General features: G+C 39.8%; 68 protein-coding genes, 2 rRNA genes, 1 pseudogene and 2 other annotated features (1 of these 73 cut by a window edge). All 71 genes and pseudogenes read right to left on the bottom strand.

Annotation, left to right across the window (positions count from 1 at the left end; genetic code table 11):
• Window positions 1-79 precede the first annotated feature (79 nt).
• Entirely contained in the window at window positions 80-793 is a 714-nt protein-coding gene (cwlD, locus tag MHH59_RS00850; RefSeq protein WP_002009721.1) for an N-acetylmuramoyl-L-alanine amidase CwlD, read from the bottom strand.
• Window positions 794-859: 66 nt separating this feature from the next.
• Window positions 860-1,288, bottom strand: coding sequence for a DUF2521 family protein (locus tag MHH59_RS00845; RefSeq protein WP_340850752.1), 429 nt, complete (start codon window positions 1,286-1,288; stop codon window positions 860-862).
• A 162-nt stretch (window positions 1,289-1,450) separates the two neighbouring features.
• Complete coding sequence (gene rpsI, locus MHH59_RS00840) at window positions 1,451-1,843, bottom strand: 30S ribosomal protein S9 (protein WP_002009728.1); 393 nt, start codon at window positions 1,841-1,843, stop codon at window positions 1,451-1,453.
• 21 nt (window positions 1,844-1,864) lie between these two features.
• On the bottom strand, window positions 1,865-2,302 hold the full coding sequence (gene rplM, locus MHH59_RS00835; protein ID WP_002029337.1) for a 50S ribosomal protein L13: 438 nt from the start codon (window positions 2,300-2,302) through the stop codon (window positions 1,865-1,867).
• Window positions 2,303-2,454: 152 nt separating this feature from the next.
• A complete protein-coding gene (gene truA / locus MHH59_RS00830) occupies window positions 2,455-3,198 on the bottom strand; it encodes a tRNA pseudouridine(38-40) synthase TruA (protein WP_002124694.1) in 744 nt (247 codons plus the stop codon).
• Window positions 3,199-3,212: 14 nt separating this feature from the next.
• Entirely contained in the window at window positions 3,213-4,007 is a 795-nt protein-coding gene (locus MHH59_RS00825) for an energy-coupling factor transporter transmembrane component T family protein (RefSeq protein ID WP_002124692.1), read from the bottom strand.
• Window positions 3,995-4,876 (bottom strand): energy-coupling factor ABC transporter ATP-binding protein, encoded by an 882-nt coding sequence (locus tag MHH59_RS00820; RefSeq protein WP_002124690.1) that lies wholly within the window; start codon window positions 4,874-4,876, stop codon window positions 3,995-3,997. The genes MHH59_RS00825 and MHH59_RS00820 overlap by 13 nt, the downstream gene beginning before the upstream one ends.
• Window positions 4,852-5,694 (bottom strand): energy-coupling factor ABC transporter ATP-binding protein, encoded by an 843-nt coding sequence (locus MHH59_RS00815; protein ID WP_002009740.1) that lies wholly within the window; start codon window positions 5,692-5,694, stop codon window positions 4,852-4,854. The genes MHH59_RS00820 and MHH59_RS00815 overlap by 25 nt, the downstream gene beginning before the upstream one ends.
• Window positions 5,695-5,798: 104 nt before the next feature.
• A complete protein-coding gene (gene rplQ / locus MHH59_RS00810) occupies window positions 5,799-6,161 on the bottom strand; it encodes a 50S ribosomal protein L17 (RefSeq protein WP_000331490.1) in 363 nt (120 codons plus the stop codon).
• A 35-nt stretch (window positions 6,162-6,196) separates the two neighbouring features.
• Window positions 6,197-7,141, bottom strand: a complete 945-nt coding sequence (locus MHH59_RS00805; protein WP_002009743.1) for a DNA-directed RNA polymerase subunit alpha — start codon at window positions 7,139-7,141, stop codon at window positions 6,197-6,199.
• 180 nt (window positions 7,142-7,321) lie between these two features.
• On the bottom strand, window positions 7,322-7,711 hold the full coding sequence (gene rpsK / locus MHH59_RS00800) for a 30S ribosomal protein S11 (protein WP_002009745.1): 390 nt from the start codon (window positions 7,709-7,711) through the stop codon (window positions 7,322-7,324).
• Between the two features lie 24 nt (window positions 7,712-7,735).
• A complete protein-coding gene (gene rpsM / locus MHH59_RS00795; RefSeq protein WP_002009746.1) occupies window positions 7,736-8,101 on the bottom strand; it encodes a 30S ribosomal protein S13 in 366 nt (121 codons plus the stop codon).
• Window positions 8,102-8,122: 21 nt separating this feature from the next.
• Window positions 8,123-8,236, bottom strand: coding sequence for a 50S ribosomal protein L36 (gene rpmJ, locus MHH59_RS00790; protein WP_000868344.1), 114 nt, complete (start codon window positions 8,234-8,236; stop codon window positions 8,123-8,125).
• A gap of 35 nt (window positions 8,237-8,271) precedes the next feature.
• Window positions 8,272-8,490, bottom strand: a complete 219-nt coding sequence (gene infA / locus MHH59_RS00785) for a translation initiation factor IF-1 (protein WP_001029884.1) — start codon at window positions 8,488-8,490, stop codon at window positions 8,272-8,274.
• 68 nt (window positions 8,491-8,558) lie between these two features.
• On the bottom strand, window positions 8,559-9,305 hold the full coding sequence (gene map / locus MHH59_RS00780) for a type I methionyl aminopeptidase (RefSeq protein ID WP_000582542.1): 747 nt from the start codon (window positions 9,303-9,305) through the stop codon (window positions 8,559-8,561).
• The gene (locus MHH59_RS00775) at window positions 9,305-9,955 is read right to left on the bottom strand and encodes an adenylate kinase (RefSeq protein WP_002124689.1); all 651 of its coding nucleotides are present in this window, start codon (window positions 9,953-9,955) and stop codon (window positions 9,305-9,307) included. Before MHH59_RS00775 ends, map begins: the two co-directional genes overlap by 1 nt.
• A 54-nt stretch (window positions 9,956-10,009) precedes the next feature.
• Window positions 10,010-11,311, bottom strand: a complete 1,302-nt coding sequence (gene secY, locus MHH59_RS00770) for a preprotein translocase subunit SecY (protein ID WP_002124688.1) — start codon at window positions 11,309-11,311, stop codon at window positions 10,010-10,012.
• On the bottom strand, window positions 11,311-11,751 hold the full coding sequence (rplO, locus tag MHH59_RS00765) for a 50S ribosomal protein L15 (RefSeq protein ID WP_002009754.1): 441 nt from the start codon (window positions 11,749-11,751) through the stop codon (window positions 11,311-11,313). Before rplO ends, secY begins: the two co-directional genes overlap by 1 nt.
• A 33-nt stretch (window positions 11,752-11,784) precedes the next feature.
• Entirely contained in the window at window positions 11,785-11,967 is a 183-nt protein-coding gene (gene rpmD / locus MHH59_RS00760) for a 50S ribosomal protein L30 (protein ID WP_002009757.1), read from the bottom strand.
• A 13-nt stretch (window positions 11,968-11,980) separates the two neighbouring features.
• Window positions 11,981-12,481 carry a 30S ribosomal protein S5 gene (gene rpsE / locus MHH59_RS00755; RefSeq protein WP_002009759.1) on the bottom strand — a complete coding sequence of 167 codons (501 nt, stop codon included), beginning with the start codon at window positions 12,479-12,481 and terminating at the stop codon, window positions 11,981-11,983.
• Between the two features lie 21 nt (window positions 12,482-12,502).
• Complete coding sequence (rplR, locus tag MHH59_RS00750; protein ID WP_002009761.1) at window positions 12,503-12,865, bottom strand: 50S ribosomal protein L18; 363 nt, start codon at window positions 12,863-12,865, stop codon at window positions 12,503-12,505.
• 31 nt (window positions 12,866-12,896) lie between these two features.
• Entirely contained in the window at window positions 12,897-13,436 is a 540-nt protein-coding gene (rplF, locus tag MHH59_RS00745) for a 50S ribosomal protein L6 (protein WP_002009762.1), read from the bottom strand.
• A 32-nt stretch (window positions 13,437-13,468) separates the two neighbouring features.
• On the bottom strand, window positions 13,469-13,867 hold the full coding sequence (rpsH, locus tag MHH59_RS00740; protein WP_002009764.1) for a 30S ribosomal protein S8: 399 nt from the start codon (window positions 13,865-13,867) through the stop codon (window positions 13,469-13,471).
• A 29-nt stretch (window positions 13,868-13,896) separates the two neighbouring features.
• On the bottom strand, window positions 13,897-14,082 hold the full coding sequence (gene rpsN, locus MHH59_RS00735) for a 30S ribosomal protein S14 (protein WP_001085700.1): 186 nt from the start codon (window positions 14,080-14,082) through the stop codon (window positions 13,897-13,899).
• 33 nt (window positions 14,083-14,115) lie between these two features.
• A complete protein-coding gene (rplE, locus tag MHH59_RS00730; RefSeq protein WP_002091528.1) occupies window positions 14,116-14,655 on the bottom strand; it encodes a 50S ribosomal protein L5 in 540 nt (179 codons plus the stop codon).
• Between the two features lie 26 nt (window positions 14,656-14,681).
• Window positions 14,682-14,993 (bottom strand): 50S ribosomal protein L24, encoded by a 312-nt coding sequence (gene rplX, locus MHH59_RS00725; protein WP_000558201.1) that lies wholly within the window; start codon window positions 14,991-14,993, stop codon window positions 14,682-14,684.
• Between the two features lie 38 nt (window positions 14,994-15,031).
• Window positions 15,032-15,400, bottom strand: a complete 369-nt coding sequence (rplN, locus tag MHH59_RS00720) for a 50S ribosomal protein L14 (protein WP_000615912.1) — start codon at window positions 15,398-15,400, stop codon at window positions 15,032-15,034.
• Window positions 15,401-15,443: 43 nt separating this feature from the next.
• Window positions 15,444-15,707: a 30S ribosomal protein S17 gene (gene rpsQ / locus MHH59_RS00715; protein ID WP_002091526.1), complete on the bottom strand. Its 264-nt coding sequence runs from the start codon at window positions 15,705-15,707 to the stop codon at window positions 15,444-15,446.
• A 20-nt stretch (window positions 15,708-15,727) separates the two neighbouring features.
• The gene (rpmC, locus tag MHH59_RS00710; RefSeq protein ID WP_002091523.1) at window positions 15,728-15,928 is read right to left on the bottom strand and encodes a 50S ribosomal protein L29; all 201 of its coding nucleotides are present in this window, start codon (window positions 15,926-15,928) and stop codon (window positions 15,728-15,730) included.
• On the bottom strand, window positions 15,918-16,352 hold the full coding sequence (gene rplP / locus MHH59_RS00705) for a 50S ribosomal protein L16 (RefSeq protein WP_000928969.1): 435 nt from the start codon (window positions 16,350-16,352) through the stop codon (window positions 15,918-15,920). The genes rpmC and rplP overlap by 11 nt, the downstream gene beginning before the upstream one ends.
• A 1-nt stretch (window position 16,353) precedes the next feature.
• Window positions 16,354-17,013: a 30S ribosomal protein S3 gene (gene rpsC / locus MHH59_RS00700; RefSeq protein ID WP_002009771.1), complete on the bottom strand. Its 660-nt coding sequence runs from the start codon at window positions 17,011-17,013 to the stop codon at window positions 16,354-16,356.
• A 3-nt stretch (window positions 17,014-17,016) separates the two neighbouring features.
• On the bottom strand, window positions 17,017-17,358 hold the full coding sequence (gene rplV / locus MHH59_RS00695) for a 50S ribosomal protein L22 (protein ID WP_002009773.1): 342 nt from the start codon (window positions 17,356-17,358) through the stop codon (window positions 17,017-17,019).
• Between the two features lie 17 nt (window positions 17,359-17,375).
• Entirely contained in the window at window positions 17,376-17,654 is a 279-nt protein-coding gene (gene rpsS, locus MHH59_RS00690) for a 30S ribosomal protein S19 (protein WP_000124452.1), read from the bottom strand.
• A gap of 60 nt (window positions 17,655-17,714) precedes the next feature.
• A complete protein-coding gene (gene rplB / locus MHH59_RS00685; RefSeq protein WP_000511584.1) occupies window positions 17,715-18,545 on the bottom strand; it encodes a 50S ribosomal protein L2 in 831 nt (276 codons plus the stop codon).
• A 28-nt stretch (window positions 18,546-18,573) separates the two neighbouring features.
• Window positions 18,574-18,864 carry a 50S ribosomal protein L23 gene (rplW, locus tag MHH59_RS00680; RefSeq protein ID WP_001205557.1) on the bottom strand — a complete coding sequence of 97 codons (291 nt, stop codon included), beginning with the start codon at window positions 18,862-18,864 and terminating at the stop codon, window positions 18,574-18,576.
• Window positions 18,864-19,487 (bottom strand): 50S ribosomal protein L4, encoded by a 624-nt coding sequence (gene rplD / locus MHH59_RS00675; protein ID WP_001127261.1) that lies wholly within the window; start codon window positions 19,485-19,487, stop codon window positions 18,864-18,866. Before rplD ends, rplW begins: the two co-directional genes overlap by 1 nt.
• A gap of 25 nt (window positions 19,488-19,512) precedes the next feature.
• On the bottom strand, window positions 19,513-20,145 hold the full coding sequence (rplC, locus tag MHH59_RS00670; RefSeq protein WP_000160209.1) for a 50S ribosomal protein L3: 633 nt from the start codon (window positions 20,143-20,145) through the stop codon (window positions 19,513-19,515).
• Window positions 20,146-20,179: 34 nt separating this feature from the next.
• Window positions 20,180-20,488 (bottom strand): 30S ribosomal protein S10, encoded by a 309-nt coding sequence (gene rpsJ, locus MHH59_RS00665; RefSeq protein ID WP_001040595.1) that lies wholly within the window; start codon window positions 20,486-20,488, stop codon window positions 20,180-20,182.
• A gap of 400 nt (window positions 20,489-20,888) precedes the next feature.
• The gene (gene tuf, locus MHH59_RS00660) at window positions 20,889-22,079 is read right to left on the bottom strand and encodes an elongation factor Tu (RefSeq protein ID WP_002009778.1); all 1,191 of its coding nucleotides are present in this window, start codon (window positions 22,077-22,079) and stop codon (window positions 20,889-20,891) included.
• 117 nt (window positions 22,080-22,196) lie between these two features.
• Window positions 22,197-24,275, bottom strand: a complete 2,079-nt coding sequence (fusA, locus tag MHH59_RS00655; protein WP_002169326.1) for an elongation factor G — start codon at window positions 24,273-24,275, stop codon at window positions 22,197-22,199.
• A 207-nt stretch (window positions 24,276-24,482) separates the two neighbouring features.
• Window positions 24,483-24,953, bottom strand: a complete 471-nt coding sequence (gene rpsG / locus MHH59_RS00650; protein ID WP_001137492.1) for a 30S ribosomal protein S7 — start codon at window positions 24,951-24,953, stop codon at window positions 24,483-24,485.
• Window positions 24,954-24,982: 29 nt separating this feature from the next.
• Complete coding sequence (rpsL, locus tag MHH59_RS00645) at window positions 24,983-25,405, bottom strand: 30S ribosomal protein S12 (protein WP_340850751.1); 423 nt, start codon at window positions 25,403-25,405, stop codon at window positions 24,983-24,985.
• 114 nt (window positions 25,406-25,519) lie between these two features.
• A complete protein-coding gene (locus tag MHH59_RS00640; RefSeq protein ID WP_000121833.1) occupies window positions 25,520-25,768 on the bottom strand; it encodes a 50S ribosomal protein L7ae-like protein in 249 nt (82 codons plus the stop codon).
• Between the two features lie 113 nt (window positions 25,769-25,881).
• Window positions 25,882-29,493: a DNA-directed RNA polymerase subunit beta' gene (gene rpoC, locus MHH59_RS00635; protein WP_002009783.1), complete on the bottom strand. Its 3,612-nt coding sequence runs from the start codon at window positions 29,491-29,493 to the stop codon at window positions 25,882-25,884.
• A gap of 37 nt (window positions 29,494-29,530) precedes the next feature.
• Entirely contained in the window at window positions 29,531-33,064 is a 3,534-nt protein-coding gene (gene rpoB / locus MHH59_RS00630) for a DNA-directed RNA polymerase subunit beta (protein WP_002113316.1), read from the bottom strand.
• A 291-nt stretch (window positions 33,065-33,355) separates the two neighbouring features.
• Complete coding sequence (locus MHH59_RS00625) at window positions 33,356-33,955, bottom strand: class I SAM-dependent methyltransferase (RefSeq protein WP_002124684.1); 600 nt, start codon at window positions 33,953-33,955, stop codon at window positions 33,356-33,358.
• Window positions 33,956-34,031: 76 nt separating this feature from the next.
• Window positions 34,032-34,391 carry a 50S ribosomal protein L7/L12 gene (rplL, locus tag MHH59_RS00620; RefSeq protein ID WP_002009788.1) on the bottom strand — a complete coding sequence of 120 codons (360 nt, stop codon included), beginning with the start codon at window positions 34,389-34,391 and terminating at the stop codon, window positions 34,032-34,034.
• Window positions 34,392-34,458: 67 nt separating this feature from the next.
• The gene (gene rplJ, locus MHH59_RS00615; RefSeq protein ID WP_002009790.1) at window positions 34,459-34,959 is read right to left on the bottom strand and encodes a 50S ribosomal protein L10; all 501 of its coding nucleotides are present in this window, start codon (window positions 34,957-34,959) and stop codon (window positions 34,459-34,461) included.
• Between the two features lie 39 nt (window positions 34,960-34,998).
• Window positions 34,999-35,144 (bottom strand) — a sequence feature (ribosomal protein L10 leader region).
• A gap of 49 nt (window positions 35,145-35,193) precedes the next feature.
• A complete protein-coding gene (rplA, locus tag MHH59_RS00610) occupies window positions 35,194-35,886 on the bottom strand; it encodes a 50S ribosomal protein L1 (RefSeq protein ID WP_002009792.1) in 693 nt (230 codons plus the stop codon).
• Window positions 35,887-36,066: 180 nt separating this feature from the next.
• Window positions 36,067-36,492 carry a 50S ribosomal protein L11 gene (rplK, locus tag MHH59_RS00605; RefSeq protein ID WP_001085872.1) on the bottom strand — a complete coding sequence of 142 codons (426 nt, stop codon included), beginning with the start codon at window positions 36,490-36,492 and terminating at the stop codon, window positions 36,067-36,069.
• A 168-nt stretch (window positions 36,493-36,660) separates the two neighbouring features.
• On the bottom strand, window positions 36,661-37,194 hold the full coding sequence (nusG, locus tag MHH59_RS00600; RefSeq protein WP_002009795.1) for a transcription termination/antitermination protein NusG: 534 nt from the start codon (window positions 37,192-37,194) through the stop codon (window positions 36,661-36,663).
• Window positions 37,195-37,325: 131 nt separating this feature from the next.
• Entirely contained in the window at window positions 37,326-37,505 is a 180-nt protein-coding gene (gene secE, locus MHH59_RS00595) for a preprotein translocase subunit SecE (protein WP_002009797.1), read from the bottom strand.
• Between the two features lie 32 nt (window positions 37,506-37,537).
• Window positions 37,538-37,684 carry a 50S ribosomal protein L33 gene (rpmG, locus tag MHH59_RS00590; protein WP_012260172.1) on the bottom strand — a complete coding sequence of 49 codons (147 nt, stop codon included), beginning with the start codon at window positions 37,682-37,684 and terminating at the stop codon, window positions 37,538-37,540.
• A gap of 128 nt (window positions 37,685-37,812) precedes the next feature.
• Entirely contained in the window at window positions 37,813-38,472 is a 660-nt protein-coding gene (locus MHH59_RS00585) for an RNA polymerase sporulation sigma factor SigH (protein ID WP_002009799.1), read from the bottom strand.
• Between the two features lie 67 nt (window positions 38,473-38,539).
• Window positions 38,540-39,052, bottom strand: a complete 513-nt coding sequence (locus MHH59_RS00580; RefSeq protein WP_002009801.1) for an NYN domain-containing protein — start codon at window positions 39,050-39,052, stop codon at window positions 38,540-38,542.
• Between the two features lie 3 nt (window positions 39,053-39,055).
• Window positions 39,056-39,799 carry a 23S rRNA (guanosine(2251)-2'-O)-methyltransferase RlmB gene (gene rlmB / locus MHH59_RS00575; protein WP_002091503.1) on the bottom strand — a complete coding sequence of 248 codons (744 nt, stop codon included), beginning with the start codon at window positions 39,797-39,799 and terminating at the stop codon, window positions 39,056-39,058.
• On the bottom strand, window positions 39,796-40,203 hold the full coding sequence (locus MHH59_RS00570) for a Mini-ribonuclease 3 (RefSeq protein ID WP_340850750.1): 408 nt from the start codon (window positions 40,201-40,203) through the stop codon (window positions 39,796-39,798). The genes rlmB and MHH59_RS00570 overlap by 4 nt, the downstream gene beginning before the upstream one ends.
• A 2-nt stretch (window positions 40,204-40,205) precedes the next feature.
• A complete protein-coding gene (gene cysS, locus MHH59_RS00565) occupies window positions 40,206-41,603 on the bottom strand; it encodes a cysteine--tRNA ligase (protein WP_002091500.1) in 1,398 nt (465 codons plus the stop codon).
• On the bottom strand, window positions 41,584-42,249 hold the full coding sequence (gene cysE / locus MHH59_RS00560; RefSeq protein ID WP_002169329.1) for a serine O-acetyltransferase: 666 nt from the start codon (window positions 42,247-42,249) through the stop codon (window positions 41,584-41,586). Before cysE ends, cysS begins: the two co-directional genes overlap by 20 nt.
• A 137-nt stretch (window positions 42,250-42,386) precedes the next feature.
• Window positions 42,387-42,632 (bottom strand) — a binding site (T-box leader).
• Between the two features lie 47 nt (window positions 42,633-42,679).
• Window positions 42,680-44,137, bottom strand: a complete 1,458-nt coding sequence (gene gltX / locus MHH59_RS00555; protein ID WP_002091496.1) for a glutamate--tRNA ligase — start codon at window positions 44,135-44,137, stop codon at window positions 42,680-42,682.
• Window positions 44,138-44,226: 89 nt separating this feature from the next.
• Entirely contained in the window at window positions 44,227-44,703 is a 477-nt protein-coding gene (ispF, locus tag MHH59_RS00550; RefSeq protein ID WP_000488386.1) for a 2-C-methyl-D-erythritol 2,4-cyclodiphosphate synthase, read from the bottom strand.
• A 113-nt stretch (window positions 44,704-44,816) separates the two neighbouring features.
• Window positions 44,817-45,497 carry a 2-C-methyl-D-erythritol 4-phosphate cytidylyltransferase gene (gene ispD, locus MHH59_RS00545; protein WP_002009811.1) on the bottom strand — a complete coding sequence of 227 codons (681 nt, stop codon included), beginning with the start codon at window positions 45,495-45,497 and terminating at the stop codon, window positions 44,817-44,819.
• 16 nt (window positions 45,498-45,513) lie between these two features.
• The gene (locus MHH59_RS00540) at window positions 45,514-46,617 is read right to left on the bottom strand and encodes a PIN/TRAM domain-containing protein (protein ID WP_002063406.1); all 1,104 of its coding nucleotides are present in this window, start codon (window positions 46,615-46,617) and stop codon (window positions 45,514-45,516) included.
• A gap of 160 nt (window positions 46,618-46,777) precedes the next feature.
• Window positions 46,778-47,851, bottom strand: a complete 1,074-nt coding sequence (disA, locus tag MHH59_RS00535; protein ID WP_097883271.1) for a DNA integrity scanning diadenylate cyclase DisA — start codon at window positions 47,849-47,851, stop codon at window positions 46,778-46,780.
• Between the two features lie 3 nt (window positions 47,852-47,854).
• Window positions 47,855-49,231, bottom strand: a complete 1,377-nt coding sequence (radA, locus tag MHH59_RS00530) for a DNA repair protein RadA (protein ID WP_002169331.1) — start codon at window positions 49,229-49,231, stop codon at window positions 47,855-47,857.
• Window positions 49,232-49,325: 94 nt separating this feature from the next.
• Window positions 49,326-51,760, bottom strand: a pseudogene (gene clpC, locus MHH59_RS00525) (ATP-dependent protease ATP-binding subunit ClpC).
• A gap of 22 nt (window positions 51,761-51,782) precedes the next feature.
• The gene (locus tag MHH59_RS00520) at window positions 51,783-52,847 is read right to left on the bottom strand and encodes a protein arginine kinase (RefSeq protein ID WP_002169332.1); all 1,065 of its coding nucleotides are present in this window, start codon (window positions 52,845-52,847) and stop codon (window positions 51,783-51,785) included.
• Between the two features lie 4 nt (window positions 52,848-52,851).
• Window positions 52,852-53,400: a UvrB/UvrC motif-containing protein gene (locus MHH59_RS00515; RefSeq protein WP_002009823.1), complete on the bottom strand. Its 549-nt coding sequence runs from the start codon at window positions 53,398-53,400 to the stop codon at window positions 52,852-52,854.
• A gap of 169 nt (window positions 53,401-53,569) precedes the next feature.
• Window positions 53,570-54,031, bottom strand: a complete 462-nt coding sequence (gene ctsR / locus MHH59_RS00510; RefSeq protein WP_078178337.1) for a transcriptional regulator CtsR — start codon at window positions 54,029-54,031, stop codon at window positions 53,570-53,572.
• A 213-nt stretch (window positions 54,032-54,244) separates the two neighbouring features.
• A 5S ribosomal RNA gene (gene rrf, locus MHH59_RS00505) occupies window positions 54,245-54,360 on the bottom strand.
• A gap of 49 nt (window positions 54,361-54,409) precedes the next feature.
• Window positions 54,410-56,953: ribosomal RNA gene (locus tag MHH59_RS00500) — 23S ribosomal RNA — on the bottom strand; it runs 378 nt beyond the window's last position.

The following is a 56,953-nucleotide window of genomic DNA, read 5'->3' as shown; positions in this document are numbered from 1 at the left end:
AAAATAAATGCGTTTACATTTCCAGTATAACATATTTTCGGAAAACTTCGTTAACGAGAGAAACTCGAAAAAATCCTCCTTATTCTGGAGGATTTCCTTTTTCCGTAAAATAACGTAATATACCACGATATATTGCAGCAGCTACTTTTTGTTGGTATTTCTCCGAATTTAACATATATCTTTCATTCACATTCGATAAAAAGCCCGCCTCAATTAAAGCACCTGGTGTTTTGGCATACTTCAATAAATACACGTGAGGAATTGTTTTAGCAGAACGATTCGTATTTTCTAAGCTTGTTCTCAATTCAGCTTGTATAAATTTCGCAGCTCGTTCATTTTCAATCGAAGAACGATAGTAGAACGTTTGTGCGCCTTTAGATCCACTACTAGTTAGGGCATTTAAATGAATACTCGCAAAAAAGTCTACATCAGGCTTATTAATGATCTCAACACGCTTTTTTAAATCCTCTGCTTTACGTCTACTATATGACTTTGTATCTTTATTAGCTAAATCATAATCTCCTTCACGCGTTAAAATAACTAAAGCACCTTGTTCTTGTAAATAATCTTGTACCTTTTTTGTAATCTCAAGTGTAATGTCTTTTTCTACAATATCCTTTCCACCAACAGCCCCTCCGTCTGGCCCACCATGCCCAGCATCTAGTACAATCACTTTCCCTGATAAGGGTAAATTCCAAGCTCGCCACGATTTTGTAATTTGAAATTCTTGTTTAACTAAAAAAAACAAAACAACCGCAGCGAGCGCAAAAGAGATAATTCGAATTCTCTTCATACCTTTCCTCCTCCAGCTAGTCCCTCTAATTACTTATATGGGACAAGAGGAAAGTTTATGCTTGTCTTAGTGTAGCTTTAATCGATATCTTCTTTCGCCTTTTTCATAGCCTTCCTGCCACCACAAGCCGATAAACTGCTGGCAAGATTCAAAAAGCAATTCCTCGTCTTGCAACTTAATTTCACGTATAGTCATACTCGTTAAAAATTGAAATAACGTTTCAGTTAATTGTTGTTCTTCTTCTAAAGCCCTATATTTCACATCAAAGAATGATTCGCCATGATAACCAAATTTACTGTATCTCGCTCCTAATAAATAAGATTCTATCCCTAGTTCAATGCAATAATCTTCATACTGACGATGAAGTTCTTGCATCTGAAAGGCAACACGAATATTTAAACGCAATGTTTTTAATGATAATTCTCGCAGCATCTTCCGCTCGTATTTTAACTGCTTTTCTTTTTGTTTTTCTTGTAAGCTGACAATGACATTCATAGTACTTATAAACCTCCCTAATACGTATTAGTCTAAACTTCTAAAGAAGAAGCATACGTAGGACGGTAGCACTAAAATATTCCAAGCTAAAAAAATTACAAAAGAAGAATTAAACATAAAAAAACCCCAACCAAAATGGTTGGGGTTTGTAGTTCGCAAAAATTAACGTTTTGAGAACTGAGGTGCACGACGTGCGCCTTTAAGACCGTATTTTTTACGCTCTTTCATACGTGCGTCACGAGTTAATAGACCCGCACGTTTTAATGTTAGACGGTATTCTGGATCAGCTTTTAATAAAGCGCGAGAAATACCGTGACGAATAGCACCAGCTTGACCAGTGTATCCACCACCATTTACGTTTACAAGTACATTGTAGTTACCTAAAGTTTCTGTTGCAACTAGAGGTTGTTTCACTACTTCACGTAATGCAGCAAATGGGATATAGTTTTCAAAATCACGACCGTTAATAATAACGCGTCCTTCGCCTGGAACTAGGCGTACGCGCGCTACTGAACTCTTACGACGTCCAGTGCCATAGTATTGAACCTGTGCCAAAGTAAGCCCTCCTTTAATTAATTATCCGCGAAGTTCGTAAACTTCTGGTTGTTGTGCTTGGTGTGGATGCTCTGCTCCAGCATACACGTTTAATTTCTTAGAAACTTGACGTCCTAAACGTCCTTTTGGAAGCATGCCTTTAATTGCAAGCTCTAACATTTGTACAGGGTAGTTTGTACGCATTTCTAGAGCTGTTCTTTGCTTAAGTCCACCTGGGTGGTTAGTGTGACGGTAGTAAATTTTATCGTTTAATTTATTACCTGTTAAATGAATTTTCTCAGCGTTAATAATAATTACATGATCACCCGTGTCAACGTGTGGTGTAAATGTTGGTTTGTGTTTACCACGTAAAATGGATGCTACTTCAGTAGATAGGCGACCTAAAGTTTGACCTTCAGCATCAACCACATACCATTTACGCTCAACTTCGTTAGCTTTTGCCATAAAAGTCGTACGCATGTGTTTCCCTCCTCGTTATCTTTTCCATAGAAAAAATCTATTGTTTATCTTAAACACGATTTCCTTCCGGGGCTAATCGTGGTTTTAGAAACAATACCATATGTTATGATATACTTTTGAGTTTCTAATGTCAAGCAAATGTTACACCAGGATTAGTTGTTATAGTTTACCTGCCATAAGTAAAGTCCATGACCTGGAGCCATCTTTCCAGCAAACTGGCGATTTTGTTTCGCTAAAATCTCTGGAATACTATCTGGATCAAGCTTTCCTTGACCTACGCTAAGTAACGTACCAACAATAATTCTGACCATATTATATAAAAATCCATTACCTACAAAGCGAAAAATTAATTCATCGTCTTGCTCAATTAATTCGATTTCATAAATTGTTCGTACTTTATCTTTTTTGTCAGTTTTTGCCGAACAAAAAGAAGTAAAGTCATGCGTTCCAATAAAATAAGGAATCGCTTTTCTTATAGAGTTTATTTCGAGTGGATATGGATATTGATATACATAATTTCTACGGAATACATCCGCAGTCTTTGATAATAATACACGATAGCGATATTCTTTTTTCTCGACACCGTAACGTGCATGAAATTCTTCTGTTTTCTTCTCTACCTGCCTGATAATAATATCATCCGGCAACATTGTATTTAAAGCATTACTCCATTGCCACTCTTCAAGAGACAAAGGTGTATCAAAGTGTATCACTTGTCCTTTGGCGTGAACGGTAGAATCCGTTCTGCCTGATGCCTGCACACGAACAAGTTCTCCTTTATGCAACTTCTGCAATGCTTTCTCTATTTCTTGTTGAACAGTCCGATGCTGTGGTTGAATTTGGTAACCACAAAAATGAATGCCATCATATGCAACTGTACATTTTATTCTTTCCATTTCTCTATTCTCCATTACGACCGCACCCATGCCAAAATACAAGCTAAACAAAGTAAGCTTACAATTGTTACTGTATCACTTATTTTCCAGCGTAGTTGCCTAAATTTAGTACGTCCTTCGCCACTTTTATATCCACGAGATTCCATCGCAATCGCTAAGTCCTCTGCACGCTTAAAAGCACTGATAAATAATGGAACGAGTAGTGAGATAATAGCTTTCATCCTATCTTTTATCGGTCCCCCGGCGAAATCAATGCCACGTGACGCTTGTGCTTTCATAATTTTACTCGTTTCATCCATTAATGTCGGGATAAAACGTAGTGAAATTGACATCATTAATGCGATTTCATGAACAGGAACTTTTATACGCTTGAACGGCTTTAATAACGTCTCCAACCCATCTGTAATTTCAATAGGTGTCGTCGTTAACGTTAATAATGTCGTCATTAAAATAATAACGAAGAATCGTATAGAAATGTATATTCCTTGCTCTAATCCTTTTTCATGTATCGAAAACCAACCAAGCTGGAATAGTACTTCCCCTTCTTTATTTGTAAAAATATGCAGGAAAAATGTAAAAAGAAAAATCCACAGAATTGGTTTTAAGCCCGAAAGTACATAACGAATCGGCACTTTTGCAAAAAATAAAGCAATGAGTGCATATAAAAATAAAAATCCATATGAAATCGCATTATTTGCTAAGAAAACAACAAATACATATAAAAAGACAATCAACAGCTTCGTACGAGGATCCAGTTGATGAATGAGTGACTGACCTGGAATATATCTCCCAATAATCAACTGCTGCATGATTCATGACCACCTTTTCGTAACACCTGTACAACTTCATGAGTAAGATCCTCTAAAGATAAGGTAGCCTTCGAAATTGAAATACCAAACTTCTCTTCAATTGCACGTTTATACTTTAAAGACATTGGAAGATCCACACCGATTTGTTCTAATTCATCAGCATATGAAAATACTTCCTCTGCTCTTCCTTGCAAAAAGACCGTTCCTTTATGCATGACCACTATTTGATCTGCATACTTAGCGGCATCCTCCATATTATGGGTAACAAGAATGACTGTAAGCCCCTGTTCCTTATGCAAATTGTAAAACATCTCCATGAGCTCGTGCTGTCCTTTTGGATCAAGCCCTGCTGTAGGTTCATCTAATACAAGCACTTCGGGTTCCATCGCAAGTACGCCTGCTATTGCAACACGCCTCATTTGCCCACCGCTTAATTCAAACGGAGAACGTGCTAATAACTCTATGTCCAATCCAACAAGCTGGATTGCATCTTTCGCCTTTTGTTTTGCCTCTTCTTCAGATACACCAAAATTAGTCGGTCCAAAACAAATGTCCTTTTCAACTGTTTCTTCAAATAGTTGATGTTCTGGAAACTGAAAGACAACCCCTACTTTTTTTCGTAGCGGCTTAAGCTTTTTCTCTTTCTTCCCTGCTGAAATTAAATGTTCACCAATTTGAACCGTACCATTTGTCGGCTGCAATAAACCATTTAAATGTTGAATCATCGTCGACTTACCTGAACCAGTATGACCGATAATGGCATAATAGCCCCCACTTGGAAACGACACGTCTACATCATAAAGTGCGCGTCTTTCAAATGGAGTTTTATATTGATAACGATGTTCTACTTTTTGGAATGTAATCTCCAAAGTTCGTTCACCAAGCTTTCCATTGTAAGATGCGTATTTTGCAAGTGAATTTCATTTCTTTTTAATAATTCTGCTATTTTCACCGAAAAAGGTACATCTAATCCAATCTCTTGGAGCATATGAGAGGATTTGAAAATTTGCTCTGGAGTACCTTCCTCTAATATTTCTCCCTTGTTCAAAATAATAATACGGTCTGACTGTGCCGCTTCTTCTAAATCGTGCGTAATCGATAATACCGTAATACCCTTTTGATCAACAAGTTGTCTGACCGTTTCTACTACTTCACGTCTCCCCTGAGGGTCTAACATTGAAGTTGCTTCATCTAGTATTAAAATAGATGGTTGAAGTGCTAGAACACCTGCTATTGCGACTCGCTGCTTTTGTCCACCAGATAACGAATGGGGTTCTTCATTTAAAAAATCTTCCATACGGACAAGTTGCAGAGCTTGTTCTAGTCTTTCTATCATCTGCTCCCTTGGCATTCCGATGTTCTCTAGGCCGAATACAACGTCATCTTGTACTGTCGTTCCAACAAATTGATTATCTGGATTTTGAAATACCATGCCAATTTGCTTTCGAACATCCCATACTGTTTCCTCTGATAAAATCATTGTATCATTTAAAGTAATTTTCCCTGATTCCGGTAAAAATAAGCCATTCAATAATTTTGCAAGTGTAGACTTCCCTGAACCATTTTGTCCAATAACAGATACCCATTCTCCTTCATATAAGGAAAACGAAACATCTTTTAATGCATAAGAGGCTGCCCCAGGATATTGAAATGATATATTTTCTGTCCGAAGTTTCTCTTTTTTCAATACAAGGCACCCTTTCTTTCGTCAAGTTAGCCTATTTTTATACTTAAAAAAAAAGGGCCATGACCAGTTACTTGAAAAGAACTGTCCTGCCCTTTTAATCATCATTATACTAACTCGATAATTACCATTGGTGCTGCGTCTCCGCGACGTGGACCAATTTTTGCAATACGAGTGTATCCGCCTTGGCGCTCAGCATAGCGTGGAGCTACATCAGCGAATAATTTTTGAAGTGCATCTTGACCAGTCTCAGCGTTAGCAACCTCATTACGGATGAAAGCTGCTGCTTGACGACGAGCATGAAGATCTCCGCGTTTACCTAAAGTGATCATTTTTTCCACTACAGAACGAAGTTCTTTTGCACGAGTTTCTGTCGTTTGGATGCGCTCGTTGATAATTAAATCAGTAGCTAAATCACGTAACATAGCTTTACGTTGCGCACTTGTACGGCCTAATTTTCTGTATGCCATTCGTAGTTCCCTCCTTTGTTGATGGGTTTAAATCCTCAGTCGTCTTTACGTAAACCTAAACCTAATTCCTCAAGTTTATGTTTAACTTCTTCTAAGGATTTACGTCCTAAGTTACGAACTTTCATCATATCTTCTTCTGTTTTGTTCGCAAGCTCTTGTACAGTATTAATTCCTGCACGTTTTAGGCAATTATAAGAACGAACAGAAAGATCTAGTTCTTCGATAGTCATCTCAAGAACTTTTTCTTTTTGATCTTCTTCCTTCTCGACCATAATCTCAGCATTTTGTGCTTCGTCAGTTAAACCAACAAAGATATTTAAATGCTCAGTTAAGATTTTGGCACCTAAAGAGATAGCTTCTTTTGGCCCGATGCTTCCATCCGTCCATACATCAAGCGTAAGCTTATCATAATTAGCCACTTGTCCGACACGTGTCTTTTCCACTTGGTAAGTCACACGTGATACTGGAGTATAAATAGAATCAATAGGAATTACTCCTATTGGTTGATCTTCGCTTTTATTTGCATCAGCTGGCGTATACCCACGGCCACGCTTTGCAGTTAAACGCATGCGGAAATGCGCATTTTTTGCTAACGTCGCAATGTGTAAATCTGGATTTAAGATTTCAACATCACTATCGTGAGTAATATCAGCAGCTGTGACAATACCTTCGCCCTGTACATCGATTTCCAACGTCTTCTCTTCTTCAGAGTAGATTTTAAGAGCTAACTTTTTCAAGTTTAAGATCATCGTCGTAACGTCTTCTACTACGCCCTCAACTGTTGAAAATTCGTGTAAAACGCCATCGATTTGGATAGCAGTTACAGCGGCACCAGGGAGTGAGGATAAAAGAATACGACGTAAGGAGTTACCCAAAGTAGTACCATATCCACGCTCAAGCGGTTCAATCACGAATTTGCCATACTTAGCATCTTCGTTAAGTTCAACCGTTTCGATTTTCGGTTTTTCGATTTCAATCATTAACTAAACCCTCCTTCAAAACGTCGAAACCCCGGTTAAACAAAGGAAGAACCTCTGTTTAACCGAAAGTCCCCCTTAGGCAGTTCCCGATTGTGCACAACAAGCGATGTTTCTGTACGAAATTTCTCGATAATGCATCATATCCATTATAGACAAAAGGGAAAATTCTATACAGAAAAATTACACACGACGACGTTTTGGTGGACGACATCCATTATGAGGAACTGGAGTAACATCTCTAATTGCTGTTACTTCTAGACCTGCCGCTTGAAGAGCACGAATTGCAGCTTCACGACCAGCACCAGGACCTTTAACAGTAACCTCTAAAGTTTTTAAACCATGCTCCATTGCAACTTTAGAAGCAGCTTCAGCAGCCATTTGCGCAGCGAATGGAGTAGATTTACGAGATCCACGGAAACCAAGTGCACCAGCACTAGACCAAGAAAGTGCGTTACCATGAGTATCTGTAAGTGTTACGATTGTGTTGTTGAAAGTAGAACGAATATGAGCTATACCAGCTTCAATATTCTTTTTCACACGTTTTTTACGAGTGTTTGTTTTACGTGCCATTGTTAGTTCAACCTCCTTTACTTATTATTTCTTTTTATTTGCTACTGTACGACGTGGACCTTTACGTGTACGAGCATTGTTTTTAGAGTTTTGACCACGAACTGGTAAACCACGACGGTGACGAAGACCACGGTAAGAACCGATCTCCATTAGACGTTTAATGTTAAGAGATACTTCACGACGAAGGTCTCCCTCAACTTTAATACGATCGATGATATCACGGATACGTCCTAATTCATCTTCCGATAAATCACGAACTCGTGTTTCCGAAGAAATACCAGCTTCTGTAAGAATTTTTTCAGCAGTTGTGCGACCAATGCCGAATACGTAAGTTAAAGAAATAACAACGCGCTTGTCACGAGGAATATCTACACCTGCGATACGTGCCATTTTGAATGCACCTCCTTCTGATTAACCTTGTTTTTGTTTATGTTTAGGGTTTTCACAAATAACCATTACTTTTCCACGTCTACGAATAACTTTACATTTTTCGCAGATTGGTTTAACTGACGGTCTTACTTTCATGTCTCGAACCTCCTTAAAGATTACGGAGTGCTATATTATTTAAAACGGTACGTAATACGACCACGATTTAAATCGTACGGAGATAATTCTACCGTAACTTTGTCTCCTGGTAAAATACGAATGAAATTCATACGGATTTTACCAGAAACGTGAGCCAATACGACATGCCCATTCTCTAATTCTACTTTGAACATAGCATTTGGCAACGTTTCAAGAACGGTACCTTCGACTTCAATTACATCATCTTTAGCCATTCAATAGTTCTCCCTTCTTCAAATCAGTAACATTTTACACTGCTCTGAAATCCCGGAGAGCCAGCTACTTATAAAGTGGTAAGGATTTCGTATCCTGCTTCTGTAAGAGCAATCGTGTGCTCAAAATGGGCACACCATTTACCATCTACCGTTACCACTGTCCAGTCATCAGATAGTGTTTTTACATATCGTCTTCCTTGATTCACCATCGGCTCAACACAGATGACCATTCCCGGCTTTAATCTAGGGCCTCTATTTGGTGGACCATAGTGCGGGATTTGAGGGTCCTCATGTAAGTCTTGCCCGATTCCGTGACCAACATACTCCCTAACGATCGAGAACCCATTCTCTTCAGCATGTGTTTGAACCGCATGCGAGATATTTGATAATCTTTCGCCTGGTTTTACTTGTTCTAGACCAAGATACAACGATTTTTCTGTGACATCAAGTAGCTTTTGAACAGATTCAGAAATGTTTCCAACTGGATACGTCCATGCAGAATCACCATGGTACCCATTGTATTTCGCACCAATATCGATACTGATGATATCGCCCTCTTCGAGCTTACGCTTCCCTGGAATCCCGTGTACAAGCTCTTCATTTACAGAAGCACAAATGCTCCCCGGAAATCCGTTGTATCCTTTAAAAGATGGCGTAGCACCATATTTTCGAATCGTCTTTTCCGCTATTTGATCGAGCTCTTTCGTTGTAATTCCTGGAGTAATATGTTGTTTCAACTCTTGATGAGTTAAAGCAACGATCCTGCCAGCTTCTCGCATGATTTCTATCTCGCGAGGAGTTTTGCAGATGATCATTACGCTAAGTCTCCGATGAGAACATCGATATCAGCAAATACTTTATTGATATCTTGCTCACCATTAATGCTTTGTAAGTAGCCAAGCTCCTCGTAGAAATCAAGCAAAGGTTTTGTTTGCTTAATATTTACATCTAAACGATTTGCTACAGTTTCTTCATTGTCATCAGAGCGTTGATATAATTCGCCACCACATTTATCGCACACATCAGCTTTTGCTGGCGGATTGAATTCTAAGTGGTAAGTCGCACCGCATTCTTTACAAATGCGACGGCCTGTAAGGCGTGTTAATAACAACCCTGAATCCACATTAATGTTTAAAACATAGTCGATTTTTTTGCCAAGATCTTTCATAATCTCTTCAAGAGCTGATGCTTGTGCAACAGTTCGTGGGAAACCATCTAATAAGAAGCCTTTAATACAGTCTTCTTGGCTTAAACGTTCACGAACAATTCCAATTGTAACTTCATCTGGAACAAGCGCACCTTTATCAATAAAAGATTTTGCTTGTAAACCAAGTTCAGTTTCAGCCTTCATAGCTGCACGGAACATATCTCCTGTTGAGATGTGAGGGATGTTATACTTGGCAATAATCTGTTCGGCTTGTGTACCTTTACCAGCACCAGGAAGCCCCATTAAAATCAAGTTCATCCTTGTTCCCCCTCAGTACATGAGCATGTAGGGAAGACAGTTCTTCCCACTTACTCACTGCTTGATAAACCCTTTGTAATGGCGTTTTACCAATTGGCTTTCTAGCTGCTTCATTGTTTCTAAAGCAACGCCGACAACGATTAACATACTCGTTCCACCAATCTGTGCAGATGGAGGAAGATTTCCCAATTTCGTAAAGATAACTGGTAAGATTGCAATCGCTGCTAGGAAAATTGATCCCACAAAGGTCAAACGATACAAGATTTTTGTTAGATATTGTTCTGTATTCTTACCCGGACGAATACCTGGAACATATCCACCTTGCTTGTTTAGATTCTCTGACATTTGCTCTGGATTAACCTGAACAAATGCATAGAAATATGTGAAGGCTACAATGAGCGCAACATATATGATCATTCCCACTGGGTGAGAATAGTTAAAGTTTGCAATAATCCACTGCGACACATCATGTTTCGGGAAGAACTGTGCAATAGTTGGAGGCGTAATTAAGAATGAAACAGCAAAAATGACTGGAATAACACCCGCACTATTTACCTTAAGTGGTAAATGAGTGTTTTGTGCTCCAGCATGATTCCCATTCCCTCCTGTTACACGCTTCGCGTATTGAATTGGGATCTTTCTAACAGCCTGTTGAATGAAAATAACACCAACAATAACCGCTAGCACAGCTAGTAAAATCAATGCAACTTTAACGATACTCATGAACAATTGATCTCCGATATTTTGAAACTGTTGTTGATACACTTGAGATATAACACTTGGGATCGCTGCGGCAATACCGCCAAAGATAAGAATGGAAATACCATTACCTACACCTTTAGCTGTAATCTGTTCACCTAACCACATTAAAAATGCAGTACCAGCAGTCAGTACCGTAGCAATGTATAAATAAGTGCTCCAACCTGGATTCAAAATTAATTGCCCACCTACCATACCGTTAAAACCGATTGACATACCAAACCCCTGAATAAACGCAAGAACAATTGTAAAGTAACGCGTGAATTGCGTTAGTTTACGACGGCCCATTTCGCCTTGCTTCGACCATTCCGAAAATTTAGGAACAACATCCATCTGCAATAATTGCACGATGATGGATGCTGTAATATACGGCATGATTCCCATCGCGAAGATGGAGAAGTTTTTCAAGGCGCCACCGCCAAATGTATTTAGGATACCTAAGGCATTTAATTGATCTTGTGCTTTCAGTACGTCTCCATTTGTAAATGGCACTGGGATAAACGTGCCAATCCTGAATACGACTAACATCGCTAAAGTGAATAATATTTTACGTCTTATCTCAGCAACGCGCATAAAGTTGGAGATTGTACGAAACATTAGATCACCTCAACTGATCCGCCAGCTGCTTCAATTGCTTCTTTAGCACTTGAAGAGAACTTGTGCGCTTTAACAGTTAATTTTTTCTCTACTGCTCCGCTTGCAAGAATTTTAACACCGTCGTTTAATTTGCTGATAACGCCAGTTTCCAGCAATAATTCAGGTGTTACTTCTGTACCATCTTCAAAACGATTTAACGTTGATAAGTTTACAATAGTAAACTCTTTACGGTTAATGTTTGTGAAGCCGCGTTTTGGTAAACGACGGAATAGTGGAGTTTGACCACCTTCGAAGCCAAGACGAACACCGCCGCCAGAACGTGCGTTTTGTCCTTTATGACCTCTACCAGCAGTTTTACCGTTACCAGAACCGATACCACGACCGACACGGTTACGTACTTTACGAGAACCTTCTGCAGGTTTTAATTCATGAAGTTTCATTCCCAGGCACCTCCTTATATTAATGAGTTATCCTTAAGCTTCTTTTACAGAGATAAGGTGAGAAACTTTGTTGATCATACCAAGAATAGCAGGAGTTTCTTCCTTAACTACAGTTGAATTCAACTTTTTAAGACCTAAAGCTTCTACCGTCGCACGTTGATCTTGTGGACGACCAATTACACTACGAGTGAGGGTAATTTCTAACTTTTTCGCCATTTGTTTTCCCTCCTTAACCTAGTAGCTCTTCTACAGATTTACCGCGTAATTTTGCAACATCTTCAGCGCGCTTAAGTTCGCTTAATCCGTTCACAGTAGCGCGAATCATGTTGATTGGTGTGTTAGAACCAAGAGATTTCGAAAGAATATCTTGTACACCAGCTAATTCTAGTACCGCACGAACAGGTCCACCAGCAATAACACCAGTACCCTCAGCAGCAGGTTTTAAGAATACTTCACCAGCTCCAAAATGACCGTTGATTGTGTGAGGAATTGTTGTACCAACTAATGGTACAGCGATTAGGTTTTTCTTAGCGTCTTCGATAGCTTTACGGATTGCGTCTGGTACCTCTTGTGCTTTACCAGTACCGAATCCAACATGACCGTTTTTATCGCCAACTACAACTAGTGCAGCAAAGCGGAAACGACGACCACCCTTAACAACTTTCGCGACACGATTTATCGTAACTACACGTTCTTCAAGTTCTAATTTACTTGGGTCAATGCGTTGCATCAATTTTCCCTCCTTTGACCATTAAAATTGTAATCCAGCCTCACGAGCAGCTTCAGCTAGAGCTTTAACACGGCCATGGTATAAGTAACCACCGCGATCAAATACTACTTCTTTAACGCCTTTCTCTACAGCACGCTTAGCAACTGATTCTCCAACTTTCGTAGCAGCTTCAGTATTGCTAGTACCGTTAAGAGCAAGGTCTTTATCAAGAGTAGATGCACTTACTAATGTTACACCATTTACATCATCAATAACTTGAGCGTAAATATGTTGGTTAGAACGGTACACGTTTAAACGTGGACGTTCTGCAGTACCAGTAAGTTTAGCACGTACACGTGCATGTCTTTTCTTACGAGTCGCATTTTTAGCAGCTTTAGTGATCATTCTTGTCACTCCTTTCTTTCACCTAACGGGTTTACTTAGCAGTTTTACCTTCTTTACGACGAACAACTTCGCCTTCGTAACGAATACCTTTACCTTTATATGGTTCAGGAGCACGTACAGCGCGGATGTTAGCAGCAAATTCGCCAACACGTTGCTTGTCGATACCTTTAATTACGATTTTAGTTGGTACAGGTACTTCAACTTCAAGTCCTGCTTCTGGAGTCATTTCTACTGGATGAGAATAACCTACGCTTAAAACAAGTTTATCTCCTTGTTTTTGAGCACGGTAACCAACACCGACTAATTCAAGTCCGCGTACGAAACCTGTAGTTACACCTTCAACCATGTTTCCGATTAAAGCACGAGTTGTACCGTGTAATGCACGGTGTTCCTTCTGTTCAGATGGACGCTCAACTGTTAGTGTATTTTCTTCAATTTTGATAGACATATCAGTTTTGAAAGTACGAGTTAATTCACCTTTAGGGCCTTTTACTGTTACAGTATTGTCTTCTGCAACTGTAATAGTAACACCTGCAGGGATTTCAAGAATCTTTTTACCAATACGAGACATGTGGTCACACCTCCGTTCGTTTTAAATATATATTACCAAACGTATGCTACTACTTCTCCACCAGTTTGTAATTGACGAGCGTCTTTGTCTGTCATTACTCCCTTAGATGTAGAAACAAGAGCGATACCTAATCCGTTAAGTACACGTGGTACTTCATCAGCTTTTGCGTAAACGCGTAAGCCAGGTTTACTGATACGTTTTAATCCAGTGATTACACGTTCATTGTTTGCACCATATTTCAGGAAAATACGAAGGATACCTTGTTTGTTATCCCCAATGTATTCTACATCACGAATGAAACCTTCACGTTTTAAAAGTTCAGCGATCTCTTTTTTGATTTTAGAAGCAGGAACCTCTAATTTCTCATGACGTACCATGTTCGCATTACGGATGCGAGTAAGCATGTCTGCAATTGGATCTGTCATCACCATGTGTTTTACCTCCTTCCCATTTGTGGGTTTTACCAACTAGCTTTTTTAACACCAGGAATTTGACCTTTATATGCAAGTTCACGGAAACAAATACGGCAAAGCTTAAATTTGCGGTATACAGAATGCGGACGACCGCAGCGTTCGCAACGTGTATACTCTTGTACTTTAAACTTAGGAGTACGCTTTTGTTTCGCGATCATAGATTTTTTAGCCACGTTTTCGCCTCCTCTACTTAGCGTTGGCTTCCATTATTTTTGGAATGGCATACCGAATTGTGTTAAAAGTTCACGAGCTTCTTCATCAGTTTTCGCTGTAGTAACGATTACGATGTCCATACCGCGGACTTTACTTACTTTATCATAATCAATCTCAGGGAAAATTAGTTGCTCTTTAACACCTAATGTGTAGTTCCCACGACCATCGAATGATTTCTTAGAAACACCACGGAAATCACGTACACGTGGTAAAGAAACTGATACTAATTTGTCGAAGAACTCATACATTTGTTGTCCGCGTAAAGTTACTTTCGCACCGATTGGCATACCTTCACGAAGACGGAAACCAGCGATTGATTTTTTAGCGCGAGTTACAACAGGTTTTTGACCTGCGATTTGCGTTAATTCTTCTACTGCATTGTCTAAAGCTTTTGAGTTAGATACCGCGTCACCAACACCAGTGTTGATTACGATCTTTTCGATTTTCGGTACTTCCATCACAGATTTATAGTTAAACTTGCTCATTAGAGCAGGAGTAATTTCCTTTTGGAACTTCTCTTTAAGGCGATTCAATGAAGTGACCTCCTTTCTTAAGAAAATTATTTATCTAATAATTCACCAGATTTTTTTGCAATACGAACTTTTTTACCATCTTCTACTTTGAAGCCTACGCGAGTAGGTTCGCCTGTTTTCGGATCTAATACCATAACATTAGAAACGTGAATAGGTGCTTCTTTCGTAATAATTCCACCTTGTGGATTTAATTGAGATGGCTTAGAGTGTTTTTTAACGATGTTAACACCCTCAACGATAACACGGTTTTGCTTTGGGAAAGCCACAAGGATAACGCCTTGTTTTCCTTTGTCTTTACCAGTGATTACCTGAACTTTATCACCTTTTTTTACATGCATCTTAATTCTGCACCTCCTTAGCAAGGCAATACCTTAAATTATAGAACTTCTGGAGCTAAAGAAACGATCTTCATGAAGTTGCTATCACGTAATTCACGAGCTACTGGTCCGAAGATACGAGTACCACGTGGGCTCTTATCGTCTTTGATGATAACCGCTGCGTTTTCATCAAATTTAATATAAGAACCGTCCGGACGACGAGCTCCGCTCTTCGTACGTACCACTACTGCCTTAACAACGTCACCTTTTTTAACAACGCCACCTGGTGTTGCTTGTTTTACCGTAGCAACGATAATATCACCAATATTAGCATATTTACGACCAGAGCCGCCTAATACTTTAATTGTTAAAAGTTCACGTGCACCAGAGTTGTCAGCAACTTTCAAACGAGATTCTTGTTGGATCATGTTATGAAACCTCCCTTCGGACTAAAAATTCCGATTCGTCTATTTAGATAACAACCGCTTCTTCAACGATTTCAACTAAACGGAAACGCTTAGTAGCAGAAAGCGGGCGAGTTTCCATGATTTTAACGATATCGCCAAGTTTTGCTTGGTTTTGCTCATCATGGGCTTTGTACTTTTTAGAATACTTAACACGTTTTCCGTACAAGGAATGAGTTTTGTAAGTTTCAACTAAAACTGTAATCGTTTTGTCCATTTTATCAGACACAACACGACCAGTATAAACTTTGCGTTGGTTACGTTCGCTCACTATGCAAACCTCCCCTCAATTTATCGATTAATTCCGATCTCTCTTTCACAAACTACAGTTTTCATACGAGCAATCGCTTTACGCACTTCACGGATGCGAGTTGGATTCTCTAATTGTCCTGTAGCAAGTTGGAAGCGAAGATTGAACAATTCTTCCTTTAAAGCTTTAACTTTTGTTTCGATTTCGGCAGTGGTTAATTCACGAATATCATTAGTTTTCATTAGATTCACCACCATTTTCTTCACGTTTTACGAACTTACATTTCACAGGTAGTTTGTGAGCTGCAAGACGTAATGCTTCGCGTGCTACCTCTTCAGATACACCCGCGATTTCAAACATAATTTTCCCAGGTTTTACTACTGCTACCCAGCCTTCTGGTGCCCCTTTACCGGAACCCATACGTACTTCTAGAGGTTTTGCAGTGTAAGGTTTAGAAGGGAAAATTTTAATCCATACTTTACCGCCACGTTTCATGTAACGAGTCATTGCACGACGAGCAGCTTCGATTTGACGGTTTGTAATCCATGAAGCAGCTTGTGCTTGTAAACCGAATTCACCGAAAGCAATTTCAGTTCCACCTTTTGCACGACCACGCATTTTACCACGATGCTCTCTACGATATTTTACGCGTTTTGGCATTAACATATTATTTTCCTCCTTCCTCAGAAGCTTTCTTTTTTGTAGGAAGGACTTCTCCACGGTAGATCCATACTTTTACGCCTAATTTACCGTATGTTGTATCAGCTTCAACTGCTGCATAGTCAATATCAGCGCGAAGTGTATGAAGTGGAACAGTTCCTTCACTGTAAGATTCTGCACGAGCGATATCAGCCCCGCCAAGACGACCAGAAACCTGTGTTTTAATACCTTTTGCTCCTGCACGCATAGCACGTTGAATAACTTGCTTTTGTGCACGACGGAATGATACACGGTTTTCTAATTGACGAGCGATGTTTTCGCCCACTAATTTAGCGTTAAGATCAGCTCTCTTAACTTCTAAAATGTTAATGTGTACACGCTTGCCTGTTAATTGGTTAAGAGCTTTACGAAGTGCTTCAACTTCAGTACCACCTTTACCAATTACCATACCAGGTTTTGCAGTGTGAATTGTAACATTTACACGATTTGCTGCACGTTCGATTTCTACTTTAGCAACAGCAGAATCTTTTAAGCGTACAGTAATGTACTCACGGATTTTGATGTCTTCATGTAATAACGTAGCATAATCTTTCTCAGCGAACCAACGAGATTCCCAGTCGCGGATAATACCGACACGAAGACCAATTGGATTAACCTTCTGACCCATCGATTATCCCTCCTTCTTTTCTGATACCACAACTGTGATGTGGCTTGTGCGTTTGTTAATTTGGCTTGCACGACCCATTGCACGTGGACGGAAACGTTTCAACGTTGGACCTTCGTCAACGAAGACTTTTTCAACAACTAGGTTGTTAATATCCATCTCATAATTGTGCTCTGCATTTGCGATTGCAGATTTTAAAACTTTTTCTACAACTGGAGAAGCAGTTTTTGGTGTGTGGTTAAGGATAGCAATCGCTTCACCCACTTGCTTACCTCGGATTAAGTCTACTACTAAACGAACCTTACGAGGAGCAATACGAACTGTTCTCACTACTGCTTTAGCTTGCATTGAAGTGCCTCCTCTCATTATCTTCTAGTTTTCTTATCGTCAGCAAGGTGACCTTTATACGTACGAGTTGGTGCGAATTCACCTAACTTATGGCCAACCATATCCTCAGTGATGTACACAGGTACGTGTTTACGACCATCATATACAGCAATTGTATGTCCGATGAACTGAGGGAAGATTGTTGAACGGCGAGACCAAGTTTTAACAACTTGTTTTTGCTCAGATGCAACTAATTTTTCCATTTTGTTCATTAAGTGATCATCGACAAATGGTCCTTTTTTTAAGCTACGAGCCATTTTGGTGCCTCCCTTCGTGATTGGCGTACGGTTCTTGAAATGAACCGTACTACAATCCCATTATTTTTTACGACGACGAACGATAAATTTATCAGACGCTTTGTTTTTCTTACGAGTCTTGAATCCAAGAGTTGGTTTACCCCATGGAGACATTGGAGACTTACGTCCGATTGGAGAGCGTCCTTCACCACCACCGTGTGGGTGATCAACCGGGTTCATTACAGAACCACGAACTGTTGGGCGCTTACCTAACCAGCGAGAGCGACCTGCTTTACCGATTTTGATAAGTTCGTGTTGTTCGTTACCAACTTGACCGATTGAAGCGCGACAAGCAGATAATACTAAACGTACTTCACCAGAAGTTAAACGTACAAGTACGTATTTTCCTTCTTTACCAAGTACTTGAGCAGATGTACCAGCAGAACGGACTAATTGTCCTCCACGACCAGGCTTAAGCTCGATATTATGAACAACAGTACCTACTGGAATGTTGATTAATGGTAATGCGTTACCGATTTTAATGTCAGCTTCAGGGCCAGACATAACTTCCATACCTACTTCTAAAGTTTTAGGAGCAAGAATGTAACGTTTTTCACCGTCAACGTAGTTAATTAATGCGATATTCGCAGAGCGGTTTGGATCGTATTCGATCGTAGCAACGCGTCCTGGAATTCCATCTTTGTTACGCTTAAAGTCGATGATACGGTATTGACGCTTATGTCCGCCACCTTGATGACGTACAGTAATTTTACCTTGGTTATTACGACCAGCCTTTTTGCTTAAAGGAGCAAGTAAAGACTTTTCTGGTCTGTCGGTCGTGATTTCAGCGAAATCATTCGTAGTCATGTTACGACGACCGTTAGTAGTTGGATTATACTTTTTAATTCCCATCTCAATTTCCCTCCTTCTTTAGTAAGAATTAAACGCCTTGGAAGATTTCGATTTCTTTGCTGTCAGCAGTTAGCTTAACGATTGCTTTACGACGACGGCTAGTAAAACCAGCGTGACGACCAACACGTTTTGCTTTCGGCTTGTAGTTCATGATATTTACTTTGTCTACATTAACACCAAAGATCGCTTCTATAGCGTCTTTAACCTCTGTTTTATTAGATTTAACGTCCACGTCGAACGTGTATTTTTTTTCAGCCATCATTTCCATAGAACGTTCAGTGATAACTGGGCGCTTAATGATATCACGAGGATCTCTCATTATGCAAGCACCTCCTCTACTTTTTCCACTGCCGCTTTTGTCATGATTAGCTTATCATGATGAAGCACATCTAGCACGTTTACGCCATCAGCAGTGATTACTGTTACTCCAGGGATATTGCGAGCAGATAACTCTACAGATTCGTTTGCATCAGCAGTTACGATAAGAGCTTTCTTCTCAACAGTTAATCCTTTAAGTACTGCTACCATGTCTTTTGTTTTTGGTGCATTTAACACTAGGTCCTCAAGAACTACAATGTTGTTCTCAACTACTTTAGTAGCTAATGCAGATTTGATTGCTAAACGACGAACTTTCTTAGGAAGTTTGTACGCATAGCTTCTTGGTGTAGGTCCGAATACCGTACCACCACCACGCCATTGAGGAGAGCGGATAGAACCTTGACGAGCACGTCCAGTTCCTTTTTGACGCCATGGTTTACGACCACCACCACGAACTTCAGAGCGAGTTTTTACTTTGTGTGTACCTTGACGTAAAGATGCACGTTGCATCATTACAGCTTCAAATAGTACAGCTTCATTTGGTTCGATACCGAAAATAGCTTCAGCTAATTCGATTTCACCAACCTGTGAACCAGTTTGGTTATATACAGTAACTTTTGGCATTGGAATTCCTCCTTCCTATTGTGAATTATTTGCTAACCTTCACAGCGCCTTGAACAACTACAAGAGATTTCTTAGCACCTGGAACGTTACCTTTTACTAGTAATAAGTTGCGCTCAGTGTCAACTTGAACGATTTCTAAGTTTTGGATAGTAACTTGGTCTCCACCCATACGTCCAGCAAGTTTTTTGCCTTTGAATACACGGTTCGGAGCAACTGGCCCCATTGAACCTGGACGACGGTGATAGCGAGAACCATGAGACATAGGTCCGCGAGATTGTCCGTGGCGTTTAATAACACCTTGGAAACCTTTACCTTTAGAAATTCCTGTTACGTCAACGATTTCACCTGCAGCGAAAACTTCAACTTTTACCTCTTGACCAACCTCTAATCCGTCCACGTCTGCATCGCGGATTTCGCGAATGAAGCGCTTAGGAGTTGTAGATGCTTTAGCAGTGTGGCCTTGTTCAGGTTTGTTAGTTAACTTTTCACGTTTATCTTCAAATCCTAACTGAATTGCGTTGTAGCCATCAGTTTCAGTTGTTTTCTTTTGAAGAACAACGTTTGGATTAGCAGCGATTACCGTTACTGGGATTAACTCACCGTTCTCAGCAAATACTTGAGTCATACCGATCTTTCTTCCTAAGATTCCTTTGGTCATGAGTTACACCTCCTACATTTTTAAGTTATATGAATTATAGTTTGATTTCGATATCTACACCAGATGGTAAATCTAAACGCATTAATGAATCTACTGTTTGCGGAGTAGGACTCACGATGTCGATTAGACGTTTGTGTGTGCGCATTTCGAATTGTTCACGAGAATCTTTGTACTTATGAACAGCACGAAGAATTGTGTAAATAGTCTTCTCAGTTGGTAATGGGATCGGACCAGAAACTGTTGCCCCAGAACGCTTAGCTGTTTCTACAATTTTCTCAGCTGATTGATCAAGAATACGGTGATCATAAGCTTTTAAACGGATACGAATTTTTTCTTTTGCCATTATTTTCCCTCCTTCGTTCGCCTATTTCTAAAATAGACCTTCTCCATGGAAATTTCCCCACACCATGCCATGGCAAAGCGGCCGGGTGTGTCAGCAACCTTCCACTTCATCGCAGTCAAAGACCAACATTGTCTATTATACAATGTTATTCGTCTAGATGCAAGCATCTTTTTGTTCGCATCTGCTTTTCTCTACTTTTGCTATTATACATGGCACTTTAAAGAATATCAAGTTTTCATCTACCCTTATTCACCTTACAGTTTTTGGGTGTTGTTTTCGTTTTATATACTATAGAAGAAACTCATCCAAAAATAGAAAATACATCTCTTTCTTCTATAGTAATAAGCAATAAAAAAACTCAAGGGAGAATCCCTTGAGTTTTTAATAATCTAATTAAAGACTACTCAGCAACGATTGTAGCAACTACACCGTAACCTACTGTACGTCCACCTTCACGAATAGAGAATTTAGTTCCCTCTTCGATAGCGATTGGAGCGATAAGTTCGATAGTCATTTCGATGTTGTCACCAGGCATTACCATTTCAGTACCTTCTGGTAATTGGATGATACCAGTTACGTCAGTTGTACGGAAGTAGAACTGTGGACGGTAGTTAGCGAAGAATGGAGTATGACGTCCACCTTCTTCTTTAGATAATACGAAAACCTCAGCTTTGAATTTAGCGTGCGCTTTTACAGAGCCAGTTTTAGCAAGAACTTGTCCACGTTGGATGTCTTCACGAGCAACCCCACGAAGTAGAGCACCGATGTTGTCTCCAGCTTGAGCTTGGTCAAGAAGCTTACGGAACATTTCTACACCAGTTACAGTTGTAGTAGCATTCTCTTCAGCAAGACCGATGATTTCTACTACGTCACCAACTTTAACGATTCCACGCTCAACACGACCAGTTGCAACTGTACCACGACCTGTGATAGAGAATACATCCTCGATAGGCATTAAGAATGGTTTGTCAGTTTCACGTTCTGGAGTTGGGATGTAAGCATCAACTTCAGTCATTAATTCGATGATTTTTTCTTCCCACTCAGCTTCTCCTTGAAGAGCTTTAAGAGCAGAACCTTTAATTACAGGAATATCGTCGCCTGGGAATCCGTATTCAGATAATAGGTCGCGAACTTCCATTTCTACTAATTCTAATAATTCTTCGTCATCTACCATGTCGCATTTGTTTAAGAATACAACGATGTAAGGAACACCTACTTGACGAGAAAGAAGGATGTGCTCACGTGTTTGAGGCATTGGACCATCAGCAGCAGATACTACTAAGATACCGCCGTCCATTTGAGCAGCACCAGTGATCATGTTTTTAACATAGTCAGCATGACCTGGGCAGTCAACGTGTGCATAGTGACGAGTTTCAGTTTCGTACTCAACGTGTGCAGTTGAGATTGTGATTCCGCGCTCTCTTTCTTCTGGAGCAGCGTCGATTTGATCGTATCCGCGTGCTTCAGCACCACCAGCTTTTGCAAGAACTGTAGTGATCGCAGCAGTTAATGTAGTTTTACCATGGTCAACGTGGCCGATTGTACCGATGTTAACATGGGGTTTAGAACGTTCGAATTTAGCTTTAGCCATTCTAAATTCCTCCTTAGTTTATATGGGTTATTTTATATTTAGACTAGAAAGTGAAACTTGCGTCTCACTTTCTAAGCTTACATAAGTAGTTATACTTGAACAATCGATAAAAATCAATTATTCACCTTTATTTTTTTTAATAATTTCTTCAGAAACAGACTTCGGTACTTCTTCATAATGATCAAATGTCATTGAGAATGTTCCGCGTCCTTGAGTGTTAGAACGTAATGCCGTTGCATAACCGAACATTTCAGAAAGTGGAACCATAGCGCGAACAACTTGAGCGTTACCGCGAGCTTCCATACCTTCTACACGTCCACGACGAGATGTTACGTCGCCCATAATGTCACCCATGTACTCTTCAGGAATTACAACTTCAACTTTCATCATTGGCTCAAGAATTACTGGGCTACATTTAGAAACCGCAGCTTTAAGCGCCATAGATGCAGCGATTTTGAACGCCATCTCAGATGAATCGACATCATGGTAAGATCCGTCAACTAACGCAGCTTTGATGTCAACTAGTGGATAACCAGCTAGTACACCATTTTTAAGTGAGTCTTCAAGACCCGCTCCAACAGCTGGGATGTATTCACGTGGAACTACACCGCCGACGATTTTGTTTTGGAATTCAAAACCTTTACCTTCTTCATTAGGTTCAAACTCAATCCAAACGTGACCGAATTGTCCACGACCACCAGATTGACGAGCGAACTTACCTTCAACTTTCGCAGCAGCGCGGAAAGTCTCACGGTATGCTACCTGAGGAGCACCAACGTTTGCTTCCACTTTGAATTCACGGCGCATACGGTCAACGATGATATCAAGGTGAAGTTCACCCATACCAGCGATGATTGTTTGGCCAGTTTCTTGGTCAGTGTGAGCACGGAATGTTGGATCTTCTTCAGAAAGCTTAGATAATGCTGTACCCATTTTATCTTGGTCAGCTTTAGATTTTGGTTCGATAGCTACAGAGATAACTGGTTCTGGGAATTCCATAGACTCAAGGATAACAAGGCTCTTCTCGTCACAAAGAGTATCACCAGTAGTAGTATCTTTTAAACCTACAGCAGCAGCGATATCACCAGCGTAAACTGTTGAAATCTCTTCACGGCTGTTAGCGTGCATTTGTAGGATACGACCTACACGCTCACGCTTACCTTTAGTTGAGTTTTTCACGTATGATCCAGAGTTTAACACACCAGAGTACACACGGAAGAACGTTAACTTACCAACATAAGGATCAGTCATGATTTTGAATGCTAAAGCTGCGAATGGTTCTTCATCGCTAGACTTACGCTCGATAGCTTCATCTGTATCCGGAAGAGTACCTTTAATAGCAGGTACATCTAATGGAGATGGTAGGTAGTCGATAACTGCGTCTAACAGAATTTGAACACCTTTATTTTTGAATGCAGAACCACAGATTACTGGGAAGAATTCTACAGAAGTTGTAGCCTTACGGATACCAGCTTTAAGCTCTTCTACAGTGATTTCTTCACCTTCTAGGTACTTCATCATCATTTCTTCATCAAGCTCAGCTACCGCTTCAATAAGTTTTCCACGGTATTCTTCAGCTAATTCTTTATGCTCTTCAGGAATTTCGACACGCTCGATGTCTGTTCCTAAATCGTTAGAGTACATGTAAGCACACTCTTCAACAAGGTCAATGATACCATTGAACTCATCTTCAGCACCGATTGGTAACTGAATTGGATGTGCGTTTGCTTGTAAACGATCGTGGATTGTTCCTACAGAGTATAAGAAATCTGCACCAATCTTATCCATTTTGTTAACGAATACGATACGAGGTACACCATAAGTAGTAGCCTGACGCCAAACAGTTTCTGTTTGTGGTTCTACACCAGATTGTGCATCAAGTACTGCTACTGCGCCATCAAGTACGCGTAAAGAACGTTCTACTTCTACTGTGAAATCTACGTGTCCTGGAGTGTCAATGATATTTACACGGTGACCTTTCCATTGTGCTGTAGTTGCAGCAGAAGTAATTGTGATACCACGTTCTTGCTCTTGCTCCATCCAGTCCATCTGAGATGCACCTTCATGAGTTTCACCGATTTTATGAATACGTCCTGTGTAATACAGAATACGCTCAGTTGCTGTTGTTTTACCAGCATCGATGTGAGCCATGATACCAATATTACGAGTGTTTTCTAAAGAGAACTCTCTAGTCATTTGGTGTCTTGCTCCTTCCATATATGGATTGGATTATTTTATTTTAAGTAGCAAAAAAGCCACTTTATATTGTTACATATGCCAGTGTCCAGTACCCTCATTATGTAAAACGATCGCCCAACGAAAGGGAGAGGCATTCTCCCTCTCCACACTTCCATAAGCGACAAATAAAGCGGTTTATGCTTACAATTTATTTTACGTTGAATCCTACCAACGGTAATGAGCAAATGCTTTGTTAGCTTCTGCCATTTTATGAGTGTCTTCACGTTTCTTAACAGATGCACCAGCGTTGTTAGCTGCATCTAAGATTTCGTAAGCTAGACGCTCTTCCATAGTTTTTTCACCACGAAGACGAGCATAGTTTACTAACCAGCGAAGACCTAAAGTTGTACGGCGTTCTGGACGAACCTCAACTGGAACTTGGTAGTTAGCACCACCAACACGACGAGCGCGTACTTCAAGAACAGGCATGATGTTCTTAAGAGCTTGCTCGAATACTTCCATTGGTTCTTTATCTGAACGTTCACGAACGATATCGAAAGCGTTATAAAGAATTGTTTGAGATTTACCTTTTTTACCGTCAACCATCATTTTGTTGATTAGGCGTGTTACAAGTTTAGAATTGTACATTGGATCTGGTAACACGTCACGTTTCGCAACAGGTCCTTTACGAGGCATATTGAGTTCCTCCTTTCATTATAAGTTTATTATTTTTTAGCAGGTTTTGGTCGCTTAGTACCATATTTAGAACGTCCTTGCATACGTTTGTCAACACCAGCTGTATCAAGCGCACCACGAACGATGTGGTAACGTACCCCTGGTAAATCCTTTACTCGACCACCGCGAATTAATACTACGCTATGCTCTTGTAGGTTATGACCGATACCTAGGATGTAAGCTGTAACTTCAATACCGTTTGTTAAACGTACACGAGCGTATTTACGTAACGCTGAGTTCGGTTTCTTCGGAGTCATTGTACCAACACGAGTACACACACCACGTTTTTGAGGTGCAGAGATATCAGTTGATTTTTTCTTTAAAGAATTAAAACCTTTGTTTAACGCAGGTGATTTAGACTTCCATACTTTATCAGTACGACCATTTCTCACTAATTGGTTAATAGTAGGCATTTGATTATCCTCCCTTCGCATGTTTGTATGACCACATATCCAGGTGGTTCATTATTAGTTGAAAACAAAGTTTTTGCAAGGAAGAGCAAATGCTCTCTCCTCACAAAAACAGTTTTAACTTATTATTCCTATTGCTGAAGCTCCCACTTGAATCCCCGAAACTTTTCCAAGCTTACGAACTGATTCAACTTTGGTTATGGGTATGTTATGTTGCAAGGCAGTACGAATGATAACATGGGTTAACCGCACATCAGCATCTTCCGCAATAACAACTTCTTTAACTATACCATTTTTGATTGCTTCCAATGTTCGTTTATGACCAACGACTACATTTTCAGCATTTGACACTTTTTGATAAGACATTTAAATATCCTCCAAAGCATCGTTCAGGAGCAACCTTGATTATAGTAACATTTTGTCTCATACAATGTCAACTAGGATCAGCTGTTTTTATACAAAATTTACGACGGAAAATTTTACTGTTCCACATAAACTTCATCGTTTTCTACATTCATGTTATCTTGTGTTGTTTTTACAAGATCCACTTTGCGATAACGATTCATACCTGTTCCAGCAGGAACAAGCTTACCGATAATAACATTCTCTTTCAATCCTAGAAGCTCATCGCGTTTACCCTTAATTGCTGCATCTGTTAGAACACGAGTTGTTTCTTGGAATGACGCCGCAGATAAGAACGAATCTGTCTCAAGTGAAGCTTTTGTAATACCAAGTAGAACCGGTCTAGCCGTTGCTGGTTGTTTACCTTTCAGTAACACCTTCGCATTCGCATCAGTAAACTGATGGATATCTAGTAATGTTCCTGGTAATACATCTGTTTCACCCGCATCACTTACACGAACTTTACGTAGCATTTGACGTACCATTACTTCTACGTGTTTGTCACCAATTTCTACCCCTTGCATACGGTATACTTTTTGAACTTCACGTAATAAGTATTCTTGAACTGCTGTAATGTCCGTTACTTTTAGTAATTCCTTCGGATCAATAGAACCTTCTGTTAACTCTTTACCGTGGCTAATTGGCTGTCCTAGAGTTACTTTCAGACGAGCACCGTAAGGAATAGCATACGTACGAGCTTCAACTTCACCCTGTACAACTACTTCTTGGCGATCTTTAACATCGTTGATCGCTGCGATAACACCGTCAATTTCACTGATAACTGCCTGACCCTTCGGATTACGAGCTTCGAAGATCTCTTGGATACGAGGTAAACCTTGTGTGATATCATCCCCGGCAACCCCACCTGTATGGAACGTACGCATCGTTAACTGTGTACCTGGCTCACCGATAGATTGAGCTGCGATAATACCTACCGCTTCTCCTACTTCTACGTCTGTACCAGTTGCTAAGTTACGACCGTAACACTTCTTACATACACCATGGCGAGTATTACACGTAAACGCTGAACGAATGTTTACAGTTTCAACACCCGACTTTTCAACGATATGAGCAATATCTTCAGTAATTAATTGATTTTCAACAACTAATACTTCACCTGTTTCAGGATGTTTTACAGTTTTTCTTGCAAAACGTCCAACAAGACGATCATATAGTGACTCAATAACTTCATTACCCTCTTTAATCGCACCAATTAGTAAACCGCGATCTGTTCCACAATCATCTTGACGAACAATTACATCTTGTGCAACGTCTACAAGACGACGTGTTAAGTAACCAGAATCGGCAGTTTTAAGTGCTGTATCGGCAAGACCTTTACGCGCACCATGCGTAGAGATGAAGTACTCAAGTACTGTTAAACCTTCACGGAAACTCGATTTGATCGGAAGCTCAATGATACGACCAGATGGATTGGCCATCAGACCACGCATACCAGCAAGCTGAGTAAAGTTCGATGCGTTACCACGGGCACCGGAATCACTCATCATGAAGATTGGGTTGCGTTTATTCAAGGATTTCATCAGCTTTCCTTGGATAACATCTTTTGCATTACTCCAAATAGAGATAACACGATCGTAACGTTCTTCTTCCGTGATTAAACCGCGACGGAATTGTTTAATTACATTATCTACTTTTGCTTGTGCTTCATGGAGAATTTCATCTTTTTCACCTAATACAAGAATATCTGATACCCCAACTGTAATACCAGCTTTTGTAGAGTATTTAAATCCTAAGTTTTTCATACGGTCAAGCATGCGAGACGTTTCTGTAATTTGGAAACGTTTGAATACTTCCGCAATAATATTACCAAGGATTTTCTTGCTAAATGGTGCCACTTCTTCGCGACTAGCAATAATTTCTTTAATGTTCGCACCTTTTTCAACGAAATATTCCGCTGGTGTTTCTTTTTCAAGGTTTGAGTTTGTTGGTTCATTAATATAAGGGAACGACTCTGGTAAGATTTCGTTAAATATTAATTTACCAACTGTTGTTAATAGAAGCTTACTCTTTTGCTCTTCAGTAAACGTTACATTATTTACCGAACTCGCAGCAACTGCAACACGTGTGTGCAGATGTACATATCCATTTTGGTATGCAAGTATTGCTTCGTTTGCATCTTTGAAGACCATACCTTCACCGATTGCACCCTCGCGCTCAAGTGTTAAGTAATAGTTACCTAATACCATATCCTGAGATGGAGTAACAACTGGTTTTCCGTCTTTTGGATTCAAGATGTTTTGTGCCGCTAACATAAGGATACGAGCTTCTGCTTGTGCCTCTGATGATAACGGAACGTGAACCGCCATTTGGTCACCGTCAAAGTCCGCGTTGTATGCAGTACATACAAGTGGGTGAAGACGGATTGCACGACCTTCTACTAGTGTAGGTTCAAACGCCTGGATACCAAGACGGTGAAGTGTTGGTGCGCGGTTTAGAAGTACTGGATGCTCTTTAATCACAGATTCTAAAACGTCCCAAACTTCAGGGTGTACACGCTCGATTTTACGTTTAGCACTCTTAATGTTGTGTGCTAATCCTTTTCCAACTAACTCTTTCATAACGAAAGGTTTAAACAATTCAAGTGCCATTTCTTTCGGCAATCCACATTGGTACATCTTTAAGTTCGGTCCTACGACGATTACAGAACGGCCAGAGTAGTCAACACGTTTACCTAATAAGTTTTGACGGAAACGTCCTTGTTTACCTTTAAGCATGTGAGATAGTGATTTTAATGGACGGTTACCTGGTCCAGTAACTGGACGGCCACGGCGACCATTATCGATTAATGCGTCTACAGCTTCTTGTAACATACGTTTTTCGTTTTGAACGATAATGCTTGGCGCACCTAAGTCCAATAGACGTTTTAAACGGTTGTTACGGTTAATTACACGACGATATAAGTCGTTTAAGTCAGAAGTAGCAAAACGTCCACCATCTAACTGTACCATCGGGCGTAGTTCTGGTGGGATAACTGGAAGAACCTCTAAGATCATCCAAGATGGGTGATTTCCAGAGTTACGGAATGCTTCTAATACTTCTAGACGTTTAATAGCACGAGTACGGCGTTGTCCTTGTGCTGTTTTTAATTCTTCTTTTAAGAAGTCTACTTCTTTATCTAAATCGATGTCTTGCAGTAATTTTTTAATCGCTTCTGCACCCATAGCAGCATGGAATGTACTGCCATATCGATCACGATATGCACGGTATTCTTTTTCAGAAAGTAATTGCTTCTTATCAAGTGGTGTATCTCCACTTTCTGTTACAACATAAGAAGCGAAATAAATTACTTCTTCAAGCGCGCGAGGGGACATGTCTAAGACAAGTCCCATGCGGCTCGGGATACCTTTGAAATACCAAATATGAGATACAGGAGCAGCTAATTCGATATGACCCATACGTTCACGACGAACTTTTGCACGCGTTACTTCAACGCCACATCGATCACAAACTACACCTTTATAACGTACACGTTTATATTTCCCGCAATGACATTCCCAGTCCTTTTGTGGTCCGAAAATACGCTCACAGAACAAGCCATCTTTTTCAGGCTTTAACGTACGATAGTTAATTGTTTCTGGTTTCTTAACTTCACCGTATGACCAAGAACGAATCTTGTCAGGTGAAGCAAGTCCAATCTTCATATATTCAAAGTTATTTACATCTATCAAGGGGCCTACCTCCCTTTTAGTCTACAGGTTATCCCAATTATTCCTTAGTTGTCTCAACTTCAACATTCAATTTATCTGCTGATTGATGATCATCGTCATCTTCCGTATCACGCATTTCAATTTCTGTATCGTTGATAGACATCATTTTAACGTCCATACCTAAACTTTGCAGTTCTTTAATCAATACTTTGAATGATTCAGGAACGCCTGGTTCTGGAACATTTTCACCTTTAACAATTGCTTCATACGTCTTAACACGTCCAATAACATCATCAGACTTCACTGTTAAGATTTCTTGAAGAGTATAAGCAGCACCATAAGCTTCAAGTGCCCAAACCTCCATCTCACCGAAACGCTGTCCACCGAACTGAGCTTTACCTCCAAGAGGTTGCTGCGTTACAAGTGAGTATGGTCCAGTAGAACGAGCATGAAGTTTATCGTCAACCATGTGCGCAAGTTTGATCATATACATGACACCAACAGATACACGGTTATCGAATGGCTCACCAGTACGTCCGTCATACAGGATTGTTTTCGCGTCATTTGCCATACCAGCTTCTTCAATTGTGCCCCATACATCTTCCTCACGAGCACCATCGAATACCGGTGTTGCAATGTGAATACCAAGGTATCTTGCTGCCATACCAAGATGAAGCTCTAATACCTGACCGATATTCATACGAGATGGTACCCCTAATGGGTTTAACATGATATCGATTGGCGTACCATCTGGTAAGTAAGGCATATCTTCTTCCGGTAAAATACGGGAGATAACACCTTTGTTACCATGACGACCGGCCATTTTGTCACCTTCAGAAATTTTACGCTTTTGAACGATATATGCACGTACAAGTTGATTCACGCCTGGTGGCAATTCATCGCCATCTTCACGGTTAAACACTTTTACGTCTAAGATAATACCGCCACCACCGTGTGGTACACGTAGTGATGTATCACGTACTTCACGTGCTTTTTCACCGAAGATTGCATGTAATAGACGTTCTTCTGCCGTTAATTCTGTTACACCTTTTGGCGTTACTTTACCAACAAGTAGATCTCCATCTTTTACTTCAGCACCGACGCGAATAATACCGCGCTCGTCAAGATTACGAAGTGCATCTTCTCCAACATTCGGGATATCACGTGTAATTTCTTCTGGTCCAAGCTTCGTATCACGAGCTTCTGATTCATATTCTTCAATATGGATAGAAGTGTACACATCATCTTTTACAAGGCGCTCACTCATGATGATCGCATCCTCATAGTTATAACCGTCCCATGTCATAAAGCCAACAAGCACGTTACGTCCAAGCGCCAGTTCACCTAGTTCCATAGAAGGACCATCCGCAAGGATTTCACCTTTTACAACTTGGTCTCCAACACTTACGATTGGACGTTGGTTGTAGCAAGTTCCTTGGTTAGAACGAATGAATTTTTGCATTTTGTAGCGATCTAAGTCGCCTTTTACTGTTTGACCGTCAACGTCTACATAGCGACGTACCCAAACTTCACGTGCTTCTACGCGCTCAACAACACCAGGCTGTTTACAGATTACTGCAGCACCTGAGTCTTTTGCTGATACGTACTCCATACCTGTACCTACAATCGGAGATTCCGGATTTATTAACGGAACCGCCTGACGTTGCATGTTCGCTCCCATAAGTGCGCGGTTAGAGTCATCGTTTTCTAAGAACGGAATACAAGCTGTCGCTGCCGACACTACTTGTTTTGGAGATACATCCATGTAGTCGATGCGTTCTTTATTTGTGACAATGTTTTCACCACGGAAACGAGCTACGATATCTTCATCAAGGAATTCCCCTACTTCAGATAATTTCATATTCGCTTGGGCTACAACATAGTTATCTTCTTCATCTGCTGTTAAATAATCAACCTGCCCTGTTACAAGACCAGTTTCTGGGTCAACACGACGGTATGGCGTTTCAATGAAACCAAACTCATTTACTTTCGCAAACGAAGATAATGAGTTAATCAAACCGATGTTTGGTCCCTCTGGTGTTTCAATTGGACACATACGACCATAGTGAGAGTAGTGAACGTCACGTACTTCAAAGCCTGCGCGCTCACGCGTTAAACCACCGGGTCCTAATGCAGATAGTCTTCGTTTGTGAGTTAACTCTGCTAATGGGTTTGTTTGATCCATGAACTGAGATAACTGAGAACTTCCGAAGAACTCTTTAATAGATGCAATAACCGGGCGAATGTTAATTAACGCTTGTGGTGTAATTGCATTTGTATCTTGAATCGACATTCTCTCACGAACAACACGTTCCATACGAGAAAGACCGATACGGAATTGGTTTTGTAGTAACTCTCCTACAGAACGCAGACGACGATTTCCTAAGTGGTCAATATCATCTGTATCCCCTACTTTATATAGCAAGTTAAAGAAGTAGCTAATAGAAGCAAGAATATCACCTGGTGTGATGTGTTTTATATCACGAGTAATATTTGCATTCCCAATTACGTTTATAGATCGTTCGCCTTCTGATTCTGGAGCATAAATCTTAATAGATTGCAGCTCAACATCACCTGCTACCACTCCACCCATTGGTTTCGCTGTTTTGAATCCAATGTTTTTCTCTAAGTAAGGTAGAATGCGATCCAGTGTACGACGATCTAAGACTGTTCCTTCTGCCGCTAAAATTTCACCAGTTTCTGGATCCACCAGTGTTTCAGCTAAACGTTGGTTAAACAATCTGTTTTTAATGTGTAGCTTTTTGTTGATCTTATAGCGACCTACATTTGCTAAATCGTAGCGCTTCGGATCAAAGAAACGAGACACAAGTAAGCTCTTTGCATTTTCTACTGTTGGTGGTTCACCAGGGCGTAGACGCTCATAAATTTCAAGCAATGCCTTCTCAGTGCTATCTGTGTTGTCTTTTTCTAACGTATTGCTTAAGTATTCGTTATCACCTAAAAGCTCGGTGATTTCTTGATCAGAGCCAAACCCTAATGCGCGTAACAAAACAGTTACAGGAAGTTTACGCGTACGGTCAATACGCACATATACAACATCCTTAGCATCTGTTTCATACTCTAACCAAGCTCCGCGGTTTGGAATTACAGTAGCAGTAAAACCACGTTTTCCGTTTTTATCCACTTTGCCACTATAGTATACGCTTGGAGAGCGAACTAACTGGGAAACGATAACACGTTCTGCACCGTTAATTACGAATGTTCCAGTCTCTGTCATGAGTGGGAAATCTCCCATGAACACATCTTGTTCTTTTACTTCACCAGTTTCCTTGTTGATTAGACGCACTTTTACACGAAGTGGTGCTGCATACGTCACATCACGCTCTTTGCATTCTTCTACAGAGTATTTAGGTTCACCCAAGCTGTAGTCGATAAATTCAAGCGATAGATTTCCCGTAAAGTCTTCGATCGGAGAAATGTCTTGGAACATTTCTCGCAAACCCTCATCAAGAAACCACTGATAAGAAGAGGTTTGAATTTCGATAAGATTTGGTAACTCTAATACTTCACTAATACGGGCATAACTTCTTCGTTGGCGGTGGCGTCCGTATTGAACTAGTTGACCTGTCAACTGCTTCACCCCTCAAATCATGAGTATTATAAATGCACAAAAAAATTTGTGCAAAATCACAAATAAATACAACTACTGCTATTAGCGTAGTTTTTTTCTCTTAAAGATAGATACGTTGAGTCTTTCTACCTGCTCAAAAAAGAAAAATGGCTTCTATAAGAAAACCATCATTCTGTTTCATAATCTGCTGATTTTACTATCTTTTCCAAGAGAAGCAAAAATATACATCTTTCTCAACGCAGAAAATCATATATTGGCATTGTATAATGTTAACATAGCCAAAAATAACCGTCAACGCTTTTTTGATTTTATGATATAATATCCTTTTTTCTTTTCTACAACTTCAACTTCAGAAAATACTTCTTCTAGTTTTTTCATCGCAGATGGCGCACCTTGTTTCTTTTGAATAACAATCCACAATTCTCCACCTGAAACTAAATACTCCACAGCCTTTTCTAAAATCTCATGCACGATATCTTTACCAGCACGAATTGGAGGATTAGATAGAATAACAGCATACTTGCCATCTACATTTTCATAGACACTACTTTGCAAAATACGTATATTTTCAATTCTGTTATTAGCGGCATTTTCTTTTGCAAGTCCCAAGGCCCTTTCATTCACATCCACCATGTGAATTTCACGATTTTGAAACTCTTTCGCTAACGACAAACCGATTGGACCGTACCCACATCCTACGTCTAACACATTACCTTTAACATCTGGCATTTGAAACGCTTCAATTAAAAGACGAGAACCAAAGTCCACTTCGTTTTTCGAGAACACCCCATGGTCAGATAAAAAAGTAAATCGAGATTCACGAAGTGTAACTTCCCATCGTTTACGATCACTTTTACTAGAAGGGTCGTTAGAAAAATAATGGTCTGCCATATGGCCACCTCTTTTCTTTACAGTTAAAAAAAAAGCTCGCATAAGAGCGAGCTTTTTTTAAAGCACCAAAAGTTAATTACTTAACTTCTACAGCAGCGCCAACTTCTTCAAGTTTAGCTTTCATTTCTTCAGCTTCCTCTTTAGTAACGCCTTCTTTGATTGCTTTTGGAGTGTTGTCAACTAATTCTTTAGCTTCTTTTAAGCCAAGACCAGTGATTTCACGTACAGCTTTGATAACTTTGATTTTTTGAGCGCCAGCACTTGCAAGTACTACGTCAAATTCAGTTTGCTCAGCAGCAGCTTCACCAGCGCCACCAGCTACAGCTACAGGAGCAGCAGCAGTTACGCCGAATTCTTCCTCGATAGCTTTTACTAAGTCGTTAAGTTCTAATACAGTCATAGATTTAACTGCTTCAATGATTTGTTCTTTAGTCATTGTAAATATCCTCCCTTAAATAGGTTTGTATTGTTTTATAGATAACAAGTAATTATCTTTTAAAAAATTAAGCGCCTTGCTCTTCCTTTTGATCTGCAACTGCTTTAGTAGCAAGTGCAAGGTTACGGATTGGAGCTTGAAGAACGCTAAGAAGCATAGAAAGTAAGCCTTCACGTGATGGAAGAGTAGCGATAGCTTTAACCTCATCAAGTGTTACAAGTTTACCTTCGATTACGCCCGCTTTAATTTCTAAAGCTTCATGATTTTTAGCGAAGTCGTTTAATACTTTCGCAGGAGCAACTACATCCTCGTTACTGAACGCGATTGCGTTTGGTCCTGTTAAGAATTCGTTTAACTCAGCCATTTCAGCAGACTCTGCAGCACGACGAGTTAAAGAGTTTTTGTAAACTTTGAACTCAACGCCAGCTTCACGTAAGTTTTTACGTAATTCTGTTGCTTCAGAAACTGTTAAACCACGGTAGTCAACAACAATTGTAGATTTACTCGCGCGAAGTTTTTCAGCGATTTCAGTTACAACTTGTTGTTTAGTTTCGATTACTTTGCTCATGTTATTACACCTCCTGTAGATTATATAGAAGATGTACCGAAAGTGCACTAAAAACCTCCATGCCCAACTTGTAGACATGGAGGCATATAGTCACAGAAAAAAGATTCCGCTTCGTATATTAACACCTAGGTAGGAAATTAAGTCGAATCGACTCCTACTGTCTACGGTACACTATTAAAATTCACAACATAAATGATTATATTAAAACTTCTTTATGAAGTCAACTTCCAATTTTTACGCAAGTGTAGAAACGTCTACGCGTACGCCAGGTCCCATTGTAGAAGCAACAGTTGCGTTCTTCATGTAAGTACCTTTTGCAGCAGCTGGCTTAGCTTTTTGTAGCGTGTCAGCAATTGTTTTGAAGTTTTCTACTAATTTAGCATCTTCGAAAGATACTTTACCGATTGGAACGTGGATGTTACCAGCTTTATCAACGCGGTATTCAACTTTACCAGCTTTGATTTCGTTAACAGCTTTAGTTACATCGAAAGTAACTGTTCCAGTTTTAGGGTTTGGCATTAAACCTTTAGGTCCTAATACACGACCAAGTTTACCAACTTCACCCATCATGTCAGGAGTTGCTACTACTACATCGAAATCGAACCAACCTTTTTGGATTTTACCGATGTAATCAGCATCGCCTACGAATTCAGCGCCAGCAGCTTCAGCTTCTTTTGCTTTTTCGCCTTTAGCGAATACTAATACACGTTGTACTTTACCAGTACCGTGTGGAAGAACAACTGCACCACGAATTTGTTGGTCAGCTTTCTTAGGGTCAACACCTAAACGGAATGCAGCTTCTACAGTTGCATCAAATTTAGCTGTGTTTGTTTTCTTTACTAATTCTACTGCTTCTGTTGCAGAGTAAGCAGATGCACGATCAACAAGCTTCGCAGCTTCAACGTACTTTTTACCTCTTTTAGCCATGTTTGTTTCCTCCTTGAATGTGGTTTTAGCGGAATAACCTCCCACGTTTACGCCTTCATTCCGGGAACCCCCGAGGATGTGCGCCCATCCATTTATTTAAAAATGATGATCATTTACGATAATAAAGGTTGCGAATTGGAATTCCAGACCCGCAACCTTTTTTACAAAAAACAAATCGAATTAGTCTTCGATAACGATGCCCATACTGCGCGCAGTACCTTCAACCATACGCATTGCAGCTTCTACGCTAGCAGCGTTTAGGTCAGGCATTTTAGTTTCAGCGATTTCGCGTACTTTATCACGCTTAACAGTTGCCACTTTATTACGGTTTGGTTCACCAGAACCAGACTCAATACCAGCTACTTTCTTAAGAAGAACAGCAGCAGGAGGAGTTTTAGTAATGAAAGTGAATGAACGGTCTTCAAATACCGTAATTTCAACAGGGATGATAAGACCAGCTTGATCAGCTGTACGAGCGTTAAACTCTTTACAGAAGCCCATGATGTTAACACCTGCTTGTCCTAATGCTGGACCAACCGGCGGAGCTGGATTAGCTTTACCTGCAGGAATCTGAAGTTTTACCATTTTAATTACCTTTTTAGCCACGAGACACACCTCCTTAAGTCCGTGATGTGGTCAATTGGGCAGTGATTTGCCCTCCCACTTCATATTTTATCATAATGATAAAATCTTTTTCAAAAAACGTCTCCGTTACCGAAGACGTACTGACTTAAAAGATATTATCACTTTTTACAATTCATTTCAAGTTTCATTTTATAATTTTTCAATTTGATGGAAATCAAGTTCAACCGGAGTCTCGCGACCGAACATGTCTACAAGCACGCTAACTTTTTTCTTTTCCACATCAATTTCTTCAATCGCACCTGTATAATCCGCGAATGGCCCCTCATTTACACGCACTGTTTCATGAAGTTCAAATTCGAAATCAACCACTTCATTGTCCATTCCCATATGCTTCATGATGGTAACAACTTCCTCTTCTAATAGAGGCGATGGTTTAGATCCTGAACCAGAAGAACCGACAAAGCCTGTTACACCTGGCGTATTACGAACAACATACCAAGAATCGTCAGTCATGATTAGTTCTACTAATACGTAACCTGGGAACACTTTTCTTTTCGTTATTTTTTCTTTACCATTTTTCATTTCTACTTCTACTTCTTCCGGGACAACAACACGGAAAATTTTATCTTGCATACCCATTGATTCTACACGTTTCTCTAGGTTTGCTTTTACTTTATTTTCATATCCAGAATAAGTATGGACAACATACCAACTTTTTTCCATTCATTTAGGACGAGCGTCCTTCCCTCCCTGACGTACATTTTTTTGCGCAAATGAAAAAACCCGTTCACCGGGCTTTTACACAGTTCTTATAAATAACATTATATCATGGATAAGTGCTTCTTATTCAAGAATTAACCAAGAATTAACCGAATTAAAGAAGAAATGCCCATATCAACCACTGCGAAGAAAATCGCAAAGAACACAACTGTCGCGATAACAGTCGTTGTTGATCGGAGTAATTCATCTTTTTTAGGCCAACTTACTTTTTTCATTTCGCGACCTACATCGCCGAAAAAGTTCGTTAAACGCATCTACGGGACCTCCAGTTTATTATTTCAATTATTTATTTTGTTTCTTTGTGAACTGTATGCTTATTGCATGTTTTACAAAACTTCTTTATCTCAAGTCGCTCTACTGAGCTCGTATCTTTCATCGTAGAGTAGTTTCGATTTTTACACTCTTCACATGAGAGTACAACTTTTTTCCTCATTAGTTACACCAACCTTGTAACATTGTCCCTAAAAATGTATCATACAACAAAAGACAATGTCAATGTCATGACTTTCACTCTCTTAACAAAAAGAAAACAGGTGAATTATTTTACACCTGCGGCACTTGCTATGAATTTAAAGTTGTGCTCTCTCTCATCTCCATATATCTTTCTAATTTCCTTTTTACACGCTGCAATGCGTTATCAATAGATTTCACGTGCCTGTTTAACTGTTCTGAAATTTCTTGATAGGAACGACCATCTAAGTATAAAGAGAGCACTTTTCTTTCTAAATCGCTTAATAATTCAGATATTTTAGATTCTATGTCTGTATATTCTTCCTGACTTATAATCATCTCTTCTGGATCAGTTACTTTCGATTCCGAAATAACATCTAATAATGTTCGATCAGATTCCTCATCGTAAATTGGCTTGTCTAAGGACACATACGAATTTAACGGAATATGTTTTTGCCTTGTTGCTGTTTTAATAGCGGTAATAATTTGTCGAGTGATACACAGTTCAGCAAATGCTTTGAACGAAGACAGCTTGTCCCCTTTATAATCACGAATAGCTTTAAACAATCCAATCATGCCTTCTTGAACAATATCTTCTCGATCGGCACCCACTAAGAAATAAGATCTTGATTTCGCGCGAACAAAGTTCTTATATTTGTGAATTAAATATTCTAGAGCGTCAGTATTACCTTTTCGAACTAACTCAACGATTGCCTCATCCTCTAAATCACGAAATGTAACGTCGCCTACACTTACGAAGCCTGCTTCCACCCTGATCCCTCCGACCGCTATATATTTAGCAATATTATACAGTAAAAAGATAAAGAGCGTCAATGCTTCAACGCTCTCCTCTTCTTAATTTTTCTAATTTTTCTGTAATATCTTCACTAAATATCTTTCGCATGGCGGGTTGCTTTTCTTTCGTGTCTTTTGTACACCTTCTTACTTGTTGTTCCATCGCTTGCACTTCTAACTCTAATTCACGCGCTGATTTTCGAAGTGCACCTTGCGCAAATATAATCCATTGCTCCGTATAATCCGAAGTTGCAACGTATATTTGTGTATTTATATTTCTAAGCTCAATCGCAAGTTGTTCTATCTTTTCATCTGCAGTTTGATTTTTTCTCGTGAATATTACTTCCACCCGTGATTGTTTCATCTTTTTTTCAATACCATAGACTGTATAGGCATCAAAGACAATCATTACCTTTGTGCCTGTATAGCCTTGATAATCCGCCATCTTATCAATAAGTGCGTCTCTTGATGACTGTAAATCTACATCCCGCAGTTTCTTCAAGTCTCCCCAAGCCCCGATAATGTTGTAACCGTCAACGATTAAAATATCGTTCATTTTTTATTTACCAATTTCGTGACGTTTACGATATACCTCATACATTAACAAACTTGCGGCTACTGAAGCATTTAAGGATGTAACTTTACCGACCATCGGTAAAGTAATTAGGAAATCACACTTTTCACCAATAATACGACTCATACCTTTTCCTTCACTACCAATTACTAGTCCGATTGGCATATTACCATCTAAATTACGGTAATCTGTTTTCCCTTTGGCATCTGTACCAGCAATCCAAAGTCCACGTTCTTTTAATTCATCAATTGTACGCGATAAGTTTGTTACACGTGCAACAGGAATATATTCAATTGCCCCAGTCGACGCTTTCGCAACTGACGCTGTAAGCCCCACCGCTCTTCTTTTTGGAATAATAACCCCATGAGCCCCTGTTGCATCCGCAGTACGCATAATAGAGCCTAAGTTATGTGGGTCTTCAATTTCATCTAAAATTAAGAAGAACGGATCTTCATTGCGTTTTTCTGCTAATTTAAACAAATCCTCTAACTCAGCATATTGATATGCAGCTACTTGAGCAATTACACCTTGATGATTACCCTCAACCAATTGATCTAATTTCTTCTTTGGTGCGTGTTGCAAGATAACCTTATTCTCTTTTGCTAATGCTAGTACAATTTGCACTTGTCCTTTGGCAGCACCTTCCGCTACCAAAATTTTATTAATATCTCGCCCCGCTCTTAAAGCTTCAATTACAGGGTTACGTCCGATAATATATTCACTACTCATGATGATGTGCTCCCTTCCTTTTCTTCCAAAACGTCAATCGCCTTATATACAATCTCGTCCAATCTTTCACGATTATTCGACAAGTGATGATAACCGATTAGCGCTTCAAAGGCTGTACTGTGTCGATATGTTTGTACATCTGTATTTTTTGGAACAGTACCCGAATTCGCATTACGCCCTCTTCTTAATACCGCCTCTTCCTCTTCTGTCAAAAATGCCGTTTCTAATAAATGATAAACAACTTTCGCCTGTGCTTTTGCCGAAACAAAGCTCGTCCCTAAGCGATGTAATTGATTAGGGCGAACTTTCCCCTTTTGAAGGAGGTGATAGCGGATATATTGCTCATATACCGCATCACCCATATATGCTAAAGCTAAGCTGTTTAATTGCTTTGCATCAATCATTCTTATCCTCTTTTCCATCTTGTACCTTGAGCGGTATCTTCTAAAATAATATTACGTCCTTTTAAATCATCGCGAATTTGATCAGATAGTGCGAAGTCACGATTTTGACGAGCTTCAATACGCTTTTGGATTAGTGCTTCAATTTCTTCATCAAGCAACTCTTCTTGCGCTAATTCTAATCCTAAAATACTAAATAATGTTTCAAGTTGTTTTACATACGCTTCAATTACAACTTTAGAAGTATGTTCTTCTAACAAATATTGATTTGCGTGATTTGCTACGTTATATAATTCAGTAATCGCATTAGCCGTATTGAAATCATCATCCATCGCTTCTTCGAATGCAACCTGGAACTTTTCCATTTCAGCTAACCATTTTTCATTATGATCCGTTAAATCCGTACTACTTTCCATACGATGCTTTAAGTTACCATAAGCTGTTTTAATTCTTTCTAGTCCATTATTAGTACTTTGCAATAAATCCTCGCTAAAGTTAATTGGGTGACGGTAATGTACCGATAGCATAAAGAACCTGATTAACTGTGGATCATATTGTTTAATGATATCGTGAACTAAAATGAAGTTTCCAAGCGACTTAGACATCTTCTCGTTATTAATATTAATATATCCGTTATGCATCCAATAACGTGCAAATGTTTTTCCTGTCAACGCCTCAGACTGCGCAATTTCATTTTCATGATGAGGAAACGCTAAATCTTGACCACCAGCATGAATATCAATTGTATCCCCTAAATATTTACGCGCCATTGCTGAGCATTCAATATGCCACCCTGGGCGTCCTTTCCCCCAAGGGCTTTCCCAGAAGATTTCTCCTTCTTTCGCAGCTTTCCATAAAGCAAAATCAAGAGGGTCTTGTTTCTTTTCTCCTACTTCAATACGTGCACCGTGACGTAAGTCTGCAATCGGTTGATGTGATAATTTACCGTAACCTTCGAATTCTTTCGTTTTAAAGTACACATCACCTTCTGATTCATATGCATACCCTTTATTCACAAGTTCTTGAATAAATTCAATAATGATATCCATATTTTCCGTTACACGTGGATGAACCGTTGCATGTTTGCAACCTAGTGCCGTTACATCTTCAAAGTAAGCTTCAACAAAACGATCTGCAATTGTTGGCACATCTTCACCTAATTCGTTTGCCGCCTTAATTAATTTATCATCCACGTCAGTAAAGTTAGATACATACTGCACATCATATCCTTTATATTCTAAGTAACGGCGTACTGTATCAAACACCATAGGTGGTCTTGCATTCCCAATGTGAATGTAGTTATACACTGTAGGTCCGCACACATACATCTTTACCTTATTTTCTTCTAATGGCATAAACTCTTCTTTTTGACGCGTTAACGTATTATAAATGTGAATAGTCATTTTTATCCTTCCTTCCTACCTTTACTTCGAGTTGCTTTCTCAATTTATCAAGTTCTACTTCCATAACCTTTAATTTATCAAAAATCGGATCCGGAAGATCAGAATGATTTAATTCTTGACCAATCTTTACTCCATTTTGAATAACGACTCGGCCAGGTATACCTACAACTGTAGAATGCGCAGGAACTTCCTTTAACACGACAGATCCTGCTCCAATTTTAGAATTCTCTCCAATAGTAATAGAACCTAGTACTTTAGCACCTGTTGCAATTAATACATTATCCTGAATTGTAGGGTGCCTCTTTCCTTTTTCTTTACCTGTACCACCTAATGTGACACCTTGATAAATTGTTACGTTTTCGCCAATTTCACACGTTTCTCCAATTACAACCCCCATTCCATGATCAATGAAAAAACGACGACCAATAGTTGCTCCTGGATGAATCTCAATGCCAGTAAAAAAACGACTAACTTGCGAAATCCAACGTGCCATAAAGAAAAAATCCCTTTTATAAAAAGCATGTGCAATTCGATGGGCCCAAACTGCATGTAATCCAGAGTAAGTTAAAATGACTTCGAAATAACTTCTTGCCGCTGGATCCTGTTCAAAAACGACTTCAATATCTTCCCGAAGCCTCTTAAACATCGATGTTCCCTCCCCTTTATGGGCTGCTTTTTTCGAGTGAACTAACTCCCCACTTCCCCCTAAATCTTTATACAAGGGGATAAAACTTATACTCACACCATTTACATGGTATAAAAAAAAGACGCCTCTGTCATATAGACAGAGACGCCTTTTAAGCGCGGTTCCACTCTGTTTAGGCTAAAGAAGCCTCAAACTCATTCATGATAACGGTTTACACCGCTTCTGTTTACTTTGCGCCCTAAGACGTTCCGCGAAATACTTCGCTGTTCAACAGAAGACTCGAAGGGGCATTTCAAAAATCCGCTTATAAACCACTTCCAGCCTAAGGGTGGTTCTCTCTGTAAAAAGCCTGATTTTCTACTTCTCCTTCTCGTCGCTTTTCCTTATTAGATTTTAGATATACTTATTATATTGCTAAACCTAGAAAATGTTAACCAATTACTTTTTGAATACGATTTAAAACTTTTTCTTTTCCAAGAAGAGCAATAGCGTTAGGAAGCTCTGGACCATGTGTTTGTCCAGTAGTAGCAACACGGATTGGCATAAATAGGTTTTTACCTTTATGTCCTGTTTCTTTTTGAACTGCTTTAATAGCCGCCTTAACTGCCGCTGGCTCCATTGCTTCTAAAGCTTCTAATTGATCGGCAAATGCACGAAGTACTTCAGGTACTTGTTCACCTTTCAATACTTCTTGTCCCTCTTCTTCATGATCAACATGATCTTTAAAGAACATTTCAGAAAGCTCTACAATTTCAGCTCCAAAGCTCATTTGGTCATGATATAAAGCAATTACATCACGAACCCACGCTTGTTCTTGTTCGCTTAAGTTTTCACCTACGCGACCCGCCTTCACTAAATGCGGTAAGCTTAGTTCAACAACCGTATCTAAATCTTGTTTTTTCATATATTGGTTGTTCATCCATTTTAGTTTTTGGGAATCAAATAATGCAGGTGATTTTGATAAACGAGCTGCATCAAACATTTTGATAAACTCATCTTGAGAGAAGACTTCTTCTTCACCTACTGGTGACCAACCTAGTAATGCAATAAAGTTAAAGATTGCTTCTGGAAGATATCCAAGCTCTTTATATTGCTCAATAAATTGAATAATAGATTCGTCACGCTTACTTAGCTTTTTACGGCTTTCGTTTACAATTAAAGTCATATGACCGAACTTCGGGATATCCCAACCGAAAGCTTCATAAATCATCATTTGTTTTGGCGTGTTTGAAATATGATCATCACCACGAAGTACGTGTGTAATCTCCATTAAGTGATCATCTACCGCTACCGCAAAGTTATAAGTTGGAATTCCATCTTTTTTCACGATAACGAAATCACCAAAATCATTTGAATGGAATGCAACTTCATCTTTTACGAGATCTTTAAACGTGTAGTCGCTATCAGCCGGCACACGGAAGCGAATACTTGGAATACGGCCTTCAGCCTCAAATCCTTTAATTTGCTCCTCAGTTAAATCACGGTGGTTTCCTGCATAACGCGGTGTTTCACCACGAGCGATTTGACCTTCACGCTCTGCTTCTAGCTCTTCTTCTGTCATATAACATTTGTAAGCTAAATCACGCTCTAATAAATCTTTATATAATTTTTTATAAATATCTAAACGCTCTGTTTGACGATATGGTCCAAATTCACCACCAACATCAACACCTTCATCCCAGTCCATACCGAGCCATTTCAAGTATTTTAATTGGCTTTCTTCTCCACCAGCAACATTACGTTTCACATCAGTATCTTCAATACGAATAATAAACTTACCATCTTGATGACGAGCAAATAAATAATTAAATAATGCCGTACGCGCATTTCCGATATGTAAGTGTCCTGTTGGACTTGGCGCATAGCGCACTCTCACTTGCTTTTCCATAGTTGGTACACCTTCCAATCTTAATGTCAACACATTCTATAATTGTACACCAAAAAAACGTGATTATCCATCTTACGAATTAAAAACCACTATTTTTTCTGTAATAAAACAACCGCTTGAGAAGCAATCCCTTCTTCTCTACCTGTAAATCCTAATTTTTCTGTTGTTGTTGCCTTTACATTAATATTATCAATAGACGTTTCTAATAGTTCACTAATGCGTTTACGCATGCTTTCAATATGCGGTGCCATTTTTGGCTTTTGGGCAATAATTGTACAATCTAGGTTCCCTAGCTCATAACCTTGTTCACGCACAAATTCCCAAACCTTTTGTAACAATACAGCTGAATCCGCATCTTTAAAGGCAGGATCTGTATCGGGAAAATGTTTTCCAATATCTCCTGCTGCAATTGCTCCTAGACATGCGTCAGCAATCGTATGTAACAATACATCTGCATCCGAGTGACCGATTAATCCTTTTTCATGAGGAATTGTAATTCCACCGATAATTAACGGTCTACCTTCCGCAAATTCATGTACATCAAAACCTTGTCCAATTCGAAACATTCTTTACATCCTCCTCAATCTAAACTACTTTATGAATTCTATATTATATTGCTATCTCTATAAAGAAAAGCCCGGCAACTGCCGAGCTTTTCTTTACTATAATACCATCACTTCTATTTCTTCTGAACATGAAGGAAACTTTCAGCAATTAGTAAATCCTCTGGAGTCGTCACTTTAATATTATAGTAACTCCCCTCTACTACGCCTACTTTCTTCCCTACACGTTCTACGAGACTTGCGTCATCTGTACCAAGAAAACAACTTTGCTTTGCACTTCTATGAGCTTCTAATAAAAGAGGAACAGAAAATCCTTGCGGTGTTTGAACCGCTTTAAGCTGAGAACGTTCTACCGTTTCAACAACAACACCCTGTTCTACTTTCTTAATGGTATCCTTCACTGGCACCGCACAAATGGAAGCACCATATTTCTCTGCTGCAGTTAATACATCTTGCATCATCTTATTCGTTACGAACGGGCGCGCACCATCGTGTACGAGAACATATTCAACACCACTCACATACTGAAGCGCATTATACACACTATCTTGTCTTTCGGCCCCGCCTTGAATAAATTGCACCTGCTTTTCAACCGGGTACTTCTGCATTAACTCCTCAAAATAAGGGCGTTCCTCTTCGTTAATTGCCATGATAATACGTTTACATGCTTTATCTTTTTCAAAAGCACGTAATGTATGCACAATGATAGGTACTCCATTTATAAGTAAGAACAACTTGTTTTTGCCAGCACCCATCCGTTTCCCTTGACCCGCTGCTGGAATAATTAACGTATACATATTAATAATCCTCTACTTATAATGCTTTTTCTAATAATTTACGTTTTGCGAAAATCATACGACCTGCCGATGTTTGCAACACACTTGTAACTAGTACATTAAGTTGCGAACCGACATATTCTCTACCGTCTTCTACTACAATCATCGTGCCATCATCTAAATATGCCACACCTTGATTTTGTTCTTTACCATCTTTCACAACATAAACACTTAATTCTTCGCCAGGGAGTACGACTGGTTTAATTGCATTTGCTAAATCGTTAATGTTTAATACTGTTACTCCTTGTAATTCAGAAACTTTGTTTAAGTTGAAATCATTTGTTACAACAGTTCCACCAGTGATTTTAGCTAACTTTACAAGCTTGCTATCCACCTCTTGGATATCCTCAAAATCGCCTTCATAAATTTCCACCGGAATTGGTAGCTCTTTTTGAATACGATTTAAAATGTCTAATCCTCTGCGACCACGATTACGCTTTAAAGCATCAGAAGAATCGGCAATATGCTGAAGCTCTTCTAATACGAATTGTGGAATCACAATTGTTCCTTCTAAAAACTTCGTTTGGCAAATATCCGCAATACGTCCATCAATAATTACGCTTGTATCGAGAATTTTCCAATGAGTTGTAGATTTTTCTACCTCTACCTCTTCGTTCTCGCTATTGTTTTTCTTCTTACCTCCACGCTGGGGTAATGTAAATAATCCTAGCAATTCATTTCTCTTTTTAAATCCTACTTGGAATCCTAAATAACCAAGTAAAAGAGTAAAGAACACTTGTAATACTGTACTAATGACTGGAATCGTGAATTCACGAATTGGTATCAAAATTAAATATGCAACAATAAGACCAGAGATCAACCCTAATGTACCAAATAAAACATCCGCTACCGGTGCCTTTACAAGGGCTTCTTCGATATGTTTAATAAGTTGAACAATATAATCCACAAGCCAAAATGTTGTTAAAAATAAAATAATTGCACCAATAATTGCACGAACGTACGATCCCTCAAGCAAAGGAACAGCACCAACGTCCAATACATTAATAACTTTTGGGATTAGAAAAATCCCTAACGCTCCCCCGATCACTAAAAAGAAGAGCTGTACGATCCTTTTTAACATCCAACCACCTCCTACTCATTATTAACCATTGTTTTGCTAATCAAAACGCCGAATGCAAAAGCGGACGTGTTTTTTTGTAAATAGTTTTATTTACCAATATACCATATCATATAACAAAAATGTTCTAGTGTCGTTATATTATGGAATCAATGTAATATTCTTAATTGTGTCTACTCATATAGAGATGCTCTTGAATTCTTTTTAGGCCCTCTCGTATTTTCTTCGCCCTAACTTCCCCAATTCCTTCCACATCATCCAATTCATTAATAGTTGCACGACAAACACCTTGCAATGTTTTAAATCGATTAATTAAATTTTCAATGATAAGTGGTGGAACACGAGAAATTTTGCTTGCGATTCGGTATCCCCTCGGTGTCACGCTTTCTTCTAAGTTCATTTGCCCTGGATAGCCGAGCAATTTAACTAAATCGCTATCCTCTAAAAGCTGTGTATTTGCAAGATCTTGTAACTTTTTCAAAATTTGATGGTGATCCTGCGTTTTTTCTTGATAATAATCCTTAATTAATAACGCTGCCTCTGCTTCTAAGTCGGCTAGTAATTCTGTAAGTTGTAAACGAATTAATCTTCCTTCCGTTCCTAACTCATGAATGTAGCTCACTATTTCATTTTTAATACGCAGTACCATTTCAACACTATGTAAAACGTGAACTACCTCGGACATTGTAACGACCTCTTCAAATTCTAGAATGCCCAAATTCGTAATCCCATCATTCCATACAGCTTTATATTTTTCTAACGTTTGAATAGCTTGGTTTGCCTTTGTTAAAATTACACCTATATCTTTTAGTGTATAACGTAAGTTCCCTTGATATAGTGTAATTACGTTACGTCTTTGTGAAATAGCCACAACAAGGCTAGCCGTCTGCTTTGCTACACGCTCTGCCGTTCGGTGACGCATACCTGTTTCAATAGAATCAATGGATGGATCTGGAACTAATTGTGCATTTGCAATTAAAATTTTGCTCCCAGTTTCATTTAAAATAAGTGCCCCATCCATTTTTGCTAATTCATATAAACTAGCCGGCGAGAATGCACAATTAATGTGAAATCCTCCATCAACAATACTTTTAATCTGCTCATTATACCCAAGAACAATTAGCCCTCCAGTTTGCGCACGAAGTACGTTATCTATCCCTTCGCGTAGTGGTGTTCCTGGGGCAACAAGCTGTAGAATATTAATCATACTTTTGACACGTTGCTTGTTTTCCTCCATAGCCTAGCCTCCTAATGTCAAACGAAGCGCTTCTCCTAAATTAGAAACACCTACTACCTCAATCCCATCTGGAATTGTCCATCCTCCCAAATTTTTTCTAGGAATAATAGCACGTTGAAATCCTAATTTCGCTGCTTCTTGTACACGTTGTTCAATTCTTGATACTCTTCTTATTTCTCCAGTTAGGCCTACTTCTCCTATTACCGCATCGGCTGGCGCAGTAGCTTTATCTCTGAAACTTGAAGCAATACTTAAGGCGACAGCTAAATCGATTGCTGGTTCATCTAATTTCAAGCCACCCGCAACTTTTAAATATGCGTCTTGATTTTGCAACAATAAACCTGTTCTTTTTTCTAGCACTGCCATAATAAGTGAAACGCGGTTATGATCAATTCCCGTCGCCATTCTTCGAGGATTTCCAAAACTAGTAGGGGAGATTAATGCTTGTATTTCTACTAAAACCGGCCTTGTTCCTTCCATTGAAGCAACCACTGTGGATCCTGCAACTCCAACTGGACGTTCCTCAAGGAAAATTTCAGAAGGATTTAGTACTTCTGCAAGACCTAGTTCCTTCATTTCAAAGATACCCATTTCATTTGTGGAACCAAAACGGTTCTTCACAGCTCGCAAAATACGATATGTATGGTGACGATCTCCTTCAAAGTAAAGAACTGCATCAACCATATGTTCTAGCATACGTGGTCCTGCAATTGCCCCTTCTTTTGTCACATGTCCGACGATAAAAATAGGAATCCCTTTCGTCTTTGCAAGTTTCATTAATTCCGCTGTACATTCACGTACTTGCGTTACACTCCCTGGGGCTGACGTCACTTCAGGTAAATGTATCGTCTGGATGGAGTCAATAACAACAAAAGCTGGATTCATCTCCTCAATGTGCGCTGCAATTCTCTGTAAATCAGTCTCTGCTACAACAAATAGATTACTACCCTTTACATGCAAACGATCTGCACGAAGTTTGATCTGCTTTGCTGACTCCTCACCTGATATGTATAGTACATCATATAAAGAATCTGCTAATTGCGATGAAATTTGTAATAACAATGTTGATTTCCCAATCCCAGGGTCTCCACCAATAAGTACTAAAGATCCATCTACAATCCCGCCACCAAGTACACGGTTAAACTCTTGAAATTTCGTTTCAATACGCGCCTCAGACTTTGTTTCTACCTCTGTTAAGCGTCTTGGTTTTGTTACTTCTGATTGAATTGCATTGGCATAATTAAGGCGTCTTGATGATACAACTGGTTCCATCTCTTCAACAAGCGTATTCCATTGACCACATCCAGGACATTTCCCCATATATTTTGGCGACTGATAACCACATTCTTGACATGTAAATTTTGTTTTCTTTTTAGCCATATCTTTTATAGTTCACTTCACTTTCATCTACAAACGTTTATCCTTCTCGTACAAGAAAGAGGGCTATCGCGTAGCCCTCTTTGTTTGTCTATACTTATTTTACCTTTTCCGCACTATGAATGACAAATGATTCTCCTTCTATATCAAAGATAACTTTTTGTCCTTTCTCAATAGCACCTTTTAACAGTTCTTCTGATAGTCTATCTTCTACATGTTTTTGAATTGCTCTACGAAGCGGACGAGCACCGTACTCTCGATCAAATCCTTTATCAGCAATTGCTGAAATTGCTCCTTCTGTTAAATGCAATTCAATCTCTTGTTCTTTTAAGCGATTCACTAACTGATTCACCATAAGAGTTACAATTTCTTGAATATGTTTTTTCTCAAGCATATGGAACACGATAATTTCATCAATACGGTTTAAGAATTCTGGACGAAATGCTTTTTTCAATTCATCCATTACTTTACCTTTCATATCTGAATAATCGCGGCTCTCATCTTGTACGTTAAATCCAAGATGTTTATTACGTTTTAATGCGTCTGCACCAACATTAGACGTCATAATAACAATTGTATTACGGAAATCAACTGTACGTCCTTTAGAATCTGTTAAACGGCCATCTTCTAATACTTGTAGTAAAATATTAAACACATCAGGATGAGCTTTCTCTACTTCATCTAATAAGACAACTGAATATGGCTTACGACGAACTTTCTCTGTTAATTGTCCACCTTCTTCATATCCAACATATCCTGGAGGAGATCCAACTAAACGAGAAGTAGAATGCTTTTCCATGTACTCAGACATATCGATGCGGATCATTGCATCCTCATCACCGAACATAGATTCCGCTAATGCCCTTGCTAGTTCTGTTTTACCTACACCAGTAGGTCCTAGGAAATAAATGAGCCAATTGGACGTTTCGGATCTTTTAATCCCGCTCTCGCACGACGAACAGCTTTTGCCACAGCTACAACTGCTTCATCCTGCCCAATTAAACGATCATGTAAAATTGATTCCAAGTTTAATAATTTATCTGTCTCTGTTTGTGCAAGTTTAGAAACTGGAATACGCGTCCATGTGGAAACGACATTTGCAATATCTTCTACTGTTACTTCTGAGTTTTCTTGTCCTTGTTTCTCTTTCCACTGACGCTTTGTATCTTCTAACTTTTCACGCAAACGTTGTTCCATATCACGTAAGGAAGCAGCTTTTTCAAATTCTTGGCTTTGTACAGCTGCATCTTTTTCTTTTCTAATTTCCTCAAGCTTCACTTCAAGCTCTTTTAAGTTTGGCGGTGTTGTATAAGAACGTAAGCGCACTTTTGATGCAGCCTCATCAATTAAATCGATTGCTTTATCAGGTAAAAAACGGTCTGTAATGTAACGATCTGAAAGTTTTACAGCCGCATCGATTGCATCATCTGTAATAGATACGCGGTGATGCGCCTCATAACGGTCACGTAAACCTTTTAAAATCTGAACTGATTCTTCTAAGTTTGGTTCATCAACATGAATTGGTTGGAAACGTCTTTCTAATGCCGCATCCTTTTCAATATATTTACGATATTCGTCTAAAGTTGTTGCACCAATACATTGTAATTCACCACGTGCTAAAGATGGTTTTAAAATATTCGATGCATCAATTGCACCTTCCGCCCCTCCTGCACCAATTAACGTATGAAGCTCATCAATAAATAGAATGATGTTACCAGCTTGGCGAATCTCATCCATCACTTTCTTTAAACGATCCTCAAATTCACCACGATATTTTGTTCCAGCAACAACTGTACCCATATCTAATGTCATAACACGCTTATCTCTTAAAGTTTCAGGAACTTCATTATTTACAATTTGCTGTGCTAATCCTTCCGCAATTGCTGTCTTACCTACACCAGGTTCTCCAATTAATACTGGATTGTTTTTTGTTCTACGGCTTAACACTTCAATTACACGTTGAATTTCTTTACTACGTCCAATAACAGGATCTAAACGATTTTCACGTGCAACAACTGTTAAATCACGTGCTAGACTGTCAAGTGTAGGTGTATTCGCATTTGTTGATGAACCACCCTGGTGACCTGAACTAGCTTCATTACTTCCAAGGAGTTGTAACACTTGTTGTCTTGCTTTATTTAGGCTTACACCTAAATTATTTAAAACGCGTGCTGCTACACCTTCACCTTCACGGATTAAACCAAGTAAAATATGTTCTGTTCCAACGTAGGAATGGCCTAGCTTACGAGCTTCGTCCATAGACAACTCAATAACTTTTTTAGCACGAGGTGTGTAATGTACTGTTTGAGAAGCTTCCGTTCCACGTCCAATTAATGCTTCTACCTCTTTTTGAACTTTCTCTGGACTTAATCCAAGAGCAATTAACGCTTTTGCTGCAATTCCTTCACCTTCGCGTACAAGCCCAAGTAAAATATGTTCTGTTCCAATATTATTATGCCCAATGCGAATTGCTTCCTCTTGAGATAAAGCTAATACTTTCTGTGCTCGTTCTGTAAATCTTCCAAACATCATAGAAATCGCCTCCTACTTGCGCTTAATTTTGTTCAATTCGTAATCGCTCACGGATTAAGGTTGCTCTTCGATAATCTCTTTCTTCTGGTCCTAAAGGTCCTCCTGCATATTGTTGCAAAATGCCTGGCTGAGTAAGAACCATTAACTCAGTTAAAATATTTCTCGATATACCTTGTATATATCCTAAGTCAATACCAAGCCGTACATCTGATAAGCAAGTGGCTGCTTCTGCAGATTGAATTAAACGACTGTTAGCTAGTATTCCGTAAGAACGATATACCTTATCTTCAAGCTCAATGCTTGAATTTTGTACAATTAATTCTCTAGCCGTTTTTTCTTGATGGATGATTTGTTGAATGACACTCTTTAAATCTGCAATAATATCTTCTTCTGATTTCCCTAGTGTCATTTGATTTGACACTTGAAATATATTACCTAACGCTTCGCTACCTTCACCGTATATTCCTCTTACTACTAACCCTAATTTTTGAATTACTTGTATAATACGGTTAATTCTTTTCGTTAAAACCAGTCCCGGCAAATGAATCATTACCGAAGCCCTTAATCCTGTACCGACGTTAGTGGGACAACTCGTAATATATCCAAGCGATTCATCAAAAGCATATTCAACCTGCTCCTCGATCCAATTATCTATTTGATTGGCACTTTGAAGCGCCTCTGATAACTGTAAACCTGAAAATAGGCACTGAATCCTAACATGATCCTCTTCATTAAGCATGATACTTATATGTTCACTTTCTGATAGTAGGCATGCTCCGTATTCTGTTCCTGCAAGATTTGGACTAATTAAATGCTTCTCAACTAAAACTCTCCTTTGAAGAGGATTTAATTCATTCATTTTTAATAGTTCAAACTCCCCAAAAGGTTCTACAGGTTTTTTTATAAACTTCTTCTTAAATAACTCATGAATCTGCTTAGCTTCTTCCTCGTTTTGCATAGTAGAGAATTGATATTTTTTAAAATTACGAGCCAAACGAATTCGACTACTTAAAACAATATCAGAATCAGGGCCATCTCCCTTCATCCATGGACTAATCGCTTCATTCATGATTCTGTCCAGTGACATAGAACTATTCCCCCTCTCTATGCTCACTAAGCTGATTTACAAGACCTCGAATTTTATCTCGTACTTCAGCCGCTTTCTCAAATTCCTCTTTCTGTACATATTGTTTCAGATTGAGTTTTAGTTCATCTAATTCTTTCTTTAAGTAGATATTTCCTTCTATACGTTCAGGAATTTTTCCACAATGATCCGTATGCCCACCGTGAAGTCGTTTTAACAATGGTTTTAAATGCCCCTTAAATGTATCGTAACAAGAAGCACATCCAAAGCGTCCCACTTTTGTAAATTGTTCATATGTCATCTTACAATTCGGACATCTTGATATATTTGTATTTGAAAATGCATCTTGCCCTTCTTCAAACATTGCCGGTTCACTATGCAATAATCCGGCTAATAGGTCATGGAATGAAAAATTAGACTGCGGTGATTGAAAGAAAGACGTATAGCCACTTTGTTCTGCACATTGCTCGCAAAGATGAACTTCCGCCTTTTTTCCGTTGATTACTTTTGTATAATGTAAAGTTGCTGGTCTTATATTACAGTTTTGACAAGTCATCGCTATCCCCCACCTTTACAACAGGAACGATCTATCTCATGATACTTTTCATACATTACTAGATTGTTCTCTTTCCTTAATCCATTTAGTAAAAGCACATGTCATCTTTCAAAATCCCTACAATATTAAACTGCATTATCTTAGCTATCATTCTTAACAAAAGTTATATTTATTTATATTTCAGTGTTCTTAACATTGCGCATAATATTCGAGCCCTAAGTTCATCTCGAGAAGGAACATCCATTAATAATACAGAACGATCTAGTACGCTTAACATAAGTTTAGCTTCACGATTTGTTATAATACCCTCTTCTATTAAACGTATAATCATGCTTTCTGCATTTCCTTGTACAACGCTATGATCAATCATATGAAGCATTTGATCAATAATGTCTATATCATCATGCAGTTTGACTTTTATAATGCGAATGTAACCTCCTCCACCTCGTTTACTTTCTACTACGAATCCTCTTTCTAACGTAAAACGGGTATTGATTACATAGTTGATTTGAGACGGCACACAATCGAATCGATCAGCGACCTCATTCCTCTTGATTTCAATCGCATTATTATTGCTTAAGTCAATAACTTGCTTTAGATATTTCTCAATGATATCAGATATATTTCTCATTTATCCGCCACCTTTATTGACTTTGACTATCTTTGACTTTAATTATATACGTATTAAAAAAATTTGCAACTCTTTTGCTTATTCACTATCCTAGCCACATTTCCCTGTCTTTAATCAAAAGGACGATTCTTTAAGTAAAGATTTTTTAAATTACTATGAATTGTAAAAAGAAACACGAAAAAACACAAGTCAAAAGACTTGTGTTTTTATTTTGCTTGGCGACGTCCTACTCTCACAGGGACAAGGTCCCAACTACCATCGGCGCTAGAGAGCTTAACTTCCGTGTTCGGTATGGGAACGGGTGTGACCTCTCTGCCATCATCACCAAACTATGAAGGTATATTCCTTCAAAACTAGATAACATTTGCTTCATATTATATGGTTAAGTCCTCGATCTATTAGTATTCGTCAGCTCCACATGTCACCATGCTTCCACCTCGAACCTATCAACCTGATCATCTTTCAGGGATCTTACTAGCTTACGCTATGGGAAATCTCATCTTGAGGGGGGCTTCATGCTTAGATGCTTTCAGCACTTATCCCTTCCGCACATAGCTACCCAGCTATGCCCTTGGCAGAACAACTGGTACACCAGCGGTGCGTCCATCCCGGTCCTCTCGTACTAAGGACAGCTCCTCTCAAATTTCCTGCGCCCACGACGGATAGGGACCGAACTGTCTCACGACGTTCTGAACCCAGCTCGCGTACCGCTTTAATGGGCGAACAGCCCAACCCTTGGGACCGACTACAGCCCCAGGATGCGATGAGCCGACATCGAGGTGCCAAACCTCCCCGTCGATGTGGACTCTTGGGGGAGATAAGCCTGTTATCCCCGGGGTAGCTTTTATCCGTTGAGCGATGGCCCTTCCATGCGGAACCACCGGATCACTAAGCCCGACTTTCGTCCCTGCTCGACTTGTAGGTCTCGCAGTCAAGCTCCCTTATGCCTTTGCACTCTACGAATGATTTCCAACCATTCTGAGGGAACCTTTGGGCGCCTCCGTTACACTTTAGGAGGCGACCGCCCCAGTCAAACTGCCCACCTGACACTGTCTCCCGGGTCGATAAGACCCGTAGGTTAGAATTTCAATACAGTCAGGGCGGTATCCCACCAGCGCCTCCACCGAAGCTAGCGCTCCGGTTTCAATGGCTCCCGCCTATCCTGTACAAACTGTACCAAAATTCAATATCAGGCTACAGTAAAGCTCCACGGGGTCTTTCCGTCCTGTCGCGGGTAACCTGCATCTTCACAGGTACTATAATTTCACCGAGTCTCTGGTTGAGACAGTGCCCAAATCGTTACACCTTTCGTGCGGGTCGGAACTTACCCGACAAGGAATTTCGCTACCTTAGGACCGTTATAGTTACGGCCGCCGTTTACTGGGGCTTCAGTTCAGAGCTTCGCTTACGCTAACCCCTCTCCTTAACCTTCCAGCACCGGGCAGGTGTCAGCCCCTATACTTCGCCTTACGGCTTCGCAGAGACCTGTGTTTTTGCTAAACAGTCGCTTGGGCCTATTCACTGCGGCTTTCCGTTAAGAAAGCACCCCTTCTCCCGAAGTTACGGGGTCATTTTGCCGAGTTCCTTAACCAGAGTTCTCTCGCACACCTTAGGATTCTCTCCTCGCCTACCTGTGTCGGTTTGCGGTACAGGCACCTTTTATCTCGCTAGAAGCTTTTCTTGGCAGCGGGGAATCAAAGACTTCGCTCCATAAGGAGCTTCCCCATCACAGCTCAGCCTTCACGATAAGCGGATTTGCCTACTTATCAGCCTAACTGCTTGGACGTGCACAACCAATCGCACGCTTCTTCTATCCTTCTGCGTCCCTCCATTGCTCAAACGATAAAGAGGTGGTACAGGAATATCAACCTGTTGTCCATCGCCTACGCCTGTCGGCCTCGGCTTAGGTCCTGACTAACCCTGAGCGGACGAGCCTTCCTCAGGAAACCTTAGGCATTCGGTGGACGGGATTCTCACCCGTCTTTCGCTACTCATACCGGCATTCTCACTTCTAAGCGCTCCACCAGTCCTTCCGGTCTGACTTCACTGCACTTAGAACGCTCCCCTACCACTGATACCATTGGTATCAATTCGCAGCTTCGGTGGTGTATTTAGCCCCGGTACATTTTCGGCGCAGAGTCACTCGACTAGTGAGCTATTACGCACTCTTTAAATGGTGGCTGCTTCTGAGCCAACATCCTAGTTGTCTAAGCAACTCCACATCCTTTTCCACTTAATACACACTTTGGGACCTTAGCTGGCGATCTGGGCTGTTTCCCTCTTGACTACGGATCTTATCACTCGCAGTCTGACTCCTAAGGATAAGTCATTGGCATTCGGAGTTTGACTGAATTCGGTAATCCGATGAGGACCCCTAGTTCAATCAGTGCTCTACCTCCAAGACTCTTACACTTAAGGCTAGCCCTAAAGCTATTTCGGGGAGAACCAGCTATCTCCAGGTTCGATTGGAATTTCTCCGCTACCCACACCTCATCCCCGCACTTTTCAACGTGCGTGGGTTCGGGCCTCCATTCAGTGTTACCTGAACTTCACCCTGGACATGGGTAGATCACCTGGTTTCGGGTCTACGACCACGTACTAAACGCCCTATTCAGACTCGCTTTCGCTGCGGCTCCGCCTCTTCAGCTTAACCTCGCACGGGATCGTAACTCGCCGGTTCATTCTACAAAAGGCACGCCATCACCCATTAACGGGCTCTGACTATTTGTAGGCACACGGTTTCAGGATCTCTTTCACTCCCCTTCCGGGGTGCTTTTCACCTTTCCCTCACGGTACTGGTTCACTATCGATCACTAGGGAGTATTTAGCCTTGGGAGATGGTCCTCCCAGATTCCGACGGAATTTCACGTGTTCCGCCGTACTCAGGATACATTCAAGAGAGAACGAAGTTTCGACTACGGG

Origin of the sequence: Bacillus sp. FSL E2-0195, assembly GCF_038003645.1 — a bacterium.
In the GTDB taxonomy this organism is placed as follows: domain Bacteria; phylum Bacillota; class Bacilli; order Bacillales; family Bacillaceae_G; genus Bacillus_A; species Bacillus_A mycoides.
Note: the sequence above shows the minus strand (reverse complement) of the source record. Positions and strands in the feature narration are given on the sequence as shown.

What these genes read in the sequence shown, in the direction of transcription:
- rpsH (WP_002009764.1), bottom strand. Translation starts at nt 13,867, where the DNA reads ATGGTGATGACAGATCCAATTGCAGACATGCTTACTCGCATCCGTAAT.
- MHH59_RS00640 (WP_000121833.1), bottom strand. Translation starts at nt 25,768, where the DNA reads ATGTCTTATCAAAAAGTGTCAAATGCTGAAAATGTAGTCGTTGGTCAT.
- rpsJ (WP_001040595.1), bottom strand. Translation starts at nt 20,488, where the DNA reads ATGGCAAAAGAAAAAATTCGTATCCGTTTAAAAGCTTATGATCACCGT.
- MHH59_RS00520 (WP_002169332.1), bottom strand. Translation starts at nt 52,847, where the DNA reads ATGTCACTGGACAGAATCATGAATGAAGCGATTAGTCCATGGATGAAG.
- disA (WP_097883271.1), bottom strand. Translation starts at nt 47,851, where the DNA reads ATGGAGGAAAACAAGCAACGTGTCAAAAGTATGATTAATATTCTACAG.
- rplB (WP_000511584.1), bottom strand. Translation starts at nt 18,545, where the DNA reads ATGGGAATTAAAAAGTATAATCCAACTACTAACGGTCGTCGTAACATG.
- rplV (WP_002009773.1), bottom strand. Translation starts at nt 17,358, where the DNA reads ATGCAAGCTAAAGCAGTAGTGAGAACAGTTCGTATTGCTCCTCGTAAG.
- map (WP_000582542.1), bottom strand. Translation starts at nt 9,305, where the DNA reads ATGATCATCTGCAAAACTCCTCGCGAGATAGAAATCATGCGAGAAGCT.
- nusG (WP_002009795.1), bottom strand. Translation starts at nt 37,194, where the DNA reads ATGGAAAAAAGTTGGTATGTTGTCCATACTTATTCTGGATATGAAAAT.
- rplO (WP_002009754.1), bottom strand. Translation starts at nt 11,751, where the DNA reads ATGAAACTTCATGAATTAAAACCTGCAGAAGGTTCTCGTAAAGTACGT.
- MHH59_RS00570 (WP_340850750.1), bottom strand. Translation starts at nt 40,203, where the DNA reads ATGATTGATGCAAAGCAATTAAACAGCTTAGCTTTAGCATATATGGGT.
- fusA (WP_002169326.1), bottom strand. Translation starts at nt 24,275, where the DNA reads ATGACTAGAGAGTTCTCTTTAGAAAACACTCGTAATATTGGTATCATG.
- rplW (WP_001205557.1), bottom strand. Translation starts at nt 18,864, where the DNA reads ATGAGAGATCCTCGTGATATCATTAAGCGCCCAGTTATCACTGAACGT.
- rplJ (WP_002009790.1), bottom strand. Translation starts at nt 34,959, where the DNA reads ATGAGCAAAGTAATCGAAACTAAACAACAAGTTGTAACTGAAATCGCT.
- rlmB (WP_002091503.1), bottom strand. Translation starts at nt 39,799, where the DNA reads ATGAGTAGTGAATATATTATCGGACGTAACCCTGTAATTGAAGCTTTA.
- rpsC (WP_002009771.1), bottom strand. Translation starts at nt 17,013, where the DNA reads ATGGGTCAGAAGGTTAATCCAATTGGTCTTCGTGTCGGTATTATCCGC.
- cysE (WP_002169329.1), bottom strand. Translation starts at nt 42,249, where the DNA reads ATGTTTAAGAGGCTTCGGGAAGATATTGAAGTCGTTTTTGAACAGGAT.
- cysS (WP_002091500.1), bottom strand. Translation starts at nt 41,603, where the DNA reads ATGACTATTCACATTTATAATACGTTAACGCGTCAAAAAGAAGAGTTT.
- rpmG (WP_012260172.1), bottom strand. Translation starts at nt 37,684, where the DNA reads ATGAGGAAAAAAGTTGTACTCTCATGTGAAGAGTGTAAAAATCGAAAC.
- rplA (WP_002009792.1), bottom strand. Translation starts at nt 35,886, where the DNA reads ATGGCTAAAAGAGGTAAAAAGTACGTTGAAGCTGCGAAGCTTGTTGAT.
- ispF (WP_000488386.1), bottom strand. Translation starts at nt 44,703, where the DNA reads ATGTTTCGAATTGGACAAGGTTTTGATGTACATGAATTTGCGGAAGGT.
- MHH59_RS00580 (WP_002009801.1), bottom strand. Translation starts at nt 39,052, where the DNA reads ATGAACGATATTTTAATCGTTGACGGTTACAACATTATCGGGGCTTGG.
- rplP (WP_000928969.1), bottom strand. Translation starts at nt 16,352, where the DNA reads ATGTTAATGCCAAAACGCGTAAAATATCGTAGAGAGCATCGTGGTAAA.
- rpsE (WP_002009759.1), bottom strand. Translation starts at nt 12,481, where the DNA reads ATGCAACGCATTGACCCAAGTAAATTAGAACTTGAAGAACGTGTAGTT.
- ispD (WP_002009811.1), bottom strand. Translation starts at nt 45,497, where the DNA reads ATGTATACGTTAATTATTCCAGCAGCGGGTCAAGGGAAACGGATGGGT.
- rplL (WP_002009788.1), bottom strand. Translation starts at nt 34,391, where the DNA reads ATGACTAAAGAACAAATCATTGAAGCAGTTAAATCTATGACTGTATTA.
- rplN (WP_000615912.1), bottom strand. Translation starts at nt 15,400, where the DNA reads ATGATCCAACAAGAATCTCGTTTGAAAGTTGCTGACAACTCTGGTGCA.
- MHH59_RS00775 (WP_002124689.1), bottom strand. Translation starts at nt 9,955, where the DNA reads ATGAACTTGATTTTAATGGGGCTTCCTGGTGCTGGTAAAGGTACACAA.
- rpmD (WP_002009757.1), bottom strand. Translation starts at nt 11,967, where the DNA reads ATGGCGAAAAAGTTAGAAATTACCCTCACTCGTAGTGTAATTGGTCGT.
- MHH59_RS00625 (WP_002124684.1), bottom strand. Translation starts at nt 33,955, where the DNA reads ATGGCAGACCATTATTTTTCTAACGACCCTTCTAGTAAAAGTGATCGT.
- rplM (WP_002029337.1), bottom strand. Translation starts at nt 2,302, where the DNA reads ATGCGTACGACTTTTATGGCAAAAGCTAACGAAGTTGAGCGTAAATGG.
- secY (WP_002124688.1), bottom strand. Translation starts at nt 11,311, where the DNA reads ATGTTTCGTACAATCTCCAACTTTATGCGCGTTGCTGAGATAAGACGT.
- tuf (WP_002009778.1), bottom strand. Translation starts at nt 22,079, where the DNA reads ATGGCTAAAGCTAAATTCGAACGTTCTAAACCCCATGTTAACATCGGT.
- cwlD (WP_002009721.1), bottom strand. Translation starts at nt 793, where the DNA reads ATGAAGAGAATTCGAATTATCTCTTTTGCGCTCGCTGCGGTTGTTTTG.
- rplF (WP_002009762.1), bottom strand. Translation starts at nt 13,436, where the DNA reads ATGTCTCGTATTGGTAAAAAGATTCTTGAAATCCCTGCAGGTGTTACT.
- MHH59_RS00515 (WP_002009823.1), bottom strand. Translation starts at nt 53,400, where the DNA reads ATGACTTGTCAAAACTGTAATATAAGACCAGCAACTTTACATTATACA.
- MHH59_RS00845 (WP_340850752.1), bottom strand. Translation starts at nt 1,288, where the DNA reads ATGAATGTCATTGTCAGCTTACAAGAAAAACAAAAAGAAAAGCAGTTA.
- rplD (WP_001127261.1), bottom strand. Translation starts at nt 19,487, where the DNA reads ATGCCAAAAGTTACTGTATATAACCAAACTGGTTCACAGGTTGGTGAA.
- rplX (WP_000558201.1), bottom strand. Translation starts at nt 14,993, where the DNA reads ATGCATGTAAAAAAAGGTGATAAAGTTCAGGTAATCACTGGTAAAGAC.
- secE (WP_002009797.1), bottom strand. Translation starts at nt 37,505, where the DNA reads ATGCGTTTAACGAACTTTTTCGGCGATGTAGGTCGCGAAATGAAAAAA.
- rplQ (WP_000331490.1), bottom strand. Translation starts at nt 6,161, where the DNA reads ATGGCATACAGAAAATTAGGCCGTACAAGTGCGCAACGTAAAGCTATG.
- rplC (WP_000160209.1), bottom strand. Translation starts at nt 20,145, where the DNA reads ATGACCAAAGGAATCTTAGGAAGAAAGATCGGTATGACTCAAGTATTT.
- radA (WP_002169331.1), bottom strand. Translation starts at nt 49,231, where the DNA reads ATGGCTAAAAAGAAAACAAAATTTACATGTCAAGAATGTGGTTATCAG.
- rpsG (WP_001137492.1), bottom strand. Translation starts at nt 24,953, where the DNA reads ATGCCTCGTAAAGGACCTGTTGCGAAACGTGACGTGTTACCAGATCCA.
- rpmJ (WP_000868344.1), bottom strand. Translation starts at nt 8,236, where the DNA reads ATGAAAGTAAGACCGTCAGTTAAACCAATCTGCGAAAAATGTAAAGTT.
- rpmC (WP_002091523.1), bottom strand. Translation starts at nt 15,928, where the DNA reads ATGAAAACTAATGATATTCGTGAATTAACCACTGCCGAAATCGAAACA.
- rpsS (WP_000124452.1), bottom strand. Translation starts at nt 17,654, where the DNA reads ATGGCTCGTAGCTTAAAAAAAGGACCATTTGTCGATGATCACTTAATG.
- truA (WP_002124694.1), bottom strand. Translation starts at nt 3,198, where the DNA reads ATGGAAAGAATAAAATGTACAGTTGCATATGATGGCATTCATTTTTGT.
- rpsL (WP_340850751.1), bottom strand. Translation starts at nt 25,405, where the DNA reads ATGCCTACTATTAACCAATTAGTGAGAAATGGTCGTACTGATAAAGTA.
- rpsK (WP_002009745.1), bottom strand. Translation starts at nt 7,711, where the DNA reads ATGGCACGTAAAACAAACACTCGTAAAAAACGTGTGAAAAAGAATATT.
- rpsM (WP_002009746.1), bottom strand. Translation starts at nt 8,101, where the DNA reads ATGGCACGTATCGCAGGTGTAGATATTCCTCGTGACAAGCGCGTTGTT.
- infA (WP_001029884.1), bottom strand. Translation starts at nt 8,490, where the DNA reads ATGGCTAAAGATGATGTAATTGAAGTCGAAGGTACCGTTCTTGAAACG.
- MHH59_RS00540 (WP_002063406.1), bottom strand. Translation starts at nt 46,617, where the DNA reads ATGTTAAAAAGGATCGTACAGCTCTTCTTTTTAGTGATCGGGGGAGCG.
- gltX (WP_002091496.1), bottom strand. Translation starts at nt 44,137, where the DNA reads ATGGAAAAGCAAGTGAGAGTGCGCTATGCGCCAAGTCCAACAGGACAC.
- MHH59_RS00805 (WP_002009743.1), bottom strand. Translation starts at nt 7,141, where the DNA reads ATGATTGAAATCGAAAAACCGAAAATCGAAACGGTTGAACTTAACGAA.
- ctsR (WP_078178337.1), bottom strand. Translation starts at nt 54,031, where the DNA reads ATGAGAAATATATCTGATATCATTGAGAAATATCTAAAGCAAGTTATT.
- MHH59_RS00825 (WP_002124692.1), bottom strand. Translation starts at nt 4,007, where the DNA reads ATGCAGCAGTTGATTATTGGGAGATATATTCCAGGTCAGTCACTCATT.
- rplR (WP_002009761.1), bottom strand. Translation starts at nt 12,865, where the DNA reads ATGATCACTAAAGCTGCTAAAAATGCGACTCGTAAGAAAAGACATGCA.